The 56501-nt window shown below is 69.1% G+C and carries 50 protein-coding genes (1 of these 50 running past the window's edge); 11 read left to right on the top strand and 39 right to left on the bottom strand.

Features of this window, described 5'->3' with window-relative positions; all coding sequences use genetic code 11:
• The 5 genes from metW to argB all read right to left on the bottom strand — a co-directional run.
• A protein-coding gene (metW, locus tag KZ686_RS04600) for a methionine biosynthesis protein MetW (protein WP_006577582.1) crosses the window boundary here: on the bottom strand, positions 1–317 show its 5' portion. The gene continues 307 nt to the left of window position 1, outside the view; 317 of the gene's 624 nt are visible here — the first part of the coding sequence; its start codon is at positions 315–317; its stop codon lies off the left edge, out of view.
• A complete protein-coding gene (metX, locus tag KZ686_RS04595; RefSeq protein ID WP_265633100.1) occupies positions 314–1543 on the bottom strand; it encodes a homoserine O-succinyltransferase MetX in 1230 nt (409 codons plus the stop codon). The genes metW and metX overlap by 4 nt, the downstream gene beginning before the upstream one ends.
• Positions 1544–1899: 356 nt before the next feature.
• A complete protein-coding gene (slmA, locus tag KZ686_RS04590; RefSeq protein WP_149317258.1) occupies positions 1900–2574 on the bottom strand; it encodes a nucleoid occlusion factor SlmA in 675 nt (224 codons plus the stop codon).
• Positions 2571–3638: a pyrimidine 5'-nucleotidase gene (locus KZ686_RS04585; RefSeq protein ID WP_265633099.1), complete on the bottom strand. Its 1068-nt coding sequence runs from the start codon at positions 3636–3638 to the stop codon at positions 2571–2573. The genes slmA and KZ686_RS04585 overlap by 4 nt, the downstream gene beginning before the upstream one ends.
• Before the next feature lie 53 nt (positions 3639–3691).
• Positions 3692–4609, bottom strand: a complete 918-nt coding sequence (gene argB / locus KZ686_RS04580; protein WP_006579752.1) for an acetylglutamate kinase — start codon at positions 4607–4609, stop codon at positions 3692–3694.
• 199 nt (positions 4610–4808) lie between these two features.
• Here argB and KZ686_RS04575 point away from each other — a divergent pair, with 199 nt between their 5' ends.
• Entirely contained in the window at positions 4809–5054 is a 246-nt protein-coding gene (locus tag KZ686_RS04575) for a cysteine-rich CWC family protein (RefSeq protein ID WP_149317260.1), read from the top strand.
• 109 nt (positions 5055–5163) lie between these two features.
• Here KZ686_RS04575 and KZ686_RS04570 read toward each other — a convergent pair whose 3' ends face one another.
• The gene (locus KZ686_RS04570; protein WP_150082745.1) at positions 5164–5670 is read right to left on the bottom strand and encodes a DMT family transporter; all 507 of its coding nucleotides are present in this window, start codon (positions 5668–5670) and stop codon (positions 5164–5166) included.
• 100 nt (positions 5671–5770) lie between these two features.
• On the opposite strand from KZ686_RS04570, the gene KZ686_RS04565 reads away from it, so the two are divergent.
• Positions 5771–6706 carry a LysR family transcriptional regulator gene (locus KZ686_RS04565; RefSeq protein WP_265633098.1) on the top strand — a complete coding sequence of 312 codons (936 nt, stop codon included), beginning with the start codon at positions 5771–5773 and terminating at the stop codon, positions 6704–6706.
• A gap of 356 nt (positions 6707–7062) precedes the next feature.
• Here the strand turns inward: KZ686_RS04565 and KZ686_RS04560 are convergent, their stop codons facing one another.
• Positions 7063–7533 (bottom strand): copper chaperone PCu(A)C, encoded by a 471-nt coding sequence (locus KZ686_RS04560; RefSeq protein WP_149317263.1) that lies wholly within the window; start codon positions 7531–7533, stop codon positions 7063–7065.
• Positions 7534–7822: 289 nt separating this feature from the next.
• On the opposite strand from KZ686_RS04560, the gene KZ686_RS04555 reads away from it, so the two are divergent.
• Positions 7823–9202 (top strand): ATP-binding protein, encoded by a 1380-nt coding sequence (locus KZ686_RS04555; protein ID WP_265633097.1) that lies wholly within the window; start codon positions 7823–7825, stop codon positions 9200–9202.
• Entirely contained in the window at positions 9199–9822 is a 624-nt protein-coding gene (locus tag KZ686_RS04550; RefSeq protein WP_265633096.1) for a response regulator transcription factor, read from the top strand. Before KZ686_RS04555 ends, KZ686_RS04550 begins: the two co-directional genes overlap by 4 nt.
• A 43-nt stretch (positions 9823–9865) precedes the next feature.
• Here the strand turns inward: KZ686_RS04550 and KZ686_RS04545 are convergent, their stop codons facing one another.
• The 8 genes from KZ686_RS04545 to glgX all read right to left on the bottom strand — a co-directional run bounded on the left by KZ686_RS04545 (position 9866) and on the right by glgX (position 17576).
• Positions 9866–10030: a hypothetical protein gene (locus tag KZ686_RS04545; protein WP_265633095.1), complete on the bottom strand. Its 165-nt coding sequence runs from the start codon at positions 10028–10030 to the stop codon at positions 9866–9868.
• Between the two features lie 89 nt (positions 10031–10119).
• Positions 10120–10452 (bottom strand): hypothetical protein, encoded by a 333-nt coding sequence (locus KZ686_RS04540; protein ID WP_150082743.1) that lies wholly within the window; start codon positions 10450–10452, stop codon positions 10120–10122.
• 133 nt (positions 10453–10585) lie between these two features.
• On the bottom strand, positions 10586–10789 hold the full coding sequence (locus KZ686_RS04535) for a CsbD family protein (protein WP_023264984.1): 204 nt from the start codon (positions 10787–10789) through the stop codon (positions 10586–10588).
• A gap of 118 nt (positions 10790–10907) precedes the next feature.
• Positions 10908–11492: a hypothetical protein gene (locus KZ686_RS04530; protein WP_006576302.1), complete on the bottom strand. Its 585-nt coding sequence runs from the start codon at positions 11490–11492 to the stop codon at positions 10908–10910.
• Positions 11493–11748: 256 nt separating this feature from the next.
• Positions 11749–13080 (bottom strand): ATP-dependent protease ATPase subunit HslU, encoded by a 1332-nt coding sequence (hslU, locus tag KZ686_RS04525; RefSeq protein WP_149317266.1) that lies wholly within the window; start codon positions 13078–13080, stop codon positions 11749–11751.
• Between the two features lie 115 nt (positions 13081–13195).
• The gene (gene hslV / locus KZ686_RS04520; RefSeq protein ID WP_053820902.1) at positions 13196–13732 is read right to left on the bottom strand and encodes an ATP-dependent protease subunit HslV; all 537 of its coding nucleotides are present in this window, start codon (positions 13730–13732) and stop codon (positions 13196–13198) included.
• A 282-nt stretch (positions 13733–14014) separates the two neighbouring features.
• Complete coding sequence (locus tag KZ686_RS04515) at positions 14015–15001, bottom strand: tripartite tricarboxylate transporter substrate-binding protein (protein WP_149317267.1); 987 nt, start codon at positions 14999–15001, stop codon at positions 14015–14017.
• A 385-nt stretch (positions 15002–15386) separates the two neighbouring features.
• Positions 15387–17576, bottom strand: a complete 2190-nt coding sequence (gene glgX, locus KZ686_RS04510) for a glycogen debranching protein GlgX (RefSeq protein WP_226108014.1) — start codon at positions 17574–17576, stop codon at positions 15387–15389.
• 229 nt (positions 17577–17805) lie between these two features.
• On the opposite strand from glgX, the gene KZ686_RS04505 reads away from it, so the two are divergent.
• The 7 genes from KZ686_RS04505 to KZ686_RS04475 all read left to right on the top strand — a co-directional run bounded on the left by KZ686_RS04505 (position 17806) and on the right by KZ686_RS04475 (position 27036).
• Complete coding sequence (locus KZ686_RS04505) at positions 17806–18351, top strand: Fur family transcriptional regulator (RefSeq protein WP_149317269.1); 546 nt, start codon at positions 17806–17808, stop codon at positions 18349–18351.
• Positions 18339–19436, top strand: a complete 1098-nt coding sequence (locus tag KZ686_RS04500; RefSeq protein ID WP_265633094.1) for a CobW family GTP-binding protein — start codon at positions 18339–18341, stop codon at positions 19434–19436. Before KZ686_RS04505 ends, KZ686_RS04500 begins: the two co-directional genes overlap by 13 nt.
• A gap of 423 nt (positions 19437–19859) precedes the next feature.
• Positions 19860–20549, top strand: a complete 690-nt coding sequence (dksA, locus tag KZ686_RS04495; protein ID WP_223819530.1) for an RNA polymerase-binding protein DksA — start codon at positions 19860–19862, stop codon at positions 20547–20549.
• 209 nt (positions 20550–20758) lie between these two features.
• Entirely contained in the window at positions 20759–22078 is a 1320-nt protein-coding gene (gene zigA, locus KZ686_RS04490; RefSeq protein WP_150082740.1) for a zinc metallochaperone GTPase ZigA, read from the top strand.
• Positions 22068–22706: a hypothetical protein gene (locus tag KZ686_RS04485; RefSeq protein WP_265633506.1), complete on the top strand. Its 639-nt coding sequence runs from the start codon at positions 22068–22070 to the stop codon at positions 22704–22706. Before zigA ends, KZ686_RS04485 begins: the two co-directional genes overlap by 11 nt.
• 244 nt (positions 22707–22950) lie before the next feature.
• Entirely contained in the window at positions 22951–25245 is a 2295-nt protein-coding gene (locus KZ686_RS04480) for a TonB-dependent receptor (RefSeq protein ID WP_265633093.1), read from the top strand.
• A 210-nt stretch (positions 25246–25455) separates the two neighbouring features.
• Positions 25456–27036, top strand: coding sequence for an ABC transporter substrate-binding protein (locus KZ686_RS04475; RefSeq protein WP_265633092.1), 1581 nt, complete (start codon positions 25456–25458; stop codon positions 27034–27036).
• Here the strand turns inward: KZ686_RS04475 and KZ686_RS04470 are convergent.
• From KZ686_RS04470 to KZ686_RS04355, 24 genes are all read right to left on the bottom strand, one after another.
• Entirely contained in the window at positions 27026–27643 is a 618-nt protein-coding gene (locus tag KZ686_RS04470; RefSeq protein ID WP_149317599.1) for a GNAT family N-acetyltransferase, read from the bottom strand. The genes KZ686_RS04475 and KZ686_RS04470 overlap by 11 nt on opposite strands.
• Positions 27644–27648: 5 nt before the next feature.
• Positions 27649–28599: an MBL fold metallo-hydrolase gene (locus KZ686_RS04465; RefSeq protein ID WP_265633091.1), complete on the bottom strand. Its 951-nt coding sequence runs from the start codon at positions 28597–28599 to the stop codon at positions 27649–27651.
• Positions 28596–28901 carry a DUF1289 domain-containing protein gene (locus KZ686_RS25465; RefSeq protein ID WP_322784902.1) on the bottom strand — a complete coding sequence of 102 codons (306 nt, stop codon included), beginning with the start codon at positions 28899–28901 and terminating at the stop codon, positions 28596–28598. Before KZ686_RS25465 ends, KZ686_RS04465 begins: the two co-directional genes overlap by 4 nt.
• Before the next feature lie 268 nt (positions 28902–29169).
• Positions 29170–31857 carry a hypothetical protein gene (locus tag KZ686_RS04455; RefSeq protein ID WP_265633090.1) on the bottom strand — a complete coding sequence of 896 codons (2688 nt, stop codon included), beginning with the start codon at positions 31855–31857 and terminating at the stop codon, positions 29170–29172.
• 33 nt (positions 31858–31890) lie between these two features.
• Entirely contained in the window at positions 31891–34599 is a 2709-nt protein-coding gene (locus tag KZ686_RS04450; RefSeq protein ID WP_265633089.1) for an F-box protein, read from the bottom strand.
• Between the two features lie 239 nt (positions 34600–34838).
• Positions 34839–35270: a thioesterase family protein gene (locus tag KZ686_RS04445; RefSeq protein ID WP_226107996.1), complete on the bottom strand. Its 432-nt coding sequence runs from the start codon at positions 35268–35270 to the stop codon at positions 34839–34841.
• A complete protein-coding gene (locus tag KZ686_RS04440; protein WP_150082733.1) occupies positions 35267–35803 on the bottom strand; it encodes a YbaK/EbsC family protein in 537 nt (178 codons plus the stop codon). Before KZ686_RS04440 ends, KZ686_RS04445 begins: the two co-directional genes overlap by 4 nt.
• Positions 35804–35945: 142 nt before the next feature.
• Positions 35946–36887, bottom strand: a complete 942-nt coding sequence (locus tag KZ686_RS04435; protein WP_265633088.1) for a hydroxymethylglutaryl-CoA lyase — start codon at positions 36885–36887, stop codon at positions 35946–35948.
• Positions 36888–36950: 63 nt separating this feature from the next.
• A complete protein-coding gene (locus KZ686_RS04430) occupies positions 36951–37892 on the bottom strand; it encodes a 2-hydroxyacid dehydrogenase (RefSeq protein ID WP_265633087.1) in 942 nt (313 codons plus the stop codon).
• A gap of 90 nt (positions 37893–37982) precedes the next feature.
• A complete protein-coding gene (locus KZ686_RS04425) occupies positions 37983–40598 on the bottom strand; it encodes a hypothetical protein (RefSeq protein WP_265633086.1) in 2616 nt (871 codons plus the stop codon).
• A 263-nt stretch (positions 40599–40861) separates the two neighbouring features.
• Entirely contained in the window at positions 40862–42886 is a 2025-nt protein-coding gene (locus tag KZ686_RS04420) for an acetyl/propionyl/methylcrotonyl-CoA carboxylase subunit alpha (protein WP_226107989.1), read from the bottom strand.
• A gap of 166 nt (positions 42887–43052) precedes the next feature.
• The gene (bioB, locus tag KZ686_RS04415) at positions 43053–44108 is read right to left on the bottom strand and encodes a biotin synthase BioB (protein WP_265633085.1); all 1056 of its coding nucleotides are present in this window, start codon (positions 44106–44108) and stop codon (positions 43053–43055) included.
• Positions 44109–44127: 19 nt separating this feature from the next.
• A complete protein-coding gene (gene bioD / locus KZ686_RS04410; protein WP_265633084.1) occupies positions 44128–44874 on the bottom strand; it encodes a dethiobiotin synthase in 747 nt (248 codons plus the stop codon).
• Positions 44871–46115, bottom strand: a complete 1245-nt coding sequence (gene bioF, locus KZ686_RS04405; protein ID WP_265633083.1) for an 8-amino-7-oxononanoate synthase — start codon at positions 46113–46115, stop codon at positions 44871–44873. The genes bioD and bioF overlap by 4 nt, the downstream gene beginning before the upstream one ends.
• Complete coding sequence (gene bioA / locus KZ686_RS04400; protein WP_407648508.1) at positions 46105–47529, bottom strand: adenosylmethionine--8-amino-7-oxononanoate transaminase; 1425 nt, start codon at positions 47527–47529, stop codon at positions 46105–46107. The genes bioF and bioA overlap by 11 nt, the downstream gene beginning before the upstream one ends.
• 320 nt (positions 47530–47849) lie before the next feature.
• Complete coding sequence (locus KZ686_RS04395) at positions 47850–48638, bottom strand: enoyl-CoA hydratase/isomerase family protein (RefSeq protein ID WP_265633081.1); 789 nt, start codon at positions 48636–48638, stop codon at positions 47850–47852.
• Between the two features lie 40 nt (positions 48639–48678).
• Positions 48679–49761 (bottom strand): alpha/beta hydrolase, encoded by a 1083-nt coding sequence (locus tag KZ686_RS04390; RefSeq protein WP_265633080.1) that lies wholly within the window; start codon positions 49759–49761, stop codon positions 48679–48681.
• A gap of 3 nt (positions 49762–49764) precedes the next feature.
• Positions 49765–51372 (bottom strand): carboxyl transferase domain-containing protein, encoded by a 1608-nt coding sequence (locus tag KZ686_RS04385; protein WP_150082725.1) that lies wholly within the window; start codon positions 51370–51372, stop codon positions 49765–49767.
• A 98-nt stretch (positions 51373–51470) separates the two neighbouring features.
• The gene (locus KZ686_RS04380; RefSeq protein WP_265633079.1) at positions 51471–51917 is read right to left on the bottom strand and encodes a YchJ family metal-binding protein; all 447 of its coding nucleotides are present in this window, start codon (positions 51915–51917) and stop codon (positions 51471–51473) included.
• Positions 51914–52642 carry an HAD family hydrolase gene (locus tag KZ686_RS04375; RefSeq protein ID WP_149317292.1) on the bottom strand — a complete coding sequence of 243 codons (729 nt, stop codon included), beginning with the start codon at positions 52640–52642 and terminating at the stop codon, positions 51914–51916. Before KZ686_RS04375 ends, KZ686_RS04380 begins: the two co-directional genes overlap by 4 nt.
• Positions 52639–53298 (bottom strand): 2-hydroxychromene-2-carboxylate isomerase, encoded by a 660-nt coding sequence (locus KZ686_RS04370; RefSeq protein ID WP_149317293.1) that lies wholly within the window; start codon positions 53296–53298, stop codon positions 52639–52641. Before KZ686_RS04370 ends, KZ686_RS04375 begins: the two co-directional genes overlap by 4 nt.
• Before the next feature lie 117 nt (positions 53299–53415).
• On the bottom strand, positions 53416–54546 hold the full coding sequence (locus KZ686_RS04365) for an acyl-CoA dehydrogenase family protein (protein WP_149317294.1): 1131 nt from the start codon (positions 54544–54546) through the stop codon (positions 53416–53418).
• 7 nt (positions 54547–54553) lie between these two features.
• The gene (locus KZ686_RS04360) at positions 54554–55234 is read right to left on the bottom strand and encodes an SDR family oxidoreductase (protein WP_150082723.1); all 681 of its coding nucleotides are present in this window, start codon (positions 55232–55234) and stop codon (positions 54554–54556) included.
• A 64-nt stretch (positions 55235–55298) separates the two neighbouring features.
• The gene (locus KZ686_RS04355; RefSeq protein ID WP_265633078.1) at positions 55299–56480 is read right to left on the bottom strand and encodes an acetyl-CoA C-acetyltransferase; all 1182 of its coding nucleotides are present in this window, start codon (positions 56478–56480) and stop codon (positions 55299–55301) included.
• Positions 56481–56501: the final 21 nt, after the last annotated feature.

Genomic DNA, 56501 nt, shown 5'->3' with positions numbered 1-56501 from the left:
TTGTGGATCGTCTGCAGCGTCTGCGACAGGATCACGGTGTCGAAGCTCTTGTCCTCGAACAGCGCGAGTCCGCCCTCCAGGTTCTGCTGGATGACATGCACGCCCTTCTGCGCGCACGCCAGCACGCCCTCGTCGCGGATCTCGATGCCGTAGGCCTGCACGTCGAGCTCGTCCTGCAGCACGCGCAGCAGGCTGCCGTCGCCGCAGCCCAGATCGAGCACGGTCGCATTCGGTTCGATCCAGCGCGCGATCGCGCGAAAATCCGGCCGCCGTGCCAGCACGCCGTTGGCCGCTTCGGTGATGGACTTGGCATTCATGCGCCGATCTCCCGGGCAATGCGTTCGTAATAGGCGCGCATCAGGTTGTGGTAACGCGGATCGTCGAGCAGGAAGGCGTCGTGGCCATGCGGGGCATCGATCTCGGCGTAGCTGACCGGCCGCTTGTTGTCGAGCAGCGCCTTGACCAGCTCGCGGCTGCGGCTCGGCGCAAAACGCCAGTCGGTGGTGAAGCTGGCGACGAGGAAACTGGCCTTCGTATGCGCCACGGCGCGGGTCAGGTCGCCGCCGAACGTCAGCGCCGGATCGAAGTAGTCGAGCGCGCGCGTGATCAGCAGATAGGTATTGGCGTCGAAATACTCGGCGAACTTGTCGCCCTGGTAGCGCAGGTAGCTCTCGACCTGGAACTCGACATCGAACGAGAAGCGGATGTCCTCGGCCTTGAGCTCGCGGCCGAATTTCGCCGCCATGTCCTCGTCGGACAGGTAGGTGATATGGCCGATCATCCGGGCCACGCGCAAGCCGCGCTTGGGCTTGACGCCATGCGCGTAGTAGTTGCCGCCGTGGAAGTCGGGGTCGGACAGGATCGCGCTGCGCGCGACCTCGTTGAAGGCGATGTTCTGCGCCGACAGCTTCGGCGTCGAGGCCACCACGATGCAATGGCGCAGCCGATCGGGATACATCAGGCTCCAGGCCAGCGCCTGCATGCCACCGAGGCTGCCGCCCATCACCGCGGCGAACTGCTCGATGCCGAAGGCGTCGGCCACGCGCGCCTGCGCATTGACCCAGTCCTCGACCGTGACCACCGGGAAGGTGGCGCCGAAGGGCTGGCCGGTGGCCGGGTTCAGGCTCATCGGACCGGTCGAGCCGAAGCACGAGCCCAGGTTGTTGATGCCGATCACGAAGAAGCGGTCGGTATCGAGCGGCTTGCCGGGACCGACCATGTTGTCCCACCAGCCCACGTCGCGCGGATCGTGCGCGTAGACGCCGGCCACGTGGTGCGAGGCGTTCAGCGCGTGGCACACCAGCACGGCGTTGGTGCGCGCGGCATTGAGCGTGCCGTAGGTCTCGACCATCAGGTCGTAGTCGGCCAGCGACGAGCCGTTGCGCAACGGCAGCGGCTCGGCGAAATGCATGCGCTGCGGCGTCACGATGCCGACCGAATCGGACGGCAGCGGCAGCGCGGCGCTGGAGGCGGCGGAATCTGCGGAAACGGCGGCGGCAGCGGCCGGTTCCGTCTTTACGGACGGCGAGGCAACGTCAGTCATGTAGGCGGCCCGTGTGCGACGGGCATGAAAAAACCCGACCGGTCTTGCGTTTGGAATCACGCAGCCAAGTCGGGTTGTTGTCGCGCCGGATGCTTCGCTGTCCGCCGCCGGTGGCGTTGTCCCTGAAAATGCGTTCCTGTCGAATCGCGAATCGGAGAGGGGCGCCGACCAACCTCTTTAGCCGCATTTATAGTGGCGAGGAATTTCCCTCGCCGCGCGCCCGCAAGCCAGTCATCAAATCGGCGCGACCGGCAGATTATAGAGCAAAGCGATAGACATCAGCAGAAGACGCGCGCGGCAATGGGATATCGACGGCCGCAGCCGGGCTACGCGGGATCGCACGGGATCGGACGGGATCAGCCCAGCAGCACGCGCAGCTGCGCGTCGATCTGCCCCGCCGGCAGCTTGCGAAAGCCGCTCTTGGCATAGCGATGCCAGTGCCCCTGCACCGTGGCGACGATCAGCGCGGCGCGTGCCGATACGTCGGCGTCGGCGGGAAACGCGGCCTGCGTCGCGGCGACCTTCAGGCATTGGCGGATCGACGCCTCGATCCGGTCCACCAGCTGGTTGATGCGTTCCTGCAGGCGTTCATGCTCGCCGACCAGCGCCTCGCCGGTCAGCACGCGCGTCATGCCGGGATTCTTCTCGGCGAACGACAGCAGCATCCGCACGATCGCCTGTACCTGGCGCAGCCCGTGTTCCTCCTGCGCGGTGATCTGGTTGATCAGCCCGAACACGGTCTGCTCGATAAAGGCGATCAGGCCCTCGAACATCTGCGCCTTGCTGGCGAAATGCCGGTACAGCGCGGCCTCGGAAACGCCGAGGCGGGCCGCCAGCGCCGCGGTCGTGATGCGTTCGGAGCGCGGGTGCTCGAGCATGCCGGCCAGCGTCTGCAGGATCTGCACGCGCCGCTCGCCGGGACGCGGGCGCTTGCGCGCGACCACGGCCTCGGCAGCGCCGCCGCCCTCGCCCTGCTGGCCGCGCTCGTCCGCGTTCGCGGCCGGTGCGGCTGCCTCGTTGCTCTGCGTCATGACCCGTTTCTCCGCATTCGTCGATGGAGTTGATGCACCGATTGTACTTTTATGTCCACATAGCCCGGCCGGTGCACCATGCGGGCCCGGTTTGGGGTCCGGTTTGGGGTCCGGTTTGGCGTCCGATCGGGGGTCCGATCGGGGGACCAATTGCGGGCCCAATCGCGCGTTGCCGTGGCGGCTGCGCTGCCGGCTGCATCAGGGCCCGCATGGCTGCCAGCCGGCTGCGTCTCGGGCGAGAGCCGCGGTCCGGGCGTCTGGTCCTCGGCAGCGACCAGCGTCACCGCCTCCTGCCGGGCCGCGCGGTCCGCGTCGCGGTCGTGCGGATGGCGCTCGGCCTCGGCGCGCAACGCCGCCTGCTGCGCGGCATCGCGGGCCGCGCCCGCGGGCACGTCATGCGGCCGGCTCGGCGTCATCGAACGCAGATAGCCGGTGATCCACGCGGTGCGTATCCCCAGGCCAGCATAGCGCTTCAGGTGCGAGACCGTGTCCTCGACCAGCACGGCACGGCCCGGCGCGATCCGCAGCCGGGCCAGCAGGCGGCGCAGCATGCGCCGATCGGGCTTGGGCCGCAGATCGCCATGGACCCACATCTGCTCGATGGCGATCACGCGCTCGAAGCAGTGCTCGATGCCGGCCACCCGCATCACCGCGCGCGCATAGTCCTGTGGCGCGTTGGTCAGCAGCACCTTGCGGCCGGGCAGGCGGCGCAGCTGGGCGGCCAGGCCGCGGCGCACGCGCACCATCTCTGCAATATCGGGAAATTCGTGCGCGGCGCGCAGGAAGTCGGCCGGGTCGACGCCGTGATGGCGGATCATGCCGAGCAGCGTCGCGCCATAGCGCTTCCAGTAGTCGACCCGCACGCGGCTGGCGGTGGTCTCGTCGCAGGCCAGCACGCGCGCGACGTAGGCCGTCATCGCGGCATTGATCGCCGGGAAGATCGCGTGCGAGGCGTCGTGCAGCGTGTTGTCGAGATCGAACAGCCAGACCGTGTCGCCGGCGTTGTTGCCGGCCGGCCGATGCCGCAGGCGGAGGGGGGAGCGGCGGGAGGCGTGGGAAGGCACGAGGGGAAGGCGCCGCGCCGCCGCAGCGGCCGCGGGCGCCTGGTTGCGGTACGTCAGTGCGAGCGGATCATGGTGCCGAACGCCTGTTCGGTCAGGATTTCCAGCAGCAGCGAATGTTCGATGCGGCCATCGATGATGTGCACCGAGTTCACGCCGCTCTTGGCGGCGTCCAGCGCCGACGAGATCTTCGGCAGCATGCCGCCCGAGATGGTGCCGTCGGCGAACAGCTCCTCGATCTCGCGCGCCGACAGGTCGGTCAGCAGATTGCCCTTCTTGTCCATCACGCCCGGGATGTTGGTCATCATCACCAGCTTCTCGGCCTTCAGGATCTCGGCCATCTTGCCGGCCACCACGTCGGCGTTGATGTTGTAGGCCTGGCCGTCGTCGGAGAAGCCGATCGGCGAGATCACCGGGATGAAGGCGTCGTCCTGCAGCGCCTTGACCACGGCCGGGTTGATCGCCTCGATGTCGCCGACATAGCCGATATCGATGAACGCGCCCGGATTCTCGCGGTCCGGCATCTTCAGCCGCTTGGCGCGGATCAGGCCGCCGTCCTTGCCGGTCAGGCCGACCGCCTGGCCGCCGTACTGGTTGATCAGCATCACGATGTCCTGCTGGACCTCGCCGCCGAGCACCCACTCGACCACTTCCATGGTCTCTTCGTCGGTCACGCGCATGCCCTGGATGAAGGTGCCGACCTTGCCGACCTTCTTCAGCGCCTCGTCGATCTGCGGGCCGCCGCCGTGCACCACCACCGGGTTCATGCCGACCAGCTTCAGCAGGATCACGTCGCGCGCGAAGCCATGCTTGAGCTTCTCTTCGGTCATCGCATTGCCGCCGTACTTGACCACGATGGTCTTGCCATGGAACTTGCGGATGTAGGGCAGCGCCTCGGCGAGGATCTCGGCCTTGAGGGCGGGGGCGATGGCGGCCACTGCGGTTGCGGTGGGCCCGGAGGTATCGGAGGTCATGGCAATCCGTGAAAATCGACAGGTATCATGGCAACGCGGCGCATCCGGCGCCCCGCGGCAGGCGCCCGAATTTTACAAGAAACGGGGTGCCGCGCTAGCGACAGGGCCGACCGGAGCCTGCGCAGGGCGCGAACGGTGCGTCCGACGGCCCATCGGCCGTTCTTTTCATGCAACAACCACGCCAACGAAAACCACTGCGATGCCAGGCAAAGGCGGGGGCCGTCCGGCCTCGGGCACCGATCCTGCTGCGGTGCTGACCGGCCAGTTGCGCCCCGTCGAGCAATGCGCGGCCTGCGGGACGCGCTTCGTCTGCGGCCATGCCGCGGGCCTGCCGCACTGCTGGTGCGCGACGATGCCACTGCTGCCGGCGCGGCTGATCGTGCCGGGGCAGCACTGCCTGTGCCCGGATTGCCTGCGGGCTCGGCAGGCGCAAGCCGGAGAGTGAGCCGGTCAGCGACTCCCTAGTTCGATCGGACCGTTGTCTCAAGGCCAAGCAGGCGCGGGCCGCAGTGCAAGCCGGTCAGCGATCCGGCTTTCCCATCGGTCCTGCCGTCTCAATCCAGCGCCGCGCCCACGCGCGCCGGTCCGCTCCACTGCATCGCCACTACCCCCAGCACGATCAGCAGCGCGCCGCCGAGCCGCGGCGCCGTCAGCTCCCGCACCGCGAAGCCGGCAAGGCCCGCATGGTCCATCCATAGCGAGGCCAGCATCTGGCCGGCCACCACCGCCGCGATGAAGCCGCTGGCCCCGAGCCGCGGCGCCAGCATCAGCGCAGCGGTCAGATAGAACACGCCGACCGCGCCGCCGATCCACATCCACGACGGCCCGCTCGCCCAGCCGGCGCCGGGCGGGCCGACGCGCAGGGCCAGCATCAGCACCACCACCACCGCCAGGCTGACCAGCAGCGACACCAGCGTCGCCCACAGCGGATGGCCGAGCGCGCGGCCCAGCGCGGCATTGGCGCCCGCCTGCAGCGGGATCATCGCGCCGGCGAGCGCGGCGATCAGCACCGGCAGCGCGGCCGCCAGGACCGGACCGACGGGATGAGACGAAGACAGCATGCGCGGACCTCCTCTGTTCGTTCGAAAAAGAGACCGCGCCAGTCTGCCCCTACGCCGGATGGATTTCCAATTCTGGTTTCTAACGTTTAATATTCGCCGGATGAATAATCTGCGCAACGTCGACCTGAACCTGCTGGTCGTGCTCGAAGCCCTGCTGGCCGAGCGTCATATCTCGCGCGCCGCGCTGCGGCTGCATCTGAGCCAGCCGGCGGTCAGCCACGCACTGGCTCGGCTGCGCCAGTTGCTGGACGACCCCCTGCTGGTGCGCGGCCAGGGCGGCCTGGTGCTGACCGCGCGGGCGCACGAGCTGTCCGGTCCGCTGGCCGAGGCACTGGCGCAGGTGCGCATCCTGCTGGGCCCGTCGGGCTTCCAGCCGGCCACGGCCCGCCGCACCTTCCGTCTGGCGATGTCGGACTACGGCGCGATGGTGGTGCTGCCGAACCTGCTGCGCGCGGTCCGCAAGGCGGCGCCGGGCATCGAGCTGGTGGTGACGCAGGGCAGCCGCGAAGCGATGTCGGCGCAGGTGGCCGACGGCGAGGTCGATCTGGCGCTGGGCGTGTTCGTCTATCAGCCGGAAGGCGTGCGGATGGCCGCGCTGTTCGAGGAACAGTACGGCTGCGCGGTCGATGCCGCGACGGTGCGCGACCATGGCCGGCTGGACCAGGTCGCCTACCTGGCCCGCTCGCACGTGCTGGTGGCCGCCCACAGCGAGAAAGTCGACCCGATCGACGCGGCCATCGCCAAGCATGGCGGGCGCCGCAAGATCGCCTGCGTGGTTCCGCACTGGAGCGTCGCGCCGGCGCTGATCGCCGGCACCAACCTGGTCCTGACCACGGCCCGGCGCAGCCTGGCGGCGCTGGAGGACGATCCGCACTTCGCGGTGTTCGAGCCGCCGTTCGCGTTCCCGGGCTTTACCTTCAGCGCGATCTGGCACGAGCGCAACGACGCCGATCCGGGGCATGCATGGCTGCGCGAGCGGCTGCTGGCGGTCGGCGCGGGCCAGGGGCTGGACGAGGCGATCAGCCTGCGCGGTTGATCCGCGCGGTTGATCTGCGCGGTTGATCTGCGCGGTTGATCTGCGCCGTTGATTTGCGCCGTTGAACAGCGCGATCGAGCGGCGCGACTGAAGCGAGTGAGCGGCGCGGATTAGCGGCGCGACTGAAGCGAGTGAGCGGCGCGGATTAGCGGCGCGACTGAGCGACCCGACTGAGCGGCGCGACTGAGCGGCGCGACTGAGCGACCCGACTGAGCGGCGCGACTGAGCGACCCGACTGAGCGGCGCGACTGAGCGACCCGATTGACCGACCCGACTGAGCGGCGCGGATCGGCCGCGGCGGATCGTCCGGTTGCTTGCCCCGGCGATCCGCCCTCGCGTTTCAGAGAGCCAGTGTTTCAGTGCTTGTGGTTCGCCGCCGCGCCACCGCCGTGCGCGGGCGCGGTCAGGCCGCGCACTTCGGCCTCGACGCGCTGCTCGATCAGCTTGCCGCCCTGCTCGAACTTCAGCGTGACGGGCACCTTGTCGCCCGCATTCAGCGGCGCCTTCAAACCGAGCAGCATCACGTGGTAGCCGCCGGGCTTGAGCTCGACGTCCTCCATCTTCGGCAACGGCAGCGCGTCGAGCGCGCGCATCCGCATCACGTTGCCTTCCATCTTCATCTCGTGCACCTCGGCGGTCGCGGCCACCGGCGTCGACACGCCGACCAGGCGCGCGTCCTTGTGCGCGTGCAGCGTCATGAAGACGCCGGTGGCGGTCTGCGCCGGCACGGTGCCGCGCGCCCAGGCATTGCGGATGTCGACCTGGGCGAACGCAGAGGTGGAAATCAGCGCGCAGCATGCGGCGGCGGCGAACAGCTTGGCTTGCATCTCTATCCTTTCTCGGTGCAATTCATTCAAACGAGGCGGTCCAGCGGAGGCGGGAAGTCCGGGTAAATGCGTCCATGCAAATGCGTCCGCAAGAGCCTCGGCGCAAGAACGTCCGCGTAAGAACGCGATTAGACCATGAACCGCCGCAGGCGCCAGGGCCGGTGCGCGAGACCCGGCACGCGGGCCCATGCGGCGCAATCCGCCAGTCTGGCAGTGCCGCCCGGCGTGACCAATGCGGCATGGTGTCGCACAACACAGCCGCACGCGGCGCCATTGCTACACTCGCGGCATGACGACGACCGCCCACGCTGCCGCATCTGCCGCCAGATCTGCCGCCCCATCCGCCGGCGATCCCATCCGCGCGCAAGGCCTCGGCGCAGACAGCCTGCTGAGCCTGCGCCGGGTGTACTGGCTGCGCTGGGCCATCCTCGGCGGACAGGCGCTGCTGCTGGTCTGCGCCGAGACGCTGGCCGGGCTGCAGCTGCCCTACCGGCCGCTGCTGACGATCTTCGCGCTGCAGGCCGTCTTCAATCTGCTGACCGCCTGGCGGCTGCGTCAGCATGCGCGCGCCGGCTCGGTGCCGGGCGACGCCGAGCTGATGGGACAGTTGCTGGTCGACCTGACCGCGCTGTCGGCGATCCTGTTCTTCACCGGTGGCGCCACCAACCCGTTCGTCTCGTTCTATCTGCCGGGATTGGCGCTGGCGGCCGCCATCGTGCCGTGGCGGCAGGTGGTCGCGCTGGCGCTGTACGCGCTCGCCTGCTATTCGCTGATGCTGTTCGAATACGTGCCCCTGCACCTGCACAACCCGGACAACGCGGTGGTCTACCACCTGGTCGGCATGTGGCTGAACTTCGTCGCGAGCGCGGTGATGATCGCGCTGTTCGTCGCGCGGCTGTCGGGCGTGCTGCGCGAGCGCGAGGCGCAGCTCGCCGACGCGCGCGAGCGGCTGCTGCGCGAGGCGCGGGTCGAGTCGCTGAACGCGCAGGCGGCGACGGTCGCCCACGAGATCGGCACGCCGCTGGCGACGCTGGCCGTGATTGCCGGCGAGCTGCGCGCCGACGCCGCCGACCCCGCCCGCGGCGGCACCGCGATCCGCGACTACCTGCCCGACCTGCATACGGTCGAGCAGCAGCTGACGCTATGCCGCGGCATCCTCGCGCGCTTGCGCGAAGCGAACCGCGCCAGCGCCCTGCAGCCGGTCGGGCATTGGCTGCCCGCCTTCGCCGACGGCTGGCAGTTGCGCCATCCGCAGGCGCGCATCGAGACGATGATCGCCGCGGAGGCGGCCGACGTGCCGATCGAGCCGGCGCGGACCGGGCAGATGCTGACGATCCTGCTCGACAACGCCGCCCGCAGCCAGCAGACCGCCGGGCGCGGCGACCTGCCCCTGCGCCTGTCGATCACGATGGAACCGCGCAGCGCGCCGCGCGAACTGCTGCTGCGCGTGATCGACCATGGCACCGGCATGCCCGCCGCGCTGCGCGCGCGGCTGGGCGAGACGCCGGTGGCGAGCACGCATGGCGGCCAGGGCATCGGCACCTATCTGGCGCAAAGCGTCGCGCGCCAGATGGGCGGGCGGCTGCTTTGGCAGGACCGTCCCGAAGGCGGCACCGTGGCGGAGCTGCGGCTGCCGGCAACCCCCGATTCTTCGGAGCATGCGGCATGACTCTACCGTCGAACGTTTCCCTCTCCCCTGCCGTTGCCACCGGCAACGACACCGGCGCCCCCTTCCTGGTGATCGACGACGACCCGGTGTTCTCCGACACGCTGGCACGCGCGCTGACCCGCCGCGGCTTCGCGGTCGAGGTCGCGCACAACCGCCAGCAGGCGCTGGCCCTGGCCGAGAGGACCGCGTTCCGCTATGTCACGCTGGATTTGCATCTGGCCGCGGGGCCCCAGGCCGGCGTGACCACGCCGGCAGACTCGGGGCTGCAGCTGGTGGCGCCGCTGCGCGCGATGCTGCCGCGCTCGCGCATCCTGGTGCTGACCGGCTACGCCAGCATCGCCACCGCGGTGGCGGCGGTCAAACAGGGGGCGGACGAATATCTGGCCAAGCCGGCCAACGTCGATTCGATCCTCGCGGCGCTCAAGTCTGGCATCTCGGAAGAGGCGGCCGAGGCCGCGCTGGAGGATCCGCTGCCGTTGTCGGTGCCGCGGCTGGAGTGGGAGCATATCCAGCGCGTGCTGGCCGAACACGGCGGCAACATCTCGGCGACCGCGCGGGCGCTGAACATGCATCGGCGCACGCTGCAACGCAAGCTCGCCAAGCGGCCGGTTTCGCGGTAGGGATTCGATGGGCGACGTTGCGCACGAGGTCGTTGTGCGCGTCCTAGTGCACGGCGTTGTGCGCGTCCTGGTGCACGGCGTTGGGCGCGTCCTTGTGCGCGGCGTTGGGCGCGTCCTTGTGCGCGTCCTTGTGCGCGTCCTTGTGCGCGTCCTTGTGCGCGGCGTTGTGCGCGGCGTTGGGCGCGGCGTTGGGCGTGTCGTTGGGCATCAAACGGACGCAAGAAAAAAGGGCCTGCAATCGCAGGCCCTTCTCCTTTCGTGCATCTTCATCGCCTCGCGGCATCGCCGCGCGGCGGCTCACAGGCGCAGTTGCACGTAGTCCCAGCCGAGGTCGTCGCCGCCGTTGACCGCACCGCCGTTGTCCGCGCGATTGGCGAGGCCGGTCGGACCCGCCGTGCCGCCATTCGCGCTCGTGCTGACCCGCAGCGCATCGAATGCATGCCGGTTCGAGCGGGCGCCGTACTCGGCGGACTCGCTGACGAACACCGCATGCGAAACCCTGACCTTGCCGTCGCCCGTGGCCGCATCGATGCGCGTGGCTTCGCTGCGGTCCGGCACGGCGCACAGGAACGCTGTCGCCCCGGCCAGCCCGGCCAGCACGCCCGCCGACATCAAACCGATATGCTTCATTCTGGACCTCCTGCTTGCGGCCAACCTGCAGCCCAACGAGGCGCAAGCATCTCATCGTCGCGGCGGCCGTGCCAGCCTGCTTACCAACGCTTACCTGGCTTACCAGCGGTCAACGGATGTCACGAGACGGCCATTACCAGCGCGTGTCGCGCTCCCATTCGCGCATTTCCTCCTCGGCGCGCTCCTTGGTGTAGCCATAGCGCTCCTGGATCTTGCCGGCGAGCTGATCGCGCTTGCCGTTGATCTGCGTGAGGTCGTCATCGGTGAGCTGGCCCCACTTCTCCTTGACCTTGCCCTTGGCCTGCTCCCATTTCCCTTCGATCTGATCCCAGTTCATGATCTGCTCCTCGATCTCGATTGATAGGTTCGATACGTTCGCGTGGTGCTTCGCCCGATACGGCTTCGCTTGATAGGGCGATGTTCAGCCGGCCGCGTCGGCCGCGGCCGGCCGTTCATCAGCGGTTGTACTTCGCCTTGACGTCGGCCTCGCAGCGGTCCTTGGCGTCGCCCGACATCGCGTCGCACTTCTCCTTGTCCGCCTTGTAGGCGGCGTCGCTGGTGTCCTTGCGAGCCTCGCGGCGCGCCTCGGCCACATCGGTACGCGTGCCGCCGCCGGCGGCCGCGCGGGTCGTCTTGGCCTCGCCCAGCGCCTTCTCATGCGCCGTCTTGGCTTCCTTCACGCAGACGTCCTTGTCGTTGCCCTTCTTGTCGTCGCAGCGTTCCTTCGCGACTTCGTACTCGCGGTCGGCCTTGACCTTCAGCACCTTGGCGCGGGCAGCCTCGGTACCATCGCGGCGGGCTTCGGCCTCGGCCTTCGCCACGTCGCGGTCGCGCTTGGCCTCGGCCTCGCAGACATCCTCGGCGTTGTCCTTCATGGCGTCACAACGGGTCTTCGCATTCTTGTAGTCGGCGTCGGCCCGCGAGACGGCGGCGTCATAGTCGGCGCGGGCGCCGGACGGCGCGCTCTGCGCCAGCGCAAACCCTGCCGGTGCGGCAACCATCATCGAACACACTGCAGCAGACAGCCATTTCTTCATCATGTCGCGCTCCTGTCGTCATCAAACGGTCAGAGGTCGCAAGGCCCGACGCTGGCGTCCGCCTTGCTGTCTCGTCGTATATGAAGGTTATGTGGCGAGCGCTTTTCCGAGCAGGCGGGGGCTTCCGAAAGCCGAGTAAGACGATTCCCACATGAGATGAACGGGTCACTGCAGCGCGACAGGGTCGAAAAAAATGCGCCTTCTCATCGCTGAGAAGGCGCACTTCGGGGAGGCGCTTTCGGGACGGGATCGCGGACGCTTACAGCACGTAGCGCGACAGGTCTTCGTTGGTCGACAGGTCGCCCAGCCGTTCGTCGACATAGGCGGCGTCGATGGTCACGGTCTCGCCGCTCGAGCGGGTGGCGTGGAACGACAGATCCTCGAGCAGGCGCTCCATCACCGTGTACAGCCGGCGCGCGCCAATGTTCTCGACCTTCTCGTTGACCGAGTGGGCGATCTCGGCCAGGCGGCGGATGCCGTCCGGCGCGAACACCAGCTCGACCTGCTCGGTCGCCAGCAGCGCCTGGTACTGCTTGGTCAGGCTGGCGTCGGTCTGCGTCAGGATCGCCTCGAAGTCGGCCACCGACAGCGATTCGAGCTCGACGCGGATCGGGAAGCGGCCCTGCAGCTCGGGGATCAGATCGCTCGGCTTGGACAGGTGGAACGCGCCCGAGGCGATGAACAGGATATGGTCGGTCCGGATCATGCCGTACTTGGTGCTGACCGTGGTGCCCTCGACCAGCGGCAGCAGGTCGCGCTGCACGCCCTGGCGCGACACCTCGCCACCGCCCAGTTCGCTGCGGCTGGCGATCTTGTCGATCTCGTCGAGGAACACGATGCCGTTCTGCTCGACGTTGGCCAGCGCCTTGTGCTTCAGGTCCTCGTCATTGACCAGCTTGGCGGCTTCCTCGTCGATCAGCAGCTTGAACGCTTCCTTGACCTTCATCTTGCGGCGCAGCTTCTTGCCTTGCCCGAGGCCGGCGAACATGCTGCGCAGCTGCTCGGTCATGTCCTCCATGCCCGGCGGCCCCATGATGTCCAGGCTCGGCACCGCGGCCGCGACCTCCAGCTCCACTTCCTTGTCGTCGAGCTGTCCCTCGCGCAGCTTCTTGCGGAAGACCTGGCGGGTGTTGGAATCCTTTTCCTCGGGCTGGGCGAAGCCGATGTCGCGCGGCGGCGGCAGCAGCACGTCGAGCAGGCGGTCCTCGGCGGCATCCTCGGCCTTGGTGCGCACCTTCTTCATCTCGGACTCGCGCGTCTGCTTGATCGCCATTTCGACCAGGTCGCGCACGATGGTGTCGACGTCGCGGCCGACATAACCGACCTCGGTGAACTTGGTGGCCTCGATCTTGATGAAGGGCGCGTCGGCCAGCTTGGCCAGACGCCGCGCGATCTCGGTCTTGCCGACGCCGGTCGGGCCGATCATCAGGATGTTCTTCGGCGTGATTTCCTGGCGCAGCGGGTCGGCCACCTGCTGGCGGCGCCAGCGGTTGCGCAGCGCCACCGCGACGGCCTTCTTGGCCTTGTTCTGGCCAATGATGTGTTTGTCGAGCTCGGAAACGATTTCCGACGGAGTCATGGTGTGGGACATGGGTCTCGGTATCCGGGTATCCGTTCAATGAAGGCCGGCCGGGGCGCCACTACCGCGCAATGGCGCGGTGGGACGCCCGGCGGGCGTCACGTGCGGGGAAGCGTGATCCGGACGCTCACTCGAGCGTCTCGATGACGAAATTGGTATTGGTGTAGATGCAGAGCTCGCCGGCGATGCGCAGCGATTTCTCGACCACGTCCTTGGGCGAGAGCTCGGTGTTCTCCATCAGCGCCTTGGCCGCCGATTGCGCATAGGCGCCGCCGGAGCCGATCGCCGCGATGCCGCCTTCGGGATCGAGCACGTCGCCGTTGCCGGTGATCACCAGCGTGGTGTCGCGGTCCGCGGTGATCAGCATCGCCTCGAGCCGGCGCAGCGCGCGGTCGGAACGCCAATCCTTGGCCAGATCGACCGCTGCGCGCGTCAGATTGCCCTGGTACTTCTCCAGCTTGGCCTCGAAGCGATCCAGCAGCGAGAACGCATCGGCAGTGCTGCCGGCGAAGCCCACCAGGACCTTGCCGTTGTAGATGCGGCGCACCTTGCGTGCGGTGCCCTTCATCACGATATTGCCGAGAGTGACCTGACCGTCACCGCCCAGGGCAACCTGGTTGCCGCGCCGGACGCTGACGATGGTAGTGCCGTGATACTGTTCCATGGTGGCTTCTGAGTTGGGTTCAGGCAGCTACTTGGCGGCGGCCTGACGGAATTCAAGGGCGGCAGCCGACGGTGCCCGGCGAGGCGCATCCGCCTCCCGCTCCGGCCGCGTCTCCCCAATATAGACGGCCGCCACGGCCCCTTTCCGCTCCCCCGCCCCCAAGGCACAGAGCTTTCCACCATGCAAAACAAAAGGCCACGCGTTGCCGCGTGGCCTCGGTTGCCATTGCCGTCCGCCGCGCCGCGCTGAAGGCGGCGGCGAAGCGGTCAGCGTCGCGTCGCCTCAGTCCGCATAGACGCCGGCCTTGCGAATCACCGGGGTCCACTTGTTGATTTCGTTGCCGAGGAAGGTCTTCAGCGACTCCGGCGTGGCGCGCTGGGCCGGCACCGCTTCGGCCCCCAGTTCGGCCATCTTGGCGCGGAAGCCCGGATCGGTCACCGACTTCTGCAGCGCAGCCGACAGCTTCTCGATCACCGGCTGCGGCGTGCCCTTCGGTGCGTACATCGCGTGCCAGATCTTGACCTCGATGTTCGAAAGGCCCTGCTCGGCCGCGGTCGGGATGTCCTTGAACGCCTCGACGCGGCGCGGCTGCATCGCGGCATAGGGCTTGAGCGCATTGGCCTTCAGCTGGCCGGCGATATTGGTGGTCTGGTCGCACATCAGGTTGACCTGGCCGCCCAGGATATCGGTCAGTGCCGGCGCGGTGCCCTTGTACGGAACCGTGGTCAGCTCGGTCTGGATCGCGCTCTGGAACAGCAGGCCGCACAGGTGCGAGGCCGAGCCGATGCCGGCGTTGGCGAGCGAGAGCTTGCTGGCGTTGGCCTTGATGTACGGCAGCAGGTCCTTCAGCGTGTTCGGCGGCAGGTTCTTGTTGCCGACCAGCACCATCGGCACGTCGGCGATTTCGCCGATGTACTCGAAGTCCTTCAGCGGATCGAAGCCCAGGTTGCGGTACAGCGCCGGGGCGGTCGACATGCCGATATGGTGAATCAGCACGGTGTGGCCATCGTTCTTCGACTGGGCCACCTTCTTCGCGCCGATCGTGCCGCCGGCGCCGCCGAGGTTCTCGATCACGATGGTCGCGCCCAGATGCTTGGACATGACCTGCGCCAGCTCGCGCGCCACCTTGTCGGTCGGGCCGCCGGCGGCGAACGGCACCACGGCCGAGACCGGCCGGCTGCCCGGGTAGTCCTGCGCCTGTACCACGCCAGGCAGACCCAGTGCGGCGGCCGCGAGGGCGGCGGCCACGGTTTTTGCAACGTGTTTCATTATTTCTCCTGATTTCCCCGACTTCCCGTCGTGCAGACTGCCATGCCGCCCAGCCACCGTGGCGGCGTGGGCCGCCTCACCGGAGGCCGCGGCTTGGAGCCGCCATGCTATCAACGGCGACTTACCCGAAATATCAGGAAATACCCGGGCTGAAGTGGGCCGGAAGTGGGCCCGAAGTGGGCCGATGTAGGGCCGATGTAGGGCCGAAGTGGGGGTCGACGCGAGGGCCGAAGCGGGCGCCGAAGCGAAGGCCGAAGCGAAGCCGAAGCGGGCACCGAAGGCGAGCCGAAGCGCGGCCGTTGCGGGGCCGCACCGAGGCCGAATCACGGCCTAAGCAGAGCCGACGCGTTCGCGAGCCGGCCGCCGGATCGGCCCCGCATCGAGGTCATTGGCTGCCCCGGCCCGGTTCGACGTCCTCCGTCAGCACGCCTTCCAGCCGCTCGAACACGCGCCGCGTCGCGCCGCGCGCCTCCAGGGCGAACAGCAGCAGCGAGCGCCCGGTGACCTGGTAGACGTCGCCGGACGAGAACTCCGGCAGCTCCTCGCGCACCGGCATGTTGGTGTCGATCAGGCAAGTCCACTGGTCGCTGCCGGGTATCTGCGGCAAGGTGAACTCGACCACGTCGTGATAGGCATTGAACACGAGCAGCAGCGTCGCGTCCGAGGCCGGTCGGCGGATGCCGGTGGCGCGCGCGCGGCCGTCGATGACCAGGCCGAAGCAGCGCATCGAGGCGTCGTCCCAATGTTCCGGCGTCAGCTCGTCGCCCGCGGCGCTGATCCACTTGACGTCGGCCACCCCCAGTTCGTCATCGACCTCGCCGGTCAGGAAACGGCCCCGCCGCAGCACCGGCAGTGCGCGCCGCAGCGCGGTCAGCTTGCGCACGAACTCGATCAGCCCGCGGCCGCGCTCGTCGATCTCCCAGTCGACCCAGCTGATCTCGTTGTCCTGGCAATAGGCGTTGTTGTTGCCCTGCTGCGTGCGGCCGAACTCGTCGCCGGCCACCATCATCGGCGTGCCCTGCGAGAACAGCAGCGTGGCCAGCAGATTGCGCTTCTGGCGCTCGCGCAGCTCGACGATGTCGGGGTCGTCGGTCGGCCCTTCGGCGCCGCAGTTCCACGAGCGGTTGTCGCTGGTGCCGTCGTTGTTGTCCTCGCCGTTGGCGTCGTTGTGCTTGTCGTTGTACGAGACCAGGTCGTGCAGCGTGAAGCCGTCGTGCGCGGTGATGAAGTTGACGCTCGCCCACGGCCGCCGCCCGCTGTGGTTGAACTTGTCGCCGGAGGCGGTGACGCGCGCCGCCAGTTCGGGCGCAATGCCCTCCTCGCCGCGCCAGAAGTCGCGCACCGTGTCGCGGAACTTGTCGTTCCACTCGGCCCATCCGGCCGGAAATCCGCCGACCTGGTAGCCGCCCGGGCCGCAGTCCCACGGCTCGGCGATCAGCTTGACGCTGGACAGGATCGGGTCCTGCCGGCACGCCTTCAGGAAGCCGCTGCCATAGTCGAAGCCGCCGGGCTCGCGCCCGAGGATGGTGGCCAGGTCGAAGCGGAAGCCGTCGACCTGCATCTCGGTGACCCAGTAGCGCAGGCTGTCCATCACCATCTGCAGCACGCGCGGATGCGACAGGTTCAGCGTGTTGCCGGTGCCGGTGTCATTGATGTAGTAGCGCTTCTCGTCCGGCATCAGCCGGTAGTAGGACAGGTTGTCGATGCCGCGGAACGACAGCGTCGCCCCCAGCTCGCTGCCCTCGGCCGTGTGGTTGTAGACCACGTCGAGGATGATCTCGAGCCCGGCCTCGTGGAAGCGGTCGATCATCTGCTTGAGCTCGCCGACCGCGCCCGGCCCCCGGGCAAAGAAGCGCGGATCGGGCGCGAAGAAGCCGATCGTGTTGTAGCCCCAGTAGTTGGTCAGGCCCTTGTCGAGCAGGTGGCTGTCGTTCAGGAAGACATGGATCGGCAGCAGCTCGACGGAGGTCACGCCCAGCGCCTTGATATGGTCGATCACCGCCCGCTGACCCAGGCCCTCGAAAGTGCCGCGCATCGCCTCGGGGACCGCCGGATGGCGTTTGGTATAGCCGCGCACGTGGGTCTCGTAGAAGATGGTCCGCTCCCACGGCACGCGCACGCTCAACGGGTGCTCCCAGGTGAAGGCCTGGTCCACGACCTGGCACTTGGGCATGAAGGGCGCACTGTCGCTCTCACTGAAGCTCAGGTCGTCCTGGCCCATTTCATAGCCGAACACCGCCGGGTCCCAGCGCAGTTCGCCGACGTAGGCCTTGGCATACGGGTCGAGCAGCAGCTTGTTCGGATTGAAGCGATGGCCGTTGGCCGGATCGTAAGGCCCGTGCACGCGATAACCGTAAACCGCGCCCGGCGCCAGCCCCTGCACGCGGACGTGCCAGACCTCGTCGGTGTATTCGGGCAGCGCGATGCGCTCGATCTCCCGTTCGCCGTTCGGGTCGAACAGGCACAGCTCGACCTTGCTGGCATGGGCGCTGAACAGCGCGAAGTTGACGCCGTCGCCATCCCAGGTGGCGCCCAGGGGAAACGGCAAGCCTTCGCTGATGGTGTGGTTGGACATGGCGTGCGGCACTCCCGTGTGGAAACGATGGTCCGGAGCACGGCGCATGCCCGGGCGCCGGCCATGGGACACACGCCGGCGCTTCCCATATTTCCCGCCACCGGTCCTGTAGCGTTGTCAAAACTACAGAGGCGCGGCGATCGGCCGCCAGCTCGGGCCATGAGGCTCCCGGGCGGCCCGCTCTCGCAACTGAATTGCATCTCCGGGGGCACTATGGTTAAATCGCCCCATGTCTTCGCCCACTCCCAGCCTGCCGGCCGCCGTCGATGCGGCACAGGAACGCCTCCGGGCGTTGGGTGCGCGCGTCACGCAACCGCGCGTCTGCATCCTGGCTTGCCTGATCGGCAGCGACATTCCGCTGACCCACCAGGCCGTGATCGACCGCCTTCCCGGCGGCGCCGAGGCAATCGACCGCGTCACCGTCTATCGGGTGCTCGACTGGCTGGTCGAGCAGGGGCTGGCGCAAAAGCGCGCCGGCAACGACCGCGTGTTCCGCTTCAGCCTGATCGAACATGAGGCGGCGCGCGCCGAGGTCCATCGCCGGCACAGCCATTTCCATTGCAGCCGGTGCGACCGCACCTTCTGCCTCGACGCCGGCAGCGCGCCGCCGCGGCAGGCCGCGCCGCCCGTGCCGAGCGGCTTCGCGGTCGAACACGTCGAATTGACCGTCAACGGCATCTGCGCCGAATGCGGCGCGCGCACCGTGGCCGACGCGCCCGCCAACGGTGCCGTTGATGCTTCCCCCCATCCCGGAGAACCAACATGTCCAAACTGATCCCGGTCACGATCCTGACGGGCTTTCTCGGCAGCGGCAAAACCACGCTGCTCAAGCGCATCCTCAACGAACAGCACGGCATGAAGATCGCCGTGATCGAAAACGAGTTCGGCGAGGAGAACATCGACAACGAGATCCTGGTGCAGGACGGCCGCGAACAGATCGTGCAGATGAGCAACGGCTGCATCTGCTGCACGATCCGCGGCGACCTGGTGCAGGCGCTGTCGGACCTGATCGGCCGCCGCGACGCCGGCGAGATCGACTTCGACCGGGTCGTGATCGAGACCACGGGCGTGGCCAACCCCGGCCCGGTGGCGCAGACCTTCTTCATGGACGACGAGATCGCCTCGCGCTATCTGCTCGACGCGGTGGTCACGCTGGTAGACGCCAAGCACGGCAACCAGCAGCTGGACAAGCAGGAAGAGGCGCAGCGCCAGGTCGGCTTCGCCGATGCGATCTTCATCACCAAGGCCGACCTGGTGTCGGCCGACGAGCTGGCCGACCTGCGCCATCGCGTGCTGCAGATGAACCCGCGCGCGCCGATCGGCACCGCCCATTTCGGCGAGGCGCCGATCGACTCGATCTTCGACCTGCGCGGCTTCAACCTGAACGCCAAGCTGGAGATCGACCCGGACTTCCTGCGCGCCGAGGAACACGGGCACGACCATGACCACGAGCATGGCGAGCACTGCGGCGCCGACTGCGGCCATGACCATGATCACGAACACGCGCACGACCACGGTCACGGCCACCACAACCACCACAACCACCACCATCATCACCACCACACCGACCGCATCGGCTCGTTCGTCTTCCGCAGCGAAAAGCCCTTCCACTACGGCAAGCTCGAGGAATTCCTGTCCGGGATCCTGACCGTCTACGGCGAGAAGCTGCTGCGCTACAAGGGCGTGCTCTATATGGAAGGGGTCGACCGCAAGGTGGTATTCCAGGGCGTGCACCAGCTGATGGGCAGCGACATCGGCGGCAAATGGGAGGACGAAACCCCGAGCACCAAAATGGTGTTTATCGGTGTCGACCTGCCCAAGGACGCCATTCTGAAGGGCCTGGCCAACTGCCTCGCCTGATTATCGGTGCCCGCCGCGGGCCCGCTCCGGGCCTCGGTTTCCGTCATGCAAGCGCCATGCAGGCGCCCTGCTTGCCGCACTGCGGCACCCGGATGGGTGACACGGCGCCGCCGCTGCACGGTGATACGCAGCGTGCGCGGCTCGGTGAAACACCGAATATCCGGTCCGGTTTTCCACCGTATCTCCTGGTAATTTGTTCAAGTACAATAAGCCGGATGTGATGCGGGCAGCGCGGTCTTGCCGCCGCCTGCGTCGTATGCAGGGCGGCGGTTGTCGTCAGCATCAGACGGCCGTCCTCCGGTGCGGCCGCTGTGCTCGTGCGATGGCCGTCGAACGCGCGGGATCTCGTGCCGCAACGTTTCAGGCGTTGCCGCTGGGGCAACGACGCCGACCGATGTCGACCGACGCCGAGAAAGGGATCCCATGGTAGCCGCAGCAAAAACCAAAGAAAGCCGCAGCAAAACCGCTGGTGCTGCGGCCGCTACGACGAAGGCGCAGGGACAGCAAGCTGCGCCTACCCCCCGGAACGGCTCGGCGCAGGCCGGTACCGGAGCGGCAAAGGGAGGCACGCGAAGCAGCAAGACTGCAGCAGCCAGCCAGAGTGAAACGGTCGAACCGCGCAAGCGGACCGACACTGCATCCGCGCGGAACACGACGCCGCCGGTCGCATCAACAAGAGAATCAGCAGCAACCATGAGCAGCAATAAACTTCTGACTGAAGCTGAAATCCTGAAGATGGACGACAAGGACTACATGAACGAGGCCCAACTGGCCTTTTTCAAGAACCGCCTTGAACAGCTGCGCGACGAAATCCTGAAGAACGCCGACCAGACCACCGAACATCTGCGCGAAACGGTCATCGTGCCGGATCCGGCGGACCGCGCCACGATCGAAGAAGAACATGCCCTGGAGCTGCGCACGCGCGACCGCGAGCGCAAGCTGCTGAAGAAGGTCGAACAATCGCTGGCCCGCATCGAGTCGGGCGAATACGGCTGGTGCGAGGAAACCGGCGAGCCGATCGGCGTGCCCCGCCTGCTGGCCCGCCCGACCGCGACGCTGTCGCTGGAAGCCCAGCAGCGCCGCGAACTGCGCCAGAAGCTGTTCGGCGATTGAGGCCTGCGCCCCTCGATCTGCGCTGTCAACGGCCCGGAACTCCGGGCCGTTTGCTTTTGTACCCGAGACAGACCGGAGCCGTCGCCGGGAGGCGACAGCGAAGGTGCCGCGGCCTCGCATTTCTGCTACAGTCGCAACCTTGTTGCAATAAGCCGGCGATCCGCCCTGCGCGCCGCCGCGCGACATCCCCCCTCATCCTCCAGATCGCCATGGCCGACCGTCTTCCCGTCACCGTATTGGCCGGCTTCCTCGGCGCCGGCAAGACCACGCTGCTGCAGCACGTGCTGGCCAACCGCGAAGGCAAGCGGGTGGCGGTCATCGTCAACGACCTGGCCGACGTCAACATCGATGCGCGTCTGGTCGGCGAAGGCGTGCTGGCGCAGGCCGGCGAGCGGCTGGTCGAGCTGTCCAACGGCTGCATCTGCTGCACGCTGCGCGAGGACCTGCTGGTCGAGATCGCCGCGCTGGCGCGCGAGGGGCGCTTCGACTATCTGCTGGTCGAATCGACCGGCGTGGCCGAGCCGCTGCCGATCGCCGAAACGTTCACGTTCGAAGACGAGCACGGCCACGCGCTCGACAGCCTGGCCCGGCTCGACACCATCGTCACCGTGGTCGACGCCGCGCATTTCCCGCAGGACTTCGACGAGGCCGACTATCTGCGCGACCGCGGCCAGGCCCGCGACGACGAGGACGACCGCACCGTGGTCGATCTGCTGATCGAGCAGGTCGAGTTCTGCGACGTGATCGTGCTGAACAAGATCGATCTGGTCGACGATGCCGAGCGCGAGCGGCTGATGGCGCTGCTGCACGTGCTGAACCCGCGCGCCGAGATCGTGCCCGCCAGCTTCGGCAAGGTGCCGCTCGACAAGGTGCTCGACACCGGCCGCTTCGACTTCGAAGCCGCCGCGGCCGCGCCGGGCTGGCAGGCCGAACTGCGCGGCGAGCATGTGCCCGAGAGCGAGGCCTACGGCATCGGCAGTTTCGTCTACCGGCGCCGCCGCCCGTTCCACCCGCGCCGGTTCGCCGACCTGATCCATACCGAATGGCTGCGCCAGCATGGCAACGTGCTGCGCTCGAAGGGCTTCTTCTGGCTGGCGAGCCGCATGGAAGTGGCCGGCAGCTGGAGCCAGGCCGGCGGCGTGTGCCGCCATGGCGGCGCCGGTGCCTGGTGGGCCGCGGTCGATCGGGCCGACTGGCCGCAGGACGACGACACGCTGGCCGCGATCCGCGCCGACTCGGAAGTCGACGGCGCGCCGGCCCCGTTCGGCGACCGGCGCCAGGAGCTGGTGCTGATCGGCCAGAACATGGACCGCGCCGCGCTCGAGGCCGCGCTCGATGCCTGCCTGCTGACCGATGCCGAGATGGCGGCCGGGCCCGAGGCCTGGGCCGCCTACGATGATCCCTTCCCCAGCTGGGAAGACGCCTTCGGCGACGATGACCACGATCATCACGAACATGATCACCGTCACGATCACGATCACGATGGCGGCCCCTGCGACTGCGGCCACCATGGCGGACATGCGCACTGAGTTGCTGCGCAAGCTGCGGCGCCGAGGCACAGGCCGCCTGACCGGTGGACTGTGGGCCTTGTGGCTGGTGCTGTGCCTGTTGCTGGCCCAGCACGCCGGCCTGGTTCACCGCATCCAGCATGGCGGCGCGCCGGTCGGGCTGATGTCGACCGGGCTGATGTCGACCGGGCTGATGTCGACCGGGCTGATGTCGTCCGGCTTGATGTCGGCCGGGCTGATGTCGTCCGGCTTGATGTCGGCCGGGCTGACGTTGGCCGGGCAGGCATCGCCCACCGCCGCTGCGACCGCGACAGCCGCGCGCGACGACGCCTCCGCCTCCGCCTCCGCCTCCGCCTCCGCCACCGATGCCGATGCCGATGCCGATGCCGATGCCGATGCCGATGCCGATATCGACACCGGTACCGGCACCGACCGCCACGCACCGGACAGCGCGCGCGCATCGACCCACTCGTGCGTGCTGTTCGACGCGGCCACGCAGGCCCCCGGCGCCTGCGGTGCGCCACCGATGCCGCTGCTGTCGCACGGCAAGCCGCTGGTGCCGCCCGGCATCACCTGGCGCTGGCCGCACCTGCCGCCGCAGCGCAGCTTCCTGACGCGCGCCCCACCCGCTTCGCTCGCCTTCGCCTGAGCCCGGCCGCCCTCGCGGCCGCTTGTTGACGACCCGGCGATCCCGACGTTCGACCACGCTGACCGGCACGACTCCCCGGACATGCCGCCGACATCCCGCCGACATCCCGGCGACATCCCGGCGCCATGCTGGCGACAGGCCCGCACTCCCATGCCATCGCGGCGGGACGTGCCTTGCCGCGCCAGCCGGGCAATCAGTCAGCGATCGCGCCGATCGCCCCCCGATGTCCTTCGCATCGCGAGCCATGAATCCGACCCTGCAACGCACCGCCGCCGCACGCCGTTCCTCTCACGCTTCGGTCCGCCCGACGTACGACCTTCTGCAACACCTGACGCAAGACCTGTCGCATCGGCTTGGCACCCGCCTGACGCCGCTGGCCGCCGTCGCGCTGTGCCTGGCGGCACCCGCCGCCTGGAGCCAGAGCGCCCCGCCCGCCGCACCGGCCGCGGTGCCCGCTGCCACCACTGCCACCACTGCAGCCAGCGCCGCACCGGCCGCCCCTGCCGCGATGCCGGCCGCCACCCCCGCGGCAGCCGCCCCGACCCTCGGCGAAGTCGTGGTCACCGCCAACCCGCTCGGCAGCGACCTGAATTCGCTGGTGCCGGCCGTCTCCACGCTGCAGGGCGACAACCTGGCCGTGCGCCAGAACAGCACGCTCGGTGAAACGCTGAACAGCCTGCCCGGCGTGTCGTCGACCTACTTCGGTCCGAACTCGAGCCGGCCGGTGATCCGCGGCCTCGACGGCGACCGCATCAAGGTGCTGCAGAACGGCGGCAGCAGCATCGACGCCGCCACGCTGTCCTACGACCACGCGGTGCCGCTGGACCCGCTGGTGGCCGAGCGCATCGAAGTCGTGCGCGGCCCCGCGGCGCTGATGTACGGCGGCAATGCGATCGGCGGCGTGGTCAACGTGATCGACAACCGCATCCCGAAGGCGCCGATCGAAGGCGTCACCGGCGCCACCGATCTGAGCGCCACCATCGACGGCGACGCGGCGCGCAATGCCAGCGGGCTGGTCGAGGCCGGCAACGGCAAGTTCGCGATCCACGCCGACGCGTTCGCCCGCAAGACCAGCGACCTGCGCATTCCCGGCTTCGCCCGCAGCGAGCGGCTGCGCAACAGCCAGCCGCTGGAGGAAGGCGAGACCGAGGTCCGCGGCCGGCTGCCCAACACCAACGCCGAGCAGCACGGCGGCGCGCTGGGCGGCTCCTACACCTGGGCCGACGGCTTCGTCGGCGCGAGCTACAGCGCCTATCGCAACGACTACGGCACGCCCGCCGAAGACGAGGTGCGGCTGAACATGAAGCAGGACCGCTTCGCGCTGGAAGGCGAGGCGCGCAACCTGTCCGGCACCACCGGCGGCTGGTTCGAATCGGTCAAGGGCAAGTTCGGCTATACCGACTACGAGCACAAGGAAATCGAGGGCGGCGAGACCGGCACGGTGTTCAAGAACAAGGGCTGGGATGCCCGCATCGAAGCGCAGCACGGCAACATCGGCCGCATGCGCGGCGTGATCGGCGCGCAGTTCGGCGCGACCCGCTTCTCCGCGCTGGGCGAGGAAGCCTTCGTGCCCAGCAGCGACACCGACAATGCCGCGCTGTTCGTATTCGAGGAAATGCCGCTGGATGCGGCCGGCAACCTGAAGCTGAACCTGGGCGGCCGCATCGACCATACCAGCGTCAAGGCCACCGCCGGCGGCAACGAACGCTTTGCCGACGCCAACCGCAGCTTCAACGCGGGCAGCGCCTCGGCCGGCCTGCTGTACAAGCTGGGCCCGGCCTGGTCGCTGACCTCCAACGTCGCCTACACCGAGCGCGCGCCGACCTTCTACGAGCTCTACGCCAACGGCCCGCACGTCGCCACCGGCGCCTGGGAGCAGGGCGATCCGAACGCCAACAAGGAACGCGCGACCTCGGTCGACCTCGGCCTGCGCTTCAAGCAGGGTGACCACAGCGCCGGCGTGTCCGGCTTCTACAGCCGCTTCTCCAACTATCTGGCGCTGTCCGCGACGGGCAACGCACGCAACGAGGAAGGCGAGCTGGTGGCGCCCGGCAGCGCGGACGCCCTGCCCGAGCTGCGCTACCTCGGCATCCCCGCGACGCTGTACGGCTTCGAGGCCGAAGGCAAGACCCGGCTGGCGCGCAAGCTGCTGACCGGCAGCGATACGCTGGACTTCGAGGCGCGTGCGGACTACGTGCGCGGCGAGAACCGCGAGACCGGCGAACCGCTGCCGCGGCTGGCGCCGCTGCGCCTGGGCGGCGCGCTGGTCTACGGCGCCGGGCCGTTCGGCGCGCGCATCGACCTGACCTGGGCCGCGAAGCAGACCCGCGTGCCGGCCAACGACACGCCCACCGACGCCTACACGATGCTGGGCGTCGCGCTGACCTACAAGATCAGGAGCGGCCGCACGCAAACCCTGCTCTATCTGCGCGGCGACAACCTGACCAACGAGGAGGCGCGCAATGCCACTTCGATCCTGCGCGACATCGCGCCGATGGCAGGCCGCAGCGTGCGGGTGGGCATGCGCACGACGTTCTAGCGGTGCGCGCCGGTGGCCGGGCACCGTTTCCCGGCTACCGGGGCGACGTTCCATCGCGGTGCAACAGGCACTCGACCGGGGCGCGCGGGGGCCGGCCGTGGCCTGGCCTGCCTGCTGCGGGTGCAGCGCCGCGCCGCGGGTCTATCCGTCTTGACACTGCAAGAGCGCGGTCCGGACAATGCCGCACACCTCAACCGACGGGAGTGCCCGATGCCATTCGTTCGTCGTACCCTGCGCGCCGCGGTGCTGGCCACAAGCCTGGCCTTCGGCGCCGCCGCCCTGCCCGCGCACGCGGCCAGCCTGACCATCGGCCTGTCCGGCGATATCACCTCGCTGGATCCGCACTATCACAACGTCACGCCCAACGCGAACGTCGCCGAGCACATGTTCGAGACGCTGATCGCCAAGGACGAGAAGATGCGCTTCAAGCCGGCGCTGGCGCTGAGCTGGCGCGCGGTCGACGAGACCACCTGGGAGGTCAAGCTGCGGCCCGGCGTGAAGTTCCACGACGGCAGCGAATTCACCGCGCAGGACGTCGTGTTCTCGCTGGCGCGGCCGGCCACCGTGAAGAACAGCCCCTCGCCGTACACGATCTACACCAAGGGCTTCAAGGACGTGGTGGCGGTCGACAAGCTGACCGTGCGCATCACCACCCACGGTCCCTATCCGCTGGTGCCCAACGATCTGTCGACCATCTACATGGTGTCGAAGCAGGCGGCGGGCAACGCCTCCAGCGACGACTTCAACAGCGGCAAGGCGATGGTCGGCACCGGGCCGTACAAGTTCGTCAGCTTCCGCAAGGGCGACCGCATCGAGCTGACGCGCAACGACGCCTACTGGGGCAACAAGCCGCAATGGGACACGGTGTCGCTGCGCATCCTGACCAACGACGCGCCGCGCGTGGCAGCGCTGCTGGCCGGCGACGTGCAGGTGATCGAGAACGTGCCGACCTCGGATATCCGCAAGCTGTCGGCCGATCCGGGCGTGTCCGTGTTCAAGGTGCCGACCTTCCGCATGATGTACCTGCACATGGACAGCGACCGCGAGGTGTCGCCCTTTGTCGCCGACAAGGCCGGCAAGCCGCTGCCCCGCAATCCGCTGAAGGACGCGCGCGTGCGCCAGGCGATCTCGAAGGCGATCTCGCGCCAGGCGATCGTCGACCGCGTGATGGAAGGCGCGGCCGAGCCGACCGGCCAGCTCGTCAACAGCTCGCTGTTCGGCCACGTGCCGGGCCTGAAGCCCGATGCCGCCGATCCGGCGGCGGCCAAGCGGCTGCTGGCCGAGGCCGGCTATCCCGACGGCTTCCAGCTGACGCTGCATACGCCGAACAACCGCTATGTCAATGACGAGCAGGTGGCACAGGCGATCGCTTCGATGCTGACCCGCATCGGCATCCAGACGCGCGTCGAGGCGATGCCGTCGGCGAGCTTCTTCACGCGCGCCAACAAGCTCGATTTCTCGTTCATGCTGGCCGGCTGGGGCGCCGACACCGGCGAGGCCGGCTCGTCGCTGAAGTCGCTGCTGGCGACCTACGATCCCGCCAAGGGCTGGGGCGCATCGAACCGGGGCCGCTACAGCAACCCGGCGCTGGACGCCAAGCTCAGCACCGCGCTGACGACGATCGACGACCGCGGGCGCGAGAAGCTGCTGCAGGAGGCCACCGAGATCGGCATCAAGGACTACGGCGTGATCCCGCTGTACTACCAGATCAATGTGTGGGCGGCGAAGAAGGGCCTGACCGTGATCCCGCGCCAGGACGAACGCACCTACGCGTTCAGCATTACTCGCTGACGGCCCGGGGCGAGGCCGGCGCCGGGGTCCGGCTCGGCGCCGGGGTCGGAACGGAAGGCATCACCGACTCCGGCACCAGCGAGTAGATCGCCGCGCGGCAGGGCACGCCCCGCAGCACCAGCCGGTTGCGCGCGACGCATTCGAGCAGCGCGCCGGTCTTCTCGGCGACGCGGCGGCTCGCCAGATTCTGCTCGGCGGCGACGATCTCGATGCGGGTCAGATGCAGGCGATGAAAACCGAAGCAGGCCATCATCCAGGCGGCGCGGGTGGCAAGCCCCTCGCCCTGCCGGCTCTTGCGCACCCAATAGCCCAGGTTGGCCATGCGGTTCTCGGTCGAGATCTGGTTCAGCGCGACGCCGCCGAACAGCACGCGGCCGTCCTCCGAATAGATGCCGATGTCGTAGGAGAGGCCGGCCGCGAGATTGTCCGCGCAGGTATCGATCCACAACTGCGCGTCGCGCACGCTGTAGCGCAGGTGGGCCCAAGGCATCCATGGCGCGAGGCTGGCCATCGACTCCTGCACGGCGGCGGCCAACTGCTCGGCATCGGCCTGTCGAAACGGGCGCAGCGAAAACCCGTCGCCACGCAGGATCGGCACGGTTCCCATCGCGCTCAATCCGAATTGCAAACCGTATCGCCGTCGACCGTCGCCGCGCCCGCCTTGACCAGGCCCGTCACGACCTGCTGCAGCACCTCGGGCAGCGGCGCGCCGTCCAGATAGCGCAGCCGCACGCGCTCGAGCAGCGGTGCCTGCGCCATCCACTGCAGCAGCGCGTCGCGCGTCATTTGACGCTGCTCCAGCAGCTTGAACTTGACCAGCACCTTCAGCGCGTGCGCGGCGTTGCGGCGCGGATCGGCACGCAGATAGTCGAGGCGGCCATTGGCGCGCTCCAGTGCCGCGCCGACATCGGTGAACGGACTGCCATGCCCGGGGATCACCAGCCGCACATCGAGCTCGGCGATCCGCCGCAGCACGGCTTCCTGTTCGGCGAAACCGCTGTCGCCGTCGAGCTCGGGAAAGATCACGCCGAAGCCATGCTGCCACAGCGCATCGCCGGAGATCAGGATGCGCTCTGCCGGCGCGAACAGCATCACCGCGTGCGGGTCGTGCCCGGGCGCTGCGATGACCTGCCAGTCGATGCCGCCCATCCGCATCGACTGGCCATCCTCCAACAGCGCATCGAAGGCGAAGCGATCGCACTGCTGGCCGGTGGCGCGGTAGGTCAGCGCATCGACGTCCCACTGCGCCACGGCACGCGCCTCGGCCGCGGGAATCCACGTGCGCGGCTGCCAACGCCGCTGCAGCAGCGCATTGCCGCCGCAGTGGTCCGAATGCAGATGGGTATTGATCAGCCGCTTCAGGGGCTTGCCGTCCAGCGCGGCCTCGACCAGGGCCAGGGTCTGCTCGGCGTGGCTGACATAGCCGCTGTCGACCAGCACGGTATCGTCCCCGTCGATCAGCAGCACGTTGTTGGCCGACAGCCAGCCGCGTTCGAACACGCGGATGCCGGCGGGCAGCCTCTGGCCTGCTGCGCCTTGCTCGCTTGCCGTGGATTGCGTCATGGCCGGCCTGCTTGCATCGTGTCGGACGCGTCGGACATATCGGACGGGCGGGACGTATCCGACGTGCCGGACATGTCGGACACGGTGGCCGCGTCCGCTGCCGCGGCGCGTTGCGGCAGCGCCTGCCAGATGGCGCGCTTGTCGTCTTCGCTGCGATTGGCCCAGCCCGCGATCTCGTCGATGGTACGGAAGCAGCCCTCGCAATAGCCGTGCTGGCCCATGCGGCAGACATCGCGGCACGGCGAGGCGACCGGCTTCGCATATTGGGCGGCAAGCGCGCGGCGGCGCAGGTCGGCGATCAATTTGGGGTCGGCTGACATGGGGACGAATGGCCTGGCTGATCGACGCAGTGTAGCGCCATTGGGCGGACGGCACAGCCTTACGGATTGGGCGCCCCGCGCTTCCCCGGATCAGCGGATCAGCGGAATCAGCGGAATCAGCGGAATCAGCGGAATCAGCGGAATCAGCGGAATCAGCAGATCAGCCGGAACAGCGGATAAGCGGATAAGCGGATAAGCGGATAAGCGGATCAGCGGATCAGCGGATCAGCCGGATCAGCGGATCAGCGGATCAGCCGAAGATTCCGAATCGGCGCCTGACCAGTACCGGACGTTGCTCGGGGGGCGCGGCGTCGACCATTGCAAGGTATTGGCGGCGCGCGTCCCTCCACGCCTGCCGGCTGCGCGCGTCGGCAGGCGAACGGGCGAACCAGTGCGACACCTGGTCGAGCAGGCCGGTTCGGGCTCGCTCACGGGCAGGCAGCGCCGCGACCGCCTGCCATAGTGCCTGGCGGCAGCTGTCGAAACCGCGCCAATCGACCGGCCGCGCGCCTTTGGGCCCCGACTCCATGTCGATCAGACTCGGCAGCAAGTCGCCGCGTTGCTGCGGCGACAACGCCGGCAGCAGCGCAATCGCATGCCGCACTGTGGTCAGATGAAAGTGCCGCTCGTACGATGGAGCGAACAGCGCGCGCGGCACGCACAGGTTGGCGATCATGCTCAGCGCGCTGGCAAAAGGCAACTTCTCGACTTGCCTCCATACGGCATCGACGAAGGCGGGGATCGAGTCCGCCGTCCACGCCGGCCGGGCGGACTTCGCCAGGCCGTCGTGCAATTGCAGCATGGTGTCGCCGATGCCGACCAGCGCCGAGACCGCCCTGGTGTCCAGGCCGGCCGCCGTACCCTCCAGTTGCGCCAATGCCTGGGTCAGGCCGACGACCCGCGGTTGCCAGACTTCGTCCAGACGGACGCCGTATTGATGGCACTGCGACACCACGGCACCGAGCAGCGACGCCTGCAGCGCCGCATTCGGCAACGGCGGTTCCATCGCGGCCAGCCCCACGTCGATCCACAGCTCGGGCACCACGCGATTGCGCGACAGCGCGACGATCCACTCCGCCTGCTCGAGCTTCGGCAGGCAGATCAGCGCACTGTCCAGCGCATCGCTGTATCGGCCGTAGTCCCGCGCCGTGCGGGCGCGGTACCACAACGTCAGAGGTCTCAACAGGCGATGGTGGACCGCCAGGTCCACCACCCGCTCGAACAGCTCCATCGTATGCGGTCCGGTGTACAGGTATGCCGGCAGGTTGGCCAGCATCGCCGCCTGCTGCTGCGGCGGCAACCGCTCGAGCCGGGGCAGCAGCATCGGCTCCCACTGCTGGGCATCGGCCAGGTACACCAGGCATCTCGCGATCTGGCCCACATCCACCTCCGTGTCGTCTTGCGTTTTCGACGGCGCCAGGGCGGCCCACATCGCGTTCCAGGCGGCGAGCCGCGCGGGCCGGGCCAGCAGCGCGAACAGCAGTGCGTCGATCGCGCGGCGGTCATGGGCTGGCAGGTTGGCCGCGTTCTCCAGCCATCTGCCTACCGCAAGGCGGGCCCTATCCTTGGCGCCCTGGTTCGGCAGCGCGGACAACGCCTGCAACAGCGCCTTGAGCAGAAGAGCGGCCGCCTGAGTCGGCCACGTGATCGCCGTTGCCACCAGGTGCTCCCATACCGCCACGCCAGTGCGGAACGACGTTTCGCCGCCTCGCGCCTCGGCCGGCCAGTCGTGTGTCAGCATGGCGGGCGACGAGATGCGAAACAGGGCCGCGAGCGCATGCGCGCCGGCGGCCGGATCGAGCTCGGCCAGGGGCAGGGCTTGCTGGGCCATCGGCACTGCCTTCGATGGTGGCAAACGGGACGGCTGCGCAACAAGGGCAACCAGCGCGACGAGCTCGTCGATGACACGGCGCCGCTCGGCCGCCGGTACCACCCGCGCGGCCAGCACCCAGCACGAGTCCGGCACCAGCAGCGCGCGCACGCGGTCGGCGATCGACAGCATCGGGCTCCTGCACAGCCGCAGGGCCGCGCCGACCCGATCGGCCAGTGGCAGACGCTCGAGCGCGCCGCAAAGCTGGTACGCCAGACGCTGTACCTCGCGTCTGTCGTCACGGTCGACACATGGCAACTGCGCCAGCCGGGAAGCCAGCACGCGCATCGCTACCGCACCGCCGTCGCCGTCGGGAAACGCCTGCTCGATCCCGCCCAGCACGGTCTGCAGGGCGGCGCGACGCTGGCTGGCCGGCAGCACCGAAATGCGGCCGGCCGCCCGCTTCAATGCCTTGTCGCGCGTCGATCGATCCGGCGGAGCGGCGAACGGTGCGTCCGCCGTTTTCGGCGACAGATGGGCGAGCGCGCGGCGCAGCGCAGCCAGCGTCGTCCATGATTCCGCGTGCAGCAAGGGCACGCAGTGCGCCATCGGTTCTGCGAAGCGAGAGCAGACCTGCCGCAGGGCATGGCAGTCCTGCAAGCCGAGTCTCGCGCTGATCGCGTGCAGCAAGGGCAGCGGCAGCGCCTCGAACCGTGACAGCGTGCTGGCGTCGCGCCGATCGCGCATCGCGGCACGCTCGCGCCGGCATCGCGCTTCCTGTTGCATCGCGCGCGCGGACAACGCGAACATCCAGGACTCCATCTCGCGACAGTCACTCTTGGTCAGCGACCACCGCGTCCCGCCCTCCAGCCGGAACAGCGACCGTATGACATCGAGCAATCGGTCAAGCAAGCTTCCGGGCAAGCGGCGCGGCCGGCCCGATGCATCGAGCCGGATCGCCACAAAGGTGTCATCGTCCAGACGCTCGATGCGGACCGGCTCACCGCCGCGGAAACGGAAGACGCCAACGGTCTGTGCGCCGCCCGACGGCGGACGTCCCAGGCGGGACAGCGCGGCAATGCTGTCCGCATGGGCCGGCTCGTAGAGATACTTGGGAGGATGCGGCATGGGGAAGCTCGTCAGTGCGCAAGGGGCACGCCATCAACCGGGTGCCGACGCGGCGATGGGACTCGGGTCGGCATCGGGATTCGGTGCATCGACGCCCGCGGGCGCCGCCTCTGGCGACAATGCCGCCTTGGCCAGGCCGCGCCACTGGGCGACGCAGGGCTGGTCCACGGCCGCGAGGCGATCGCACAGCGCCGCATAGTCCGCCAGGCAATCGAGCCACATCGATCGCAGGCTGTCGTCCTTGGGAGCACGCGTGATCCAGGGTCCCGCGGCGGCCAGCATGCGCAAACGATGGCCCGCCGGCACGGCGCTGCGCAACATGTTCCACTGCGCCAGGCGGGTGGCATCGAAACCGGCGCTGGCCGCTTCGATATGCGCGCTGGCCAGCTCGACCAGCAGCTCCCCACGCTGCGCGATCGGCACCTGGGCAGCGCTGCGCGAGGCCAGTTTTATCATATGAGCGAGGCTCGATCGGGACAGATAGTCGTAGAACATGGCGGCAGTGTTGCGCCGTGACCCCGCATTGCGATCGAGCAGGGCCTGGACGATCGCCATCCGCGTCGAGGCCCGCATCCGTTCGATCCAGTACCAGATTCGCCGCACGATCGCATCTGCCGCCGATACATCGTCCCCGCGTTTGCCCAGGCTTGCCGCCATGGCCGTGGTGTTGCCGAGCACGGCCATCGCGGTGGCGAATTCGTCCTGCCCCTGCACCGGCGCGCTGGCCTCCAGCTCGTCAGTCAACGTTCCGACGTGGCCGAGCCGCTCGCGCAGTGCGCCGCCGGCGCGAAGCTCCTGCTCGTAATGCCTGGCCATCAGCGTGGCCAGGCGGATGCGCGCGGGGGCCTCTTTCGCGCTTGTGCGGGGCTTCTCCAGCCGGCTCATCGCCAGCGTGGCGGCATTGGGCGAGCGGGCCTCGCCGCCCTGCATCACGTCATGCAGCGCGCCGACCAGCCTGGCCGGCTCCATTCGGCGGAGCAACGACTCGACCTGGCGCCGCTGCGCCCATGACAGCGAGCCGGCCAAGTACCACCACAACGCGGCTCCCGGGCTGTCGTGCTGCTTTGCCAGCCGCATGGATTCCTCCACCACGGCGGCCAGGCAACCGGGTTCGTCGCGCATGGCCTCCAACGGCAGCATCGTCAACAGCCGGGCCCGCAGCGCGGGCGCGAGGGGAGCGCCATGGCGATCGTCCAGGGGCGCTGGCCAGCCGGCCAGCGATGGCACGCACCACAGCATGTTGATCAGCTTGCCGGCAAGGCGAATGGCGTGCGCCTCATCGTCATGCCGGCCATTGCGCCAGTCGGACCATCTGGCGTGCCAATAGACGGCACGGTCCTCCAGCGGCAGACGGTGGATCAGCCCCGCGCCGAGGTCGACCCGCTGCGATGCCGACAGCGAAGCCGTCTCGATCCACGTGCGGAAGGCCGCGGTGCAGGCCACCGCCGCCGCCTCCGGCAATTCACGCAGGCTGCCACGCAGGCCGTGCACCACCGGTTCGAACATCGTCGCCGGCAGCGCACAGGCTTGCTGGAAGAGCGAGCGCCACCGCGCCTCGTCCTGCGCGGCATCGCCACTGGCGACCCATGCGGTGCCTATCGTTTCCAGCAGGATCGCCTTCGAGGCGGGGCAATCCGCGGCGTCGTCCTGCGCATCGACCAGCATGGCGTGCAGCACACCCGGGCTGGCGAGAGTGTGGCCTCGCTCGAACAGGGCACACAGCAGGTTCCGTCCCGCGCGCGCCCGATCCGACGCCGGCAGCCGCTCCACCACGGCAAACCAGTTTCCGCCAGTGCGGGTGAGCGCCGTAAACGCCAATCGCACATCCCGCGGCCTCGGACTGCCCAGCACCGCGCACAGCGCGGCGTATTGCAGCTCGTCCGGCAAGGCGAGGATCATGCCGAGGAGACGGTCGGCGATGGCATGACGGTCGGCATGGCAAACCGGATTGAGGGCCGTGGCGATCGCGGCAAGCACGCCGGCGCGCGCACCGGGATGGTCCAGACGCTCCGCGGCATCGAGCAACGCCGCGCAGGCGGCCGGCTGCTGCCCATTCAGCAGGACACGCACGCGCGCGGCAAGCGCGGCGAGAACGGAGGCCCGGTCGGCCATCGGCACCGGCCAGCAGGGGTCGTGTCGCCGATGCCAGCCGGCCATATCGTCGATGACGGCGAGCATGGCAGACAACGACGCGGCATTCGATGCCCCTTGCATGGCCCGCGCGACCAGCGTCTGGCTGACGATGGCGCGCTTCGCGTCCCTGCTGACCATGGCGAGCGCCAGCACGTCTTCCGGCTGCAGGAATCGGCATACCTGACGCCACAGGGCCGATGGAACGTGCGTTGGGACGTGCATTGTCACGGGCGGGCAGTGGGCACTGGGGGCCGGTTCGGCTCGCCCACCCGCCGCGGTACGATCCGTCGCGGCGGACCCCTGTGGCTGCCGGGACCACCACCCCCGCTCGATCCGTTGCCGCTGCTTGACGAGGCTGCGGGCGTCGCGCGCACCGATGGCCCAGCTACGGCCGCCCGCGAGGCCAAACAGACTGCGAAGCCAATCGATCAGCCGCTGCCAGGGCGATCGGGGCTCGGCGGCGTGCACGCGTTCGGCACGCACCGGCTTCCCTTTGAGCCAGACGATATTGACGGGGTATGCGCGGCGAAAGACGGGCTGCAGGCGTTCGACGTCTTCGAGGCGCGGCGGCGGCGGGCCGTGGTAGATGTAGTGGAACGATTCGGGCATGGCGTTCCGGCGAGGCCGGTGAGCATGACGTGGGGAGGCGAGCCTGACCCGGTATTGTTCCCACGTGGTGCCTCGCCGCTTGTCAAAAGCGCGGCAAACGCAAGCCTTTCAAGCAACGTAACGCCATGGCGCGCCGTGTCGCCGATGCCCCCGATGGCCCCCGAATATCCCTGAATACCCCGATGGCCTCACGATGGCCCCGACGGCCCGTTCAGGACCTCGGCGCCGGCGCCGAATCCTTACGCGCCGCCCGCGCGTTCCCGCTTGGCGGCGACCTTGTCGTTGAAGCGCGCCGCGTCGATCAGATGGCGCTCGTGCACGCCTTCGGAGATCTTGTCCTCGCCATCCCAGGCGGACAGCTCGAATCGCAGCTTGCGGCCCTCGATCGCCGTCAGCACGCCCTTGACCGTGACCGTCATGCCGGCCGGCGTCGGCGCCAGATGCGTGAAGCTGACCAGCGTGCCGAGCGATTGCTCGCGCGGCCAGTCCAGGTACTCGCGCAGCATCTGCAGGCAGGCGCATTCCATGATGCCGACCATGTAGCCGGTGGCCAGCACATCGGGCATCTCGGGACAACCCGGCACGTCGTCGTAGAGATTGGGCACGGTCGCCTTGCGTGGCACCGTATAGCGCCAGGTGAAGGCCAGGCCGGGCTTCAGATCGGGGCTCATGCCGCGCCCTCCTGGGCCACGTCGGCCACTTCCGCGCCGGTGATCGCCTGCAGCTGCTGCGGGGTCAGGTTGAACACCGCGTGCGGATGGCCGGCGGCCGCCCACAGGCTGTCATGGCGGAACAGGTCGCGATCGAGCAGCATCACCGGCGCGACCGCATGGCCGATCGGGCAGACGCCGCCGATGGCATAGCCGGTCTTCTCGCGAACGAAACGCGCATCGGCCTTGCCCAGCGCGCCGACGCGCGCGGCGACCTTGGCCTCGTCGACGCGATTGCTGCCGCTGGCGATCACGACCACCGGCGCATCGTCGTCGAGCCGCCGAAAGACGATCGACTTGGCGATCTCGGCGACGGAGCAGCCCAGGCCGGCGGCGGCCTCGGCCGAGGTCTTGCCGGTCGACGGCAGCATCACGATCGGCTTGTCATGGCCCAGTTCGGCGAGCAGGCGCGCCACGCGCTGGGCGGATTCGGGCAACGCGGCCTCGGTGGCGGTGCCTGCGGACAACGACAAGGGTTGGGCGAGGTTCTGCATCGGGCTTCGGTCTCCGCGCGTTCCTGTTTTTGGTTGGATAGGTCGGACAGGCTCAAGCTCAGGCCCAGGCCCGGGCTCAGACTCAAGCTCAGACTCAAGCTCAGGCCCAGGCCCAGGCCCAGGCCCAGGCCCAGGCTCAGAATCAAACGCAGGCCGCGGCGTTCCCCTCGGCCTTGTCGGCGGCCCATTTGGTCAACAGCGCGCGGCCCACCCGCGAGTTGTTGGCGCGGCCGATCGCCTGCGAGATGAAGTCGCCGGCGCGCACCACCTGCTCCAGGTCGATGCCGGTGTGCACGCCCATGCCGTGCAGCATGTACAGCACGTCCTCGGTCGCCACATTGCCGGTCGCGCCCTTCGCATAGGGGCAACCGCCCAGGCCCGCCACGGACGCGTGAAAGATCTGGATGCCGACGTCGAGGCTGGCGAGGATGTTCGACAGCGCCTGGCCATAGGTATCGTGGAAATGGCCGGACAGGCGGTCCAGCGCGAACTCGCCGGCGGCGGCGCGCATCACCTCCTGCACGCGGGCCGGCGTGCCGACGCCGATGGTATCGGCGATGTCGATCTCGTCGCAGCCCAGGTCGCGCATCCGGCATACCACGTCGACCACCGCCGCGACCGGCACCTCGCCCTGATAGGGACAGCCCAGCGAGCACGAAATGCTGCCGCGCAAGCGAATGCCCTTCTCCCTGGCCGCGGCCGCCACCGGCTCGAAACGCGCGATCGATTCGGCGATCGAGCAGTTGATGTTCTTCTGCGAGAAGGCCTCGCTGGCCGCGCCGAAGATCACCACTTCATCGGCGCCCGCCGCCACCGCGCCCTCGAAGCCCTTCATGTTCGGCGTCAGCACCGAATACAGCGTGCCGGGCCGGCGCTGGATGCGCGCCATCACGTCGGCGCCGTCGGCCATTTGCGGCACCCACTTGGGCGACACGAAGGAGGCCGCCTCGATATTGACGAAGCCCGCCTCGGTCAGCCGGTCGATCAGCGCGACCTTGGTGTCGGCCGGCACCATCGCCTTCTCGTTCTGCAGGCCGTCGCGCGGCCCGACCTCGACGATCTTCACGTAGTTGGGTTGGTTCATCGCTGCTCCTCGTCTGGTGGTGGCCGCCGCTCGCGGCGGCGGTCCGGTTTTTCGTGGCGCGGGTCAGTAGCCGCGCTGCAGATCGACCACGCCGGCGATGGGCCGGCCGTCCCGCAGCGCGCGGATCTTGTCGGCGATCTGCGCGATGCTGTCCTCGCGCAGCGTCAGCGCCGAGATATGCGGCGTGATGGTGATGCGCGGCTCGCCCCAGAACGGATGTTCGGGCGGCAGCGGCTCGGTGCGGAACACGTCCAGCGTCGCGCCGGCGATCTGGCCCTGCTGCACCGCTGCCAGCAGATCCTCTTCGACCAGGTGCGGGCCGCGCGCGACGTTGATCAGATAGGCGCCTTTGGCCAGCCGGTTCAGCAGCGCCGCGTCGATGATGTTCTCGGTTTCCGGCGTCAGCGGCAGCACGTTGACCAGCACGCGCAGCCCGTCGAGGAAGGTGGCCTGCCCTGCCTCGCCGGCATGGCACTGCACGCCCTCGACGGTCTTCGGCGAGCGGCTCCAGCCGCGCACCGGAAAGCCGAACGCAGCCAGCGTGCGGGCGATATGCGCGCCCAGCGTGCCGACGCCCATCACGCCGATGGTGAAATCGGCGCGGCGATGCGGCTTGAGGAATTTCCAGGTGCCCGCCTGCTGCTGCGCCGCGTAGTCGTCGAGCCGGCGGAAATAGCGCAGCACCGCGTGGGTCACGTACTCGGCCATCTGCGCGCCCATGCCGGCATCGTCGAGCCGCACGATCGGCACGCCGGCCGGCAGCGCGTCCGGGTCGGTGTCGCGCAGCCGCAGGATGCCGTCCACGCCGGCGCCCAGATTGAACACGGCCTTCAGGTCGCGGCGTCCCTTCAGCATCTCGAGCGGCGGGCGCCAGACCACCGCATAGTCGACCGGCTGTCCCTGGCTCTCTTCCCAGGTGACGCACTGCGCCTCGGGCAGGGCCTGCGCAAACCCCTCGATCCACGGCGCATAGCGGCCATCGGGCACGTACAACTGCAGCTTCATCGCTTCTCCACGTCTTTGGTCTTGTCCCGGCGTATTGTCTCAGACTCCGTCATTCTCCAGCCGGCGCCGGCAGAGCCGGGACGGGATCGCCTACCATTCCGGTTCCATCCAGTGCTCGATACGCTGGCGCGCCATGTGGTGTTCGACTGACAGGCCTCGCACCCGGGCGAGGAAGGCCGACTTCGCCTTTTCCCATGCCCGGGCCTCGGCGCGGTCCGCTGGCCGGCCGGCGAACCATAGCGCGAGGCGTTCCGCGGCCACCGCAAACTCCCTGTCCGGCAACGCGACGGTCTTGAGGTGGATCTGCATGCGCGCACTGCCAAAGTGGGCGCCGAGGTTGGACTGGCCATCGAGCATGTATTCGGCCTTCGCCAGCCCCACCAGCAGATTGGCGCGGCCCGGCATGTCGTCCGATATTGCCTGCGCGGCACGAAGCAGCGTCCTGCCGGCCCAGAATTGCGGCGTGCGGCGTATCTCGTTCGGCTGCAACGGCTCTTTCAGCACGATCAGCGCATCCAGCATGGCGCGACGGTCGGCGGGCGGCAGCGCATCCGCAAGCGCCCAGGTCGCCTCGAACAACGCGTCGATGCGACCGGCGCGTGCAATGTCGGGCTGCTCGTTCGCCACCAGAATGATGCTGTTGATCAGCTGCGCCAACCGCGGCAGAGCGGCGCCGCCGCGATCATGGCGGCACGTGGCCTGTACCAGCGGCAGCAACGCCTCTGCCAGCGCCAGCGCAGGCTCCACCTGCTGGCTGACGATCTGCGTATCGGCCCATGCGGCCACCGCCATCGCCACCCGCTCGCCGGCGTCTCCCGTCGCACCGTCGCCATCCCGGACGATACGCTCCACGAGCCGGGCCAGGTCCGGTTGCAGCGCAAGCAGATCCGACAGGCTCCACTGCGGCGCCGCATCCCGATGACCACGGTACTCGAGCCATTGCACCAGCGCCTCGCAATGGCGCGGCCATTCGAGATGCTTCCGGATGGCCGCGGCGGTCTCGGCCTTCGGCCGCCACTGGCATCGCAGCAGCGGGAAAACGGGCCCACCGCTCTCCATCAGCTTCATCGCGGCCTGGTGAAGCTCGGGCTTCAATGCCTTGACGTCGAGCTGGCCGAAGAAGAACCGCCTCATCTCGACGAACTGGACCAGGGCGAGCAGCATATCGGCGCGTTGATTCGGCGAGGCCTTGCGATCGTCCATGCAGAAGTTCACCACGCGCTGCCAGCCCTCCTGCGCCGGCACCCACGCGAGCTCACGCGCGGCCTGGGGGCCCAGGTGGCCAAGTTGCCCGGTTTCGATACGGTCCCACACCGCCGACCAGCGTTTGGCCAACCCTTCCGTCGATTTCATGTGCGCCAGCCGGGCAAGGAGCCTGACCTGCTGTTCGCAGGTCAGCTTCACGCTGGCTTGCCAGGCATCGAGCAACGCCACCGCCTTCGCCCATTCGACACTGTCGGCCTCGAGACGCTCGAGGCTTCTGGAGAGGGCATACGCGAGTTCGACGGCTTCCGTGGCGGGCAATGCCGGCAACTGCTGACGCAGCGCATGCCAGCGATCCAGCGCGGCCGCGAGCAGCTCGCGATCGTCGTTCCCGCCAGGCCTTGCGATCTTCTTCAGGCATGTGGCCAGCGCAAACAGTTGCCGCCCCGCCAGAGCGGGCCGGGCAAGCAGGTCGCCCCTGGCATCGGCAAGCAGCTCGTCCCAGCGGCTGACGGCCGGCTCGGCGGTGCCGGGCTGGTGCAGAAAGGCCTCGGTGATGGCGACGAGCCGCTCCCGCTGTTCCTGGGGCGTCTGCGAGCGGATCAGCGCGGCGTAGGCTGCCTTGTCGGGCAAGAGCACGGCGGCCGCCTTTTCGCGCTGCTCCTTGGGCAGCGACATCAGCAGCGCGGCGCGTACGCGCAGGCCGGTGCGGCCCTCCAGGCCCGCGGCCTGCCGGCACAGATAGTCCAATGCCGCGCCGTGCCGCCCCCCTTCCAGCATCGGGATGCGCTCGGCAAGCGCGACGACGAGCGCCTCCTTCTGTCCTGGCATCAGCCTGTCCGCTCGGGTGGGATCGGCCTGCTGCCCGGTGTCCAGACCGTAGTCCGCCGCAACCTTCTGCAGGCCCTCCAGCGTGCGCAGGCCGCGCGCGCGGGCCAGGGCACCCTGCAGAGCGAGCTCGCCGTGCATCGCGTACTGCATGCGCTTCGAGGTCAGTCCGATCGCGGCACGATCGCGGCTATTGAGGCAACCGAGCACGACTGTCCAGGCCGCCTCGGCGCAAGCAAGCGCCGGCAGGTCCGTTGGTGGCCGCGGCGATTGCGTCGATTGCGTCGATTGCGTCGATTGCGTCGATTGCGTCGATTGCGGCGGCGCGGACGTCGTGAAGGATCGCAGATGCCGTTGCCTGTCCTGCGCCCAGCGCTGTCCGATCACGTCGTTGCTGTCGCGCTTGTTCAGATACCACGACGCGCCGCCCTCGGCCTTGAACAGGGTCTTCAACCAGTACAGCAGCGCATGAAGGGGACCGGGTGACGTGGCATGCTTGACGAGCCGCTCGGCTCGCATGCCGCGGTCGTCCATCCTGATGGAGACGGCATAGCCGTCGAAGCGGAACACGCCGAAATCGTGTTCGGGGGATCGGGTGGCGGAGGTGGCGGCCGCGGTGGGGGCGGCCGCGTTGCATGGCGGCGGTGCGCAGGCGTCGAGGGTGTATCGGGGCATGGGAAACTCAGAATGTGCGATTGAGGATTTCCTCGTGCCGCGAAGCCATGCGGTCCGGTGCCGACCTGCCGATGGCGCCCGCCCCGGGGAACCCGGGAGAGCGCCGATGCCGTGGGCTCGATGTCAGGCGGGGCACCCGGGCACCGGCCTCGCGAAGACAAGGCATCGGGCCATTGTCAACGCGACGCCGCAGCCGGCTTGCGGGAAGGCATGCGAATCTTGCATTTCGCAACGCAAGTACCGCACGCCCTGCCCGCGAAGCTTCAACCCGCCTTGGCCTCGAAGCCGAGCAACTGCTCGCCTTCGCCGACCTGGTCGCCGACCCCATACAGCACTTCGCCGACGACGCCGTCGGCCGGCGCGCTGATGGTGTGCTCCATCTTCATCGCCTCCATCACCAGCAGCGGCGTGCCGCGCGTGACGGTGGCGCCCGCCTCGACCATCACGGCGATCACCTTGCCCGGCATCGGCGCGGTCAGCTTGCCGCCCTCGCCTTCGGCATCGCCCGCGTGCGCCAGCGGGTCCTTCCATTCCAGCGCGACGTGGCGTCCGCCGGCGAACACATGGAAGACATCGCCGTCGCGATGCACCTGACCGTGCGCGCGGCGCGTGCCGAGATCGACCTGGACGTCGTCGGCGACGCAATGCGTGCGGAACGGCGCGGCCTGGTCGGCATAGAACAGCGTGCTGCCCTGCGCATCGGCCTGCAGCGTGACTTCCAGCGTGTCCGCGCCATGCGCGAAGCGCAGCACCCGCTGCGCGCCCGCGTTCAGCCGCCACGGGCCGGCATGGGTCCATGGCGAATGTGGATCCGCGGCATCGATGCGGCGCTCGCGCGCCTCGGCATCGAGCAGCGCGGCCACCGCCAGCGCGATCAGCTCCATGCCGACCGGCGCCGGCGGCGCGAACAGCGTGGCCTCATGGCGCGCGATCAGGCCGGTGTCGAGGTCCGCCCTGGCGAACGGCTCCGAGGCCACCAGCCGCTGCAGGAAGGCGATATTGGTCGACAGGCCGACCACGTGATAGGCGGCGAGCGCCTGCCGCATGCGCGCCAGCGCCTCGTCGCGATCCTTGCCCCAGACGATCAGCTTGGCAATCATCGGGTCGTAATACGGGCTGATCGCATCCCCCTCGCGCACGCCCGAATCGATCCGCACGCCGGCGGGGCCGTGCACGTCTTCGCCCCGCATGAACTGCACCGCGGGCGGCGTGCGCAGGTAGCGCAGCGTGCCGGTCGACGGCAGGAACTGCTTGTCGGGATTCTCGGCGTAGACGCGCGCCTCGAGCGCATGGCCGTCGATGCGCAGCTGCTCCTGCGACAGCGGCAGCGGCTCGCCGGCGGCCACGCGCAGTTGCCATTCGACCAGGTCCTGGCCGGTGATCATCTCGGTCACCGGGTGCTCGACCTGCAGCCGGGTGTTCATCTCCATGAAGTAGAACGAGCCGTCCTGATTGGCGATGAATTCGACCGTTCCGGCACCGACGTAGCCCACCGCCTTGGCCGCCGCGACCGCCGCCTCGCCCATCGCGCGGCGGCGCTCCGCGGTCATGCCGGGCGCCGGCGCTTCCTCCAGCACCTTCTGATGGCGCCGCTGCACCGAGCAGTCGCGCTCGAACAGGTAGACGCAGTTGCCCTGCGTGTCGGCGAACACCTGGATCTCGATATGGCGCGGCCGCGTCAGGTATTTTTCGACCAGCACCTTGTCGTCGCCGAAGCTGGCGCTGGCCTCGCGCTTGACCGAGGCCAGCGCGGCGTCGAAGCCGGCGGCGTCCTCGACCACCCGCATGCCCTTGCCGCCGCCGCCCGCGCTCGCCTTGAGCAGCACCGGATAGCCGATGCGGTCCGCCTCGCGGCGCAGCAGCGCCGGGTCCTGGTCCTCGCCGTGATAGCCCGGCACCAGCGGCACCGCGGCGCGTTCCATCAACTGCTTGGCCGCGCTCTTGCTGCCCATCGCGCGGATCGCCGATGCCGGCGGCCCAATGAACACCAGCCCGGCCGCGGCGCAGGCCTCGGCGAAACCCTCGTTCTCCGACAGGAAGCCGTAGCCGGGGTGGATCGCCTGCGCGCCGGTCGCGCGCGCCATCTCGATGATGTGGTCGCCGCGCAGATAGCTGTCGCGCGCCGCGGCGCCGCCGATATGCACGGCCTCGTCGCAGTAGGCGACATGGCGCGCCTGCGCGTCCGCGTCGGAATAGACCGCGACGGTGCGGATGCCCAGGCGCCGGCAGGTAGCGGCGACACGGCAGGCGATTTCGCCGCGGTTGGCGATCAGGATCTTGGTGAACATGGCTCCTCCTTGTTGATGGGGAACGGCGACCGGCTGGCTGCTGGTGTCCGCGCCGCGCGCAACGCCCCGTCGTCCCCGCGCATGCGGGAACCCGGCGGCTTGCGCAAGTCGCCGGGGCCCCGCTTTCGCGGGAATGCGGGGTGGACCGCAGGCACGGACACCTTCGTCATCCGGCGTGTCCTTCCGCGCGGATGCCGAGCCGGCCCAGCAGCGCGCGATCGCGCTCGGCCTGCGGGTTGCCGGTGGTCAGCAGCTTGTCGCCGTAGAAAATCGAATTGGCGCCGGCCAGGAAGCACAGCGCCTGCAACGCTTCGTCCATGGCCTCGCGGCCGGCGGACAGGCGCACCATCGCGCGCGGCATCGTGATGCGCGCGACCGCGATGGTGCGGACGAACTCGAACGGGTCCAGCGGCGCGGTGCCGGCCAGCGGCGTGCCCTCGACCTGGACCAGATTGTTGATGGGCACCGACTCCGGATACGGGTCCATATTGGCCAGCTGCGCGATCAGGCCGGCGCGCGCCTCGCGCGTCTCGCCCATGCCGACGATGCCGCCGCAGCAGACGTTGATGCCGGCGTCGCGCACATGGCCGATGGTGTCCAGCCGGTCCTGGTAGGTCCGCGTGCTGATGATCTCGCCATAGAACTCCGGCGAGGTATCCAGATTGTGGTTGTAGTAATCGAGGCCGGCGTCCTTCAGGCGCTGCGCCTGCTCGGCGCGCAGCATGCCGAGCGTGACGCAGGTCTCCAGCCCCATGGCCTTGACCTCGCGCACCATGTCGATCACGGGTTCGAGATGGCGGTCCTTCGGGCTGCGCCAGGCGGCGCCCATGCAGAAGCGCGTGGCGCCGTTGGCCTTGGCGGTGCGCGCCGCCTCGAGCACGTCTTCGAGCGCCATCAGCTTGCCGGCCTTGACGCCGGCATCGTGGTGCGCGCTCTGCGGGCAATAGCCGCAATCCTCCTCGCAGCCCCCGGTCTTGATCGACAGCAGCGTCGACAGCTGCACGGTATTAGCGTCGAAGTGCTCGCGATGGACCTGCTGCGCGCGGAACAGCAGGTCGTTGAACGGCAGCGCGAACAGCGCGGCGACCGCGTCGACGGTCCAGCGGGCGTTGTTGCCGTTGGCATCGTCGGTGCCGGCCTGAGTGGCTTGAGTGGCTTGAGCGGCCTGCTGGCGCGCGCTGTGGCGCAGCGAATCGGCGGAAATGGTGGCGATGGTAGTCATGTCGGGTCGAATTCTGTGGTCAGGCGGCGCGCTCGATGGGCGCGTCGCCGGGATGTCGGGTGGGGTCGAGCAGCGCGGCCAGGTCGAGGCAGCGCGCGGCCTGATCGGCAGGCAGTTGCCAGGGCAGCGTGCCGAGGCAAGGCGTGCCGATCGCGTCGAAGGCACCGCGCAGCGTGGCGATGTTCTCGTCGGCCAGCAGCATGTCGGGGTCGATCCGGTTGGCGATCCAGCCGGCCAGGCGCAGCCCGCGCGCGCGTACCGCCTCGGCGGTCAGCAGCGCATGGCTCAGGCACCCCAGCCGGATGCCGACTGCCAGGATCACCGGCAGGCCGAGCCGGACCGCGAGATCGGCGGTGTCCCAGCCGTTCGGGCCGCCGGCCAGCGGCACGCGAAAGCCGCCGACGCCTTCGACCACCACCGCGTCGGCCTGCGCGCGCAGCGCCGCAAACGCCGACAGGATCGGCTCGGCTTCAATGCGAACGCCGTCGGCCTGGGCCGCCAGATGGGGCGAGCACGGCGTGCGCAGCAGCCAGGGGCAGGTCTGCGCGAGCGGCACGTCGACGCTGCTGGCCGCGCGCAGCAGCGCGACATCGTCGTTGTGCCACTGACCGTCGCGCCAGTCGCAGCCGCTGGCGACCGGCTTCATGCCGACCGCCGTGCGGCCCTGCGCGGCAAGCGCGTGCAGCAGCGCCGCGCTGGCGTGGGTCTTGCCGATCCCGGTATCGGTGCCCGTCACGAAGCAGGCGAATGGGGAGACTGGGCTCATGCGGCCTCCCTGCACGGCGGCGTGGCCCGTGCCGCCAGCGCACCCAGCGCCGCCAGCAGGGCCGCGACGTCCGCTTCGCGATGCGCGGCGGACAGCGTGATGCGCAGCCGCGCGGTGCCCTCGGGCACGGTCGGCGGACGGATCGCGCCGACGCGGATGCCGGCCTGCTCCAGTCCCGCCGACAGCGACAGCGCCGCGGCGTTGCCGCCGACAATCAGCGGCTGGATCGCGGTCGCGCTGTCGGCCAACTGCCAGCCAGCGCGGGCGGCCATCGGCGCCAGACCGGCCCGCAATTCGGCGATGCGCTGCCGCAGCGCCGCGCGCCGCTGCGCGCCCTCGTCGCCCTCGATCAGCGCGAGGCTGGTCAGCAGCGCATGGGCAGACGCCGGCGGCGCCGCCGTGGTGAAGATATACGTGCGCGCGGTATTGACCAGATGTTCGACGATCAGCCGATGCGCGGCGACGAAGGCGCCCGCCACGCCGGCCGCCTTGCCGAGCGTGCCGATATAGACCAGCCGCTGCGACGACAGGCCCAGTTGCTCGAGCACGCCGTGCCCGCGTTCGCCCAGCACGCCGAAGCCGTGCGCATCGTCCACGATCAGCCAGGCATCGTGCCGCTCGGCCAGCGCCAGCAGGTCGGCCAGCGGCGCGACATCGCCGTCCATGCTGAAGACACCGTCGGTAACGACCAGCTTCAGCGGCGATTCGCTGGCGGCGAGCAGCGCGTCGAGCGCGGCGACATCGCCATGCGGGTAGCGCTGCACGCTCGCGCGCGCCAGCCGCGCGCCGTCGATCAGCGACGCGTGGTTCAGCGCCTCGCAGAACAGCGTGGCGTCGGCACCGCCAAGCGCGGTCAGCACCGCCAGATTGGCCATGTAGCCGGTGCAGAAGTACAGGGCGGCCGCGTCGGGAATCGCGTCGGCGTACCAGCGCGCCAGTTCGGTCTCGAGGCGGTGATGCGCGAGTCCGTGGCCCGTGACCAGATGCGAGGCGCCGCTGCCGGCGCCCCAGCGCCGCGCGCCCTCGGCGAAGGCGTCGACGATGGCCGGATGGTTGGCGAGCCCGAGGTAATCGTTGCTGCTGAAGCCCAGCAGGGAACGGGGCTCGGCCTCGCTGCCGTCGGGCAGCAGCGCACCGACGGTCTGCCGGGGCGCGCAAGGCGTATGCGCGATACGGCGGGTCCGGGTCAGTGCCTGGCGTTCGCGCTCGGCCGCGGCCTGGGTCAGTCGATCAAGCAGCATGGCGCGCCTCCCTGGCCGAACCGGCCGGTGCGACCACGCTGTCGAGCGCGGCCAGCAGACGCTCGCCGAGCCAGCTGGCCAGCGGCGCATCGAAGACGTAGGGCGGCATCACGTACAGCGTGTTGCCGATCGGCCGGATCAGCACGCCCCGCTCCAGCGCAGCCCGATGGAAGTCGGCGGCGAACGTTTTGGTGGCGAACGGCTCGCGCAGATCGGCGGCCCAGATCAGTCCGCGCTGGCGCACGTGGCATAGCCGCGCATCGGCGGCCAGGCCGGCCAGCCCCTGTGCCAGCCACTGCGCGCGCTGCCGGTTCATCGCCAGCACGTCGTGCTGCGCGAACAGGTCCAGCGTCGCCAGCGCCGCGCGGCAGGCCAGCGGATTGCCGGTGTACGAATGCGAATGCAGGAAGCTGCGCGACAGCTCGTCGGCGACGAAGGCCTGCTGGATCGCGCTGCGCGTCAGCACCAGCGACAGCGGCAGATAGCCGCCGCTGATGCCCTTGGACAGGCACAGGAAATCGGGCCACTGCTGGGCGCCGAGCGGGGCCTCGCCACGCGACTGTTCCCACGCGAAGAAGGTGCCGGTGCGCCCGCAACCGACCGCGATCTCGTCGGCGATCAGATGGACCCGGTAGCGGTCGCACAGCGCTCGCACGCCGTCCAGATAGGCCGGATCGTGCATCGCCATGCCGGCCGCGCACTGCACCAGCGGCTCGACGATCAGCGCCGCGATGCTGGCGGCGCGCTGCTGCAGCAGCGCTTCGAGTTCGTCGAGCGCGCGCTGCGCGACCTCGCGCGGCGACTCGCCGGACGCCGCCTGGCGCGCGTCCGGCGACATCGCCACGTGGGCGCGCATCAGCAGCGGATCGTAGGCATCGCGGAATACCGCGACATCGGTGACCGCCAGCGCGCCGACGGTCTCGCCGTGATAGCCGTGGCGCAGGCAGACGAACTCGCGCTTGCCCGGCAGCCCGCTGTTGCGCCAGTAGTGGAAGCTCATCTTCAGCGCGATCTCGACCGCCGAGGCGCCGTCCGACGCGTAGAACGCATGGCCGAGCGCGCCGCCGGTCAGCGCCGACAGCCGTTCCGCCAGCTCGACCGCCGGACCGTGGGTGCAGCCGGCCAGCATCACGTGCTCGAGCGTGTCGAGCTGGTCCTTCAGCGCGGCGTTGATGGCGGGATTCGCATGGCCGAACAGATTGACCCACCACGAGCTGGTGGCGTCGAACAGGCGCCGGCCTTCGTCGTCGTAGAGCCAGGGCCCTTCGCCGCGGACCACGGCCAGCGGCGGCGGATTGCCGCCGGGACGCAGGCGCGTGCAGGGGTGCCATACCGCGCGCTGGCTGCGCGCGGCGAGCCCGTTGCCGTCCTGCCGCGCGGGCGCGGCGGGCGGGTCAGTGGGGGCGGTTTGCAAGGACTGGGTGTGCAAGGGAGTCCTCCATGGTTGGCCGGCCGCGCGCGTGCCGTTCCGGGCGGGCCCGGGCGGCGCGTGGAACGCGGCTGGATTGGGAGAACGCATGGTAGGAAGGTCCTTGCGGGCTTGGCAAACGGCGCCGGATTTGCGCGTTATGGGCGTGTTGGCGTCAGATTCCCGGTAGTTGGGCGACGAAGCCGCGATCGCCCACCACTGCGCGCGCATCTGCGCACATCGTCGCCGGCGGCGGCGCGGACATCGTCGGCATCGCGCACATCCTCGGCATCGCGGACATCGTCGATCTCATCGGGATCATCGCTTCAGGCCGGCCGCCACGACGGGCTGCGCTTTTCGAGGAAGGAGCGCACGCCCTCGCGGCCCTCGTCGGAGGCGCGGATCGCCGCGATGCGCTCGGCGGTATCGGCCAGCAGGTCGTCGTCGATGGCGCGGCCGGCGATGTCCTGCACCAGCCGCTTGCTTTCGCGCACTGCGTTCGGGCTGTTGGCGACCAGCGCGGCGGTCAGCTCGGCAACCTTGGCGTCGAGCCCGTCGGCCAGCACCACCGCATGCACGAAGCCCAGCCGCAGCGCCTCGGCCGCATCGAAGCGTTCGGCGGTGATGAAGTAGCGGCGCGCCGCCTGCTCGCCCATCGCGCGGATCACGTACGGGCTGATCGTCGCCGGCAGCAGTCCCAGGCGCGCTTCGGACAGGCAGAAATGCGCGTGGTCGGCCGCCACCGCGATATCGCAGGCCGCCACCAGGCCGACGCCACCGGCATAGGTATCGCCGTGGATGCGCGCGATCACCGGCTTCGGACACGCCCAGATCGTATGCAGCATCTGCGCGAGCTGCAGCGCGTCGGCCCGGTTCTCGTCGTGCGAGTAGCCGGCCATCTTCTTCATCCAGTTCAGGTCGGCGCCGGCGCAGAACGCGGGCCCCTGCCCGGCCAGCACGATCGCGCGCACCTCCGGCGTATCGCCCAGCGCGCGGAAGGCGCCGCTCAGCTCGGCGATCACGGTCTCGTTGAAGGCGTTGCGCACATCGGGGCGGTTCAGCGTCACCGTGGCGACATGGCGCTCGACGGTCACGGTCAGGGTGGTGAATTCCATCGTGGTCTCCTGGCAGTTCTGGTGTGGATTGCGTTTTCGGCTATCTGCGGGCGTCGTTCGGTCGACCGTCGATCGGCCGCCCTTCGATCGGCCGCCCTTCGATCGGTCGCCCTTCGATCGGTCGGACGCCGTTCGGCCGGACGTCATTCGGTCGGACCGCGCTCGCGGCCGCCGGCCGGTTCAATGGCCGCGGCTCGAAGCCGGCATCGCGCAGCGCCTTCTCGGCCAGCGGCTTCCAGCGCGTCAGGCCCCGCGCGAACAGCTGGTGGCCGTCCTGCCCGAAGGCCGGCAGCGCGTGGTACTTGCCGACGCCGCCGGCGCCGCGGAAGGCCTCGAACCATTGCGCCGGATACGGTCCCATGTAGCGGTCGTTGGTCGTGTAGATCCAGTGCGTCGGCACGCGCGCGCTGCGGCCGTATTCGGCGAACAGCGCCGCCTGCTGGTCGGGCGCGCAGGGCTCGCCCGGATGCAGGCGCGGATCGCCGCCGCCGCCGCCGGCGAAGTTCAGCACCAGCCGGACACCCGGCGGGTTCTTCGCCGCCAGCGCGATCACCGCCGCGCCGCCGAACGACTGGCCGACCAGCACGACCCGCGACACGTCGATCTCCGGCCGCGAGCGCGCCATCTCGATCACCTGCAGCACCTGCTGCGCGGCCACCTCGAAGCCGGGGCGATAGTTCTTGCGCGTGCAGCTGCCGGTGTTCTCGATATCGTCGCCACCGCTGGCGCCATAGCCGATCCGCGTCGGCACCAGCACCTGGAAGCCGAGCGAGGCGAAATACGCGGCCTGCTCGGCCAGCCGCACGCGGCCCAGCCGGGCGCGCGCATAGGGATCGGGCGCGCGACCGTGGTTCAGCACCAGCAGCGGATAGCGCTGGTGGCCGGGCTCGCGGAACGCGGTGACGACGATGCGCTGCGAGACCTGTCGCCCGTGCGCATCGGTAACCGTCACCGGCACCGACCAGGTCTCCTCGAGCGGCGCGGCGCCGGCCGGCAGCGCGGCCCATGCCAGCAGGCACAGCGCCAGCCGGGCGAACGGCACGCTGCGGCGAACATCGCGGGGAACATCGCGGGCGGCATCGCGGGCATCATGGGCACCTGGCGCGCGGCAACGACGCAGCATCGCTTACATCCGGAAGACGCCGAACTTCATCTCGTCGATCGGGGCGTTGAGGCTCGCCGACAGGCCCAGGCCGAGCACCGTGCGGGTCTGCGCGGGGTCGATCACGCCGTCGTCCCACAGCCGCGCGCTGGCGTAATACGGATGGCCCTGGTGTTCGTACTGCTCGCGGATCGGCCGCTTGAAGGCCTCCTCCTCCTCGGCGCTCCAGCTGCCGCCGCGGCCCTCGATGCCGTCGCGCCGCACCGTGGCCAGCACGCTGGCCGCCTGCTCGCCGCCCATCACCGAGATCCGCGCGTTCGGCCACATCCACAGGAAGCGCGGCGAATAGGCGCGCCCGCACATGCCGTAATTGCCGGCGCCGAACGAGCCGCCGATGATCACCGTGAACTTCGGCACCTGCGCGGTCGCCACCGCGGTCACCATCTTGGCGCCGTTGCGGGCGATGCCCTCGTTCTCGTACTTGCGTCCCACCATGAAGCCGGTGATGTTCTGCAGGAACACCAGCGGAATCTTGCGCTGGCAGCACAGCTCGATGAAGTGCGCGCCCTTGAGCGCCGACTCCGAGAACAGGATGCCGTTGTTGGCGACGATGCCGACCGGGTAGCCCCAGATCCGCGCGAAGCCGCACACCAGCGTGGTGCCGTAGCGCGCCTTGAATTCGTCGAAGTCCGAGTCGTCGACGATGCGGGCGATCACCTCGCGCACGTCGTAGGGCTTGCGCGTATCGGTCGGGATCACGCCGTACAGTTCCTCGACCGGATAGCGCGGCTCGACCGGCGCGTGCAGCCGGATCTGGTCCGGCTTGCGGCGGTTCAGGTGCTGCACGATATTGCGCGCCAGGCCCAGCGCATGCGCGTCGTTCTGCGCGAAGTAGTCGGCCACGCCCGACAGCCGCGTATGCACGTCGGCGCCGCCCAGGTCCTCGGCGCTGACCTCCTCGCCGGTGGCCGCCTTGACCAGCGGCGGGCCGCCCAGAAAGATCGTGCCCTGGTTCTTGACGATGATCGACTCGTCGCTCATCGCCGGCACATAGGCGCCGCCGGCGGTGCACGAGCCCATCACCACGGCAATCTGCGGAATGCCCATCTTCGACAGGTTGGCCTGGTTGTAGAAGATGCGGCCGAAGTGATCGCGGTCGGGGAACACATCGTCCTGGTTCGGCAGGTTGGCGCCGCCCGAATCGACCAGGTAGATGCAGGGCAGATGGTTCTGCTCGGCGATCTCCTGCGCGCGCAGATGCTTCTTGACGGTCATCGGGTAGTAGGTGCCGCCCTTGACCGTGGCGTCGTTGCACACGATCACGCATTCCTGCCCGGCCACGCGGCCGATGCCGGTGATGATGCCGGCGCCGGGCGCGGCATTGTCGTACATGTCGTAGGCCGCCAGCTGCGACAGCTCCAGGAACGGCGTGCCCGGGTCGAGCAGCTGCTGCACGCGCTCGCGCGGCAGCATCTTGCCGCGCGACAGATGCTTGTTGCGCGCGTCTTCGCCACCGCCCTGCGCCACCTGGGCGATCTTCGCCTTCAGGTCGGCGACCAGGGCCTGCATCGCCTCGGCATTGGCCTTGAAGGCCTCGGAACGGGCATTGAGTTTGGATTCGAGCGTGGGCATCGGGTCTGTCTCTTCCTGATCTTGTGATGCGTTGCGATGAATGCGATGCGATGAATGCGTTCGCGGTGCGGAAATTCAGCGTACGGCGGCGGCCCGGTTCATCGCGCTTCCCCGCGAATGTCCCCATCGAGGTACAGCCAGCGCGGCGCTTCGCCGCTCGCGCGCGGCTCGCGCACGAAGCGGCTGCGTTCGTGCAGCCGCGACGCACGCCCGCCGACCTTGTAGCGCGCGACGAATTCGACCTCGGCGTGGGTGTCGTCCTGCGGTACATGCGCGACGATGGTCACGCCCAGCCACTGCGTGCGCGGGCCACCGGCGTCCTGGGCAAGATCCTGCTCCAGCGTCGCCGGGCAGGTCGACGGATGCCAGCTCTGGCGCAGCCACTGCGCGTCGTTCAGCACGTAGGCGCTGTAGCGCGAGCGCATCAGCTGCTCGGCGGTGTCCGGCAGCGCCTCGCCGCGATGGAAGCGCCCGCAGCAGCTGGCGTAGCTGGCCCCGCCGCAAGGGCAGGCGCCTTCGCGTGAAGGCGCTGCCGCCCGCTTCATGCCACCAGCTCCGGCAGTTGCCGCATATCGGTGAAGATGGTCTGGGCGCCGGCCTCGCGCAGCATCGCGGCATCGTTGCGCGCGGCATAGCCGAACACCGTCATGCCGGCCGCCACGCCGGCGGTGATGCCGGCCGGACTGTCTTCCACCACCGCGCAGCGCGAGGGCTCCACGCCCATCGTGCGCGCCGCCAGCAAATAAACGTCGGGCGCGGGCTTGCTGCGCTCGACCTCGGTGGCGGAGAACACGTGCTCGCGCTGCTGGCCGTCGGCGTCGTGCTGGAACAGCTCCAGCAGGCCGGTGCGCTTCAGTTGCAGCTTGACCTTGACGCGGTCGGCGCCCGAGGCCACGCACAGCGGCATGCCGGTCGCGGCGATCGCGGCGATGGCGTCGCGCACGTGCGGCACGGCCTCAACCTCGGCCTCCAGCACTGCATTGCGCCGGGCCAGCCAGTGCGACAGCCAGTTCTCCGGCAGCGGCGCGCCGCGCATGCGCTCGATGGTGTCGAGCTCCTCGCGCACGGCGCGGCCGAGGAACAGCGCGGTCGAGTCCTCCAGCGAGATCGCGATGCCCAGTTCGTTCAGCATCTGGTTCAGCACGCGGTTGACGATCGGCTCGCTGTCGACCAGCACGCCGTCGCAATCGAAGATCACGCAGTCGAAGCGGCGGGACGGCTGGGCGGCACCGCTGTCGCGGTCGCGGGAGGGAGAAGCACTGAGGGTCATGCGGGTTTCTTTTCCTTGAGATCGGGGGACGGCACGGCCCGCAATTCGGTGGGCGTGCCGCTCTTGAGCAGGGCCTCGATCTGGTCGAAGCGGTCGAAGCCCCAGTAGGGTTCGCCATCGACGATGACGAAGGGCGAGCCGAACACGCCCTTGGCCATCGCCACTTCCATCTCGGCCTTCAGCTGGTCCTTGATCGGCTGGCTGCTGGCGCCGGCGTCCATCGCATTGGCGTCGATGTCCAGCGCCGCAGCGATCTTCACCAGCTCGGCCGGTTCGGCGATGTTGATGTCGTCGACGAAGTAGGCGTGGTACACCGCCTTGGCGAAGCGCACCGCCACGTCGGCGGCATGATGGTTCTGCAGCCACAGCATCGCGCGCGCGGCCTGCGTGGTCGGCAGCGGGAAGTTCGACGGCCGGCGATAGGCAATGCCGTGATGGCGCGCGGTGCGTTCGAAATCGCGCCAGCTGTAGTCGCCCTTGAGCGGGATCTGCGGCAGCGGCGCCATGCCGGTGGTCTTGAACACCACGCCCAGCAGGATCGGATGCCAGGCGACGCTGCGGCCGTACTGGCGCGCGAGGTCGTCGATGCGCGTGCTGGCGAAGTAGCCGTAGGGCGAGGAGAAATCGAAATAGAAGTCGATGGGGGCAGCGGTCATGTCAGGTCCTGGCGAGAGTGCGGCGAACGGAGTGGCGAACCAAGTGGGCGAATGAAGCGGCAACCGGAAACTGCGGTGCGTACGGCAGGGACTTCGGTACGGCCGTGCGCGCGCCTCTCACGCCAGCGCCCGCGCGATCAGCATCTTCTGGATGTCGCTGGTGCCCTCGTAGATCTGGCAGACCCGCACGTCTCGGTAGATCCGCTCGACCGGGAAGTCGCTGACATAGCCATAGCCGCCAAACACCTGGATCGCGTCCGAGCAGACCGCCTCGGCCATCTCGCTGGCATTGAGCTTGGCCATCGCGGCCTCCTTCAGGCAGGGCCGGCCGGCGTCCTTCAGCGAGGCGGCATGCCAGATCATCTGGCGCGCGACCTCGATGCGCGTGGCCATCTCGGCCAGGCGGAACTGCACCGCCTGATGCGCGAACAACGGCTGGCCGAAGCTCTCGCGCTCCTTCGAATAGGCCAGCGCCGCCTCGAAGGCCGCGCGCGCCATGCCGACGCTCTGCGCGGCGATGCCGATGCGCCCGCCCTCCAGGCCGGACAGCGCCATCCTGTAGCCCGCGCCCTCCTCGCCAAGCAGGTTGGCGGCCGGCACGCGGCAATCCTCGAACACGATCTGCGCGGTGTCCGACGAATGCTGGCCAAGCTTGTCTTCCAGCCGCGCGACCACATAGCCCGGCGTATCGGTCGGCACCAGGAAGGCGCTGATGCCGCGCTTGCCGGCGGCCTTGTCGGTGACCGCCATCACGATCGCGACATCGGCGTGCTTGCCGCTGGTGATGAACTGCTTGACGCCGTTGAGGACGTAATGATCGCCGTCGCGCGTCGCGGTGGTGCGCAGCGCCGCGGCGTCCGAGCCGACATGCGGCTCGGTCAGGCAGAACGCGCCGAGCATCTCGCCCCTGGCCAGCGGCACCAGCCACCGCTGCTTCTGCGCCTCGTCGGCAAACGCCATCAGCATGCTGCAGACGGGGCAGTTGTTGACGCTGATCACGGTCGAGGTGCCGCCGTCGCCGGCGGCGATCTCCTCCAGGATCAGCGCCAGCGACAGGTAGTCGAGCCCCGCGCCGCCGTAGGCCTCGGGCACCGCCACGCCATAGGTGCCCATTGCCGCGAGCTCGCGGTGGACCTCCTTCGGGAACGTCTTGTCGCGATCCCATGCGGCGGCCTGCGGCGCGATGACCTCCTGCGCGAACTGCCGCACCGCGTCGCGGATCATTTCCTGTTCGGGACTGAGCAGCATCGGAACCTCACCAGGGCAGCACGCTGCCGTCGTAGTTGCGGAAACCGCCGTTGTCCTGCGCGGTGGCGCCGGCCAGCACGCGGCGCAGGCCGGACACGCTCTGCTGCGGCGTCAGGTCGGCGCCGGCGCCGCCCATGTCGGTACGAACCCAGCCCGGATGCAGCGCCAGGCAGACCGCGTGGCGGGCGTCGAGCGACACCGACTTCAGCGCCGCGTTGACGGCCGCCTTGCTGACGCGATACAGCCAGCTGCGATTGCTCTCCATCGCCCCGATGCTGCCCATGCGCGAGGACAGCACCGCCAGCACGCCGCCCTTGCCGCCGCGGCCTGTCTCGACGAAGGGCAGCACCAGCGGCAGCGCCATCATCGGGCCCAGCACATTGGCATGCATCACGTCGTCGAACTCCTCGACCGAGACCGGCTGCGCGCCCTCGGTGCGCGGGCCGATCACGCCGGCGTTGTAGACCGCCACGTCGAGCGATTCGCCGTCGAGCGTCCAGCCCAGGCCCGCGACCTGATCGGCCTCGGTCAGGTCGACGCGGTGCGCCTCCGCGCCCAGCGATTTCAATGCGGCCAGCCCTTCGTCGCTGCGGGCGGTGGCGATCACGCGCCAGCCGTCGGCGCGGTACTGGCGGACGAACTCCAGGCCGATGCCGCGCGAGGCGCCGAGTATCAGTGCGGTTGGCAAGCTAGCCTCCTGTCGGGTCGAGGTTCGGGAACGAGGGTTCAGGCAGCGTTCGGGCCGGCGGCACTCAGACCAGCTCGATGCCGACCGCCGTCGCCTCGCCGCCGCCGATGCACAGGCTGGCCACGCCGCGCTTGCCGCCGGTCTTGCGCAGCGCGCCGATCAGCGTGGTCATGATGCGCGCGCCCGAGGCGCCGATCGGATGGCCGAGCGCGCAGGCGCCGCCGTGGATATTGACCTTGTCGCGCGGAATCTTCAGCTCGTGCATCGCCGCCATCGGCACCACGGCGAAGGCCTCGTTGATCTCGAACAGGTCGACGCTGTCGCTGTTCCAGTCGAGCTTGCGATACAGCTTGGCGATGGCCTCGACCGGCGCGGTGGTGAACCAGCCCGGCGCCTGCGCATGGCTGGTATGGCCCAGCATGCGCGCCAGCGGCTGCAGGCCCAGCGCCTTCGCGGTCGATTCGCGCATCATCACCAGCGCGGCGGCGCCGTCGTTGATCGACGACGACGACGCGGCGGTGATGGTGCCGTCCTTGGCGAAGGCGGGCTTGAGCGAGGGGATCTTGTCGACCTTGATGCGGCGCGGGCCTTCGTCGGTGTCGATCACCACATCGCCGCCCTTGGCCGTCACCGTGACCGGCGCGATCTCCCAGCGGAAGTCGCCGCGTTCGGTGGCCTGCTGCGCGCGCCGCACGCTCTCCATCGCAAAGGCGTCCTGCGCCTCGCGGGTGAAGCCGTACTTGGCCGCGCAGTCCTCGCCGAAGGTGCCCATCGCGCGGCCCTTCTCGTAGGCGTCTTCCAGTCCGTCGAGCATCATGTGGTCATAGATCATGCCGTGACCGATGCGATAGCCGCCGCGCCCCTTCGGGATCAGGTACGGGGCATTGGTCATGCTTTCCATGCCGCCGGCCACCGCGATTTCGTACGAGCCCGCCACCAGGCTGTCGTACACCGTCATCGCGGCGCGCATGCCGGAGCCGCACATCTTGTTGACGGTGGTACAGGCGACCGACAGCGGCAGCCCCGCGCCCAACGCCGCCTGGCGCGCCGGCGCCTGGCCCTGGCCGGCGGGCAGCACGCAGCCGAACACCACTTCCTCGACCTGCTCCGGCTGGATGCCGGCGCGCTCGATCGCCGCGCGGATGGCGACGGCGCCGAGCTGCGGCGCCGTGACGCTGGCGAACTCGCCCTGGAATGCGGCCATCGGCGTGCGGGCCGCGGATACGATCACGATCGGGTCTTGCATGGTGGTCTCCTTGATGTCTTT

It is taken from the genome of Cupriavidus cauae (genome assembly GCF_026210475.1).
GTDB lineage: Bacteria > Pseudomonadota > Gammaproteobacteria > Burkholderiales > Burkholderiaceae > Cupriavidus > Cupriavidus cauae.
The sequence above is the reverse complement of the archived record's forward strand: the minus strand, read 5'-3'. Positions and strand labels throughout refer to the sequence as shown.

Excerpts from the sequence above, each read along its gene's own strand:
- KZ686_RS04355 (WP_265633078.1), bottom strand. The coding sequence starts at position 56,480 with ATGCAAGACCCGATCGTGATCGTATCCGCGGCCCGCACGCCGATGGCC.
- KZ686_RS04420 (WP_226107989.1), bottom strand. The coding sequence starts at position 42,886 with ATGTTCACCAAGATCCTGATCGCCAACCGCGGCGAAATCGCCTGCCGT.
- KZ686_RS04575 (WP_149317260.1), top strand. The coding sequence starts at position 4,809 with ATGCCAGGCAAAGGCGGGGGCCGTCCGGCCTCGGGCACCGATCCTGCT.
- KZ686_RS04365 (WP_149317294.1), bottom strand. The coding sequence starts at position 54,546 with ATGCTGCTCAGTCCCGAACAGGAAATGATCCGCGACGCGGTGCGGCAG.
- KZ686_RS04530 (WP_006576302.1), bottom strand. The coding sequence starts at position 11,492 with ATGATGAAGAAATGGCTGTCTGCTGCAGTGTGTTCGATGATGGTTGCC.
- KZ686_RS04570 (WP_150082745.1), bottom strand. The coding sequence starts at position 5,670 with ATGCTGTCTTCGTCTCATCCCGTCGGTCCGGTCCTGGCGGCCGCGCTG.
- KZ686_RS04560 (WP_149317263.1), bottom strand. The coding sequence starts at position 7,533 with ATGCAAGCCAAGCTGTTCGCCGCCGCCGCATGCTGCGCGCTGATTTCC.
- KZ686_RS04370 (WP_149317293.1), bottom strand. The coding sequence starts at position 53,298 with ATGACCGCTGCCCCCATCGACTTCTATTTCGATTTCTCCTCGCCCTAC.
- KZ686_RS04390 (WP_265633080.1), bottom strand. The coding sequence starts at position 49,761 with ATGCTGCGTCGTTGCCGCGCGCCAGGTGCCCATGATGCCCGCGATGCC.
- KZ686_RS04450 (WP_265633089.1), bottom strand. The coding sequence starts at position 34,599 with ATGCCCGAATCGTTCCACTACATCTACCACGGCCCGCCGCCGCCGCGC.
- KZ686_RS04540 (WP_150082743.1), bottom strand. The coding sequence starts at position 10,452 with ATGAAGCATATCGGTTTGATGTCGGCGGGCGTGCTGGCCGGGCTGGCC.
- KZ686_RS04425 (WP_265633086.1), bottom strand. The coding sequence starts at position 40,598 with ATGCCCCGATACACCCTCGACGCCTGCGCACCGCCGCCATGCAACGCG.
- KZ686_RS04430 (WP_265633087.1), bottom strand. The coding sequence starts at position 37,892 with ATGAAGCTGCAGTTGTACGTGCCCGATGGCCGCTATGCGCCGTGGATC.
- KZ686_RS04565 (WP_265633098.1), top strand. The coding sequence starts at position 5,771 with ATGAATAATCTGCGCAACGTCGACCTGAACCTGCTGGTCGTGCTCGAA.
- KZ686_RS04455 (WP_265633090.1), bottom strand. The coding sequence starts at position 31,857 with ATGCCGCATCCTCCCAAGTATCTCTACGAGCCGGCCCATGCGGACAGC.
- KZ686_RS04545 (WP_265633095.1), bottom strand. The coding sequence starts at position 10,030 with ATGCCCAACGACACGCCCAACGCCGCGCCCAACGCCGCGCACAACGCC.
- KZ686_RS04555 (WP_265633097.1), top strand. The coding sequence starts at position 7,823 with ATGACGACGACCGCCCACGCTGCCGCATCTGCCGCCAGATCTGCCGCC.
- slmA (WP_149317258.1), bottom strand. The coding sequence starts at position 2,574 with ATGACGCAGAGCAACGAGGCAGCCGCACCGGCCGCGAACGCGGACGAG.
- KZ686_RS04470 (WP_149317599.1), bottom strand. The coding sequence starts at position 27,643 with ATGGGAACCGTGCCGATCCTGCGTGGCGACGGGTTTTCGCTGCGCCCG.
- dksA (WP_223819530.1), top strand. The coding sequence starts at position 19,860 with ATGGTAGCCGCAGCAAAAACCAAAGAAAGCCGCAGCAAAACCGCTGGT.
- KZ686_RS04515 (WP_149317267.1), bottom strand. The coding sequence starts at position 15,001 with ATGAAACACGTTGCAAAAACCGTGGCCGCCGCCCTCGCGGCCGCCGCA.
- KZ686_RS04500 (WP_265633094.1), top strand. The coding sequence starts at position 18,339 with ATGTCCAAACTGATCCCGGTCACGATCCTGACGGGCTTTCTCGGCAGC.
- zigA (WP_150082740.1), top strand. The coding sequence starts at position 20,759 with ATGGCCGACCGTCTTCCCGTCACCGTATTGGCCGGCTTCCTCGGCGCC.
- KZ686_RS04440 (WP_150082733.1), bottom strand. The coding sequence starts at position 35,803 with ATGCAGAACCTCGCCCAACCCTTGTCGTTGTCCGCAGGCACCGCCACC.
- bioF (WP_265633083.1), bottom strand. The coding sequence starts at position 46,115 with ATGCTGCTTGATCGACTGACCCAGGCCGCGGCCGAGCGCGAACGCCAG.
- KZ686_RS04485 (WP_265633506.1), top strand. The coding sequence starts at position 22,068 with ATGCGCACTGAGTTGCTGCGCAAGCTGCGGCGCCGAGGCACAGGCCGC.
- metX (WP_265633100.1), bottom strand. The coding sequence starts at position 1,543 with ATGACTGACGTTGCCTCGCCGTCCGTAAAGACGGAACCGGCCGCTGCC.
- KZ686_RS04480 (WP_265633093.1), top strand. The coding sequence starts at position 22,951 with ATGAATCCGACCCTGCAACGCACCGCCGCCGCACGCCGTTCCTCTCAC.
- glgX (WP_226108014.1), bottom strand. The coding sequence starts at position 17,576 with ATGTCCAACCACACCATCAGCGAAGGCTTGCCGTTTCCCCTGGGCGCC.
- KZ686_RS04380 (WP_265633079.1), bottom strand. The coding sequence starts at position 51,917 with ATGAAGCGGGCGGCAGCGCCTTCACGCGAAGGCGCCTGCCCTTGCGGC.
- hslU (WP_149317266.1), bottom strand. The coding sequence starts at position 13,080 with ATGTCCCACACCATGACTCCGTCGGAAATCGTTTCCGAGCTCGACAAA.
- bioB (WP_265633085.1), bottom strand. The coding sequence starts at position 44,108 with ATGACTACCATCGCCACCATTTCCGCCGATTCGCTGCGCCACAGCGCG.
- KZ686_RS04550 (WP_265633096.1), top strand. The coding sequence starts at position 9,199 with ATGACTCTACCGTCGAACGTTTCCCTCTCCCCTGCCGTTGCCACCGGC.
- KZ686_RS04505 (WP_149317269.1), top strand. The coding sequence starts at position 17,806 with ATGTCTTCGCCCACTCCCAGCCTGCCGGCCGCCGTCGATGCGGCACAG.
- KZ686_RS04475 (WP_265633092.1), top strand. The coding sequence starts at position 25,456 with ATGCCATTCGTTCGTCGTACCCTGCGCGCCGCGGTGCTGGCCACAAGC.
- bioD (WP_265633084.1), bottom strand. The coding sequence starts at position 44,874 with ATGAGCCCAGTCTCCCCATTCGCCTGCTTCGTGACGGGCACCGATACC.
- KZ686_RS04465 (WP_265633091.1), bottom strand. The coding sequence starts at position 28,599 with ATGACGCAATCCACGGCAAGCGAGCAAGGCGCAGCAGGCCAGAGGCTG.
- KZ686_RS04385 (WP_150082725.1), bottom strand. The coding sequence starts at position 51,372 with ATGCCCACGCTCGAATCCAAACTCAATGCCCGTTCCGAGGCCTTCAAG.
- KZ686_RS04395 (WP_265633081.1), bottom strand. The coding sequence starts at position 48,638 with ATGGAATTCACCACCCTGACCGTGACCGTCGAGCGCCATGTCGCCACG.
- KZ686_RS04535 (WP_023264984.1), bottom strand. The coding sequence starts at position 10,789 with ATGAACTGGGATCAGATCGAAGGGAAATGGGAGCAGGCCAAGGGCAAG.
- KZ686_RS04435 (WP_265633088.1), bottom strand. The coding sequence starts at position 36,887 with ATGAACCAACCCAACTACGTGAAGATCGTCGAGGTCGGGCCGCGCGAC.
- hslV (WP_053820902.1), bottom strand. The coding sequence starts at position 13,732 with ATGGAACAGTATCACGGCACTACCATCGTCAGCGTCCGGCGCGGCAAC.
- KZ686_RS04445 (WP_226107996.1), bottom strand. The coding sequence starts at position 35,270 with ATGAGCCCCGATCTGAAGCCCGGCCTGGCCTTCACCTGGCGCTATACG.
- KZ686_RS04375 (WP_149317292.1), bottom strand. The coding sequence starts at position 52,642 with ATGACCCTCAGTGCTTCTCCCTCCCGCGACCGCGACAGCGGTGCCGCC.
- argB (WP_006579752.1), bottom strand. The coding sequence starts at position 4,609 with ATGACCTCCGATACCTCCGGGCCCACCGCAACCGCAGTGGCCGCCATC.